Source organism: Paraburkholderia sp. RL17-383-BIF-A, assembly GCF_046028015.1.
GTDB lineage: Bacteria > Pseudomonadota > Gammaproteobacteria > Burkholderiales > Burkholderiaceae > Paraburkholderia.
This window is the reverse complement of the sequence record NZ_JARESR010000031.1, coordinates 1-57220: the sequence shown is the minus strand read 5'-3', so window position 1 is coordinate 57220 and position 57220 is coordinate 1. Positions and strand designations below refer to the sequence as shown.

Annotated in this window: 51 protein-coding genes (1 of these 51 cut by a window edge); 17 read left to right on the top strand and 34 right to left on the bottom strand. The window is 61.0% G+C overall.

The annotated features are described in order from the left end of the window. Both P0D71_RS28150 and P0D71_RS28145 read left to right on the top strand, forming a co-directional pair. Positions 1-552: the 3' portion of a PIG-L deacetylase family protein gene (locus tag P0D71_RS28150; protein WP_408483150.1), read on the top strand. The gene continues 153 nt to the left of window position 1, outside the view; only the last 552 of its 705 coding nucleotides appear in the window; its start codon lies beyond the left edge, outside the window; the stop codon is at positions 550-552. Positions 553-653: 101 nt separating this feature from the next. Continuing rightward, positions 654-806, top strand: coding sequence for a hypothetical protein (locus P0D71_RS28145; protein WP_165614491.1), 153 nt, complete (start codon positions 654-656; stop codon positions 804-806). 33 nt (positions 807-839) lie between these two features. On the opposite strand, the gene P0D71_RS28140 is transcribed toward P0D71_RS28145, so the two are convergent. The 4 genes from P0D71_RS28140 to P0D71_RS28125 all read right to left on the bottom strand — a co-directional run bounded on the left by P0D71_RS28140 (position 840) and on the right by P0D71_RS28125 (position 5128). Further along, entirely contained in the window at positions 840-1907 is a 1068-nt protein-coding gene (locus P0D71_RS28140) for a 2-aminoethylphosphonate aminotransferase (RefSeq protein ID WP_091802901.1), read from the bottom strand. Between the two features lie 15 nt (positions 1908-1922). Continuing rightward, positions 1923-3086 carry a phosphonopyruvate decarboxylase gene (gene aepY / locus P0D71_RS28135; protein ID WP_408483149.1) on the bottom strand — a complete coding sequence of 388 codons (1164 nt, stop codon included), beginning with the start codon at positions 3084-3086 and terminating at the stop codon, positions 1923-1925. Beyond that, complete coding sequence (gene aepX, locus P0D71_RS28130; protein WP_408483148.1) at positions 3083-4855, bottom strand: phosphoenolpyruvate mutase; 1773 nt, start codon at positions 4853-4855, stop codon at positions 3083-3085. The genes aepY and aepX overlap by 4 nt, the downstream gene beginning before the upstream one ends. An 84-nt stretch (positions 4856-4939) precedes the next feature. Further along, the gene (locus P0D71_RS28125; protein WP_408483147.1) at positions 4940-5128 is read right to left on the bottom strand and encodes a hypothetical protein; all 189 of its coding nucleotides are present in this window, start codon (positions 5126-5128) and stop codon (positions 4940-4942) included. 331 nt (positions 5129-5459) lie between these two features. Here P0D71_RS28125 and P0D71_RS28120 point away from each other — a divergent pair, with 331 nt between their 5' ends. After that, positions 5460-7001: a methyl-accepting chemotaxis protein gene (locus P0D71_RS28120; RefSeq protein WP_091802911.1), complete on the top strand. Its 1542-nt coding sequence runs from the start codon at positions 5460-5462 to the stop codon at positions 6999-7001. 387 nt (positions 7002-7388) lie between these two features. Then, a complete protein-coding gene (locus P0D71_RS28115) occupies positions 7389-9155 on the top strand; it encodes a peptidoglycan D,D-transpeptidase FtsI family protein (RefSeq protein ID WP_408483146.1) in 1767 nt (588 codons plus the stop codon). A 337-nt stretch (positions 9156-9492) separates the two neighbouring features. Here the strand turns inward: P0D71_RS28115 and P0D71_RS28110 are convergent, their stop codons facing one another. Further along, on the bottom strand, positions 9493-10608 hold the full coding sequence (locus tag P0D71_RS28110) for a GGDEF domain-containing protein (RefSeq protein WP_408483145.1): 1116 nt from the start codon (positions 10606-10608) through the stop codon (positions 9493-9495). 256 nt (positions 10609-10864) lie between these two features. On the opposite strand from P0D71_RS28110, the gene P0D71_RS28105 reads away from it, so the two are divergent. Continuing rightward, a complete protein-coding gene (locus P0D71_RS28105) occupies positions 10865-11122 on the top strand; it encodes a DUF2866 domain-containing protein (protein WP_091802919.1) in 258 nt (85 codons plus the stop codon). A 39-nt stretch (positions 11123-11161) separates the two neighbouring features. On the opposite strand, the gene P0D71_RS28100 is transcribed toward P0D71_RS28105, so the two are convergent. After that, entirely contained in the window at positions 11162-11800 is a 639-nt protein-coding gene (locus P0D71_RS28100; protein ID WP_408483144.1) for a 2-hydroxychromene-2-carboxylate isomerase, read from the bottom strand. Between the two features lie 325 nt (positions 11801-12125). Between P0D71_RS28100 and P0D71_RS28095 the strand changes: the two genes are divergently transcribed. Continuing rightward, positions 12126-12494: a hypothetical protein gene (locus P0D71_RS28095; protein ID WP_408483143.1), complete on the top strand. Its 369-nt coding sequence runs from the start codon at positions 12126-12128 to the stop codon at positions 12492-12494. A 57-nt stretch (positions 12495-12551) separates the two neighbouring features. Here the strand turns inward: P0D71_RS28095 and P0D71_RS28090 are convergent, their stop codons facing one another. After that, positions 12552-13178 carry a LysE family translocator gene (locus tag P0D71_RS28090; RefSeq protein ID WP_408483142.1) on the bottom strand — a complete coding sequence of 209 codons (627 nt, stop codon included), beginning with the start codon at positions 13176-13178 and terminating at the stop codon, positions 12552-12554. Between the two features lie 186 nt (positions 13179-13364). Between P0D71_RS28090 and P0D71_RS28085 the strand changes: the two genes are divergently transcribed. From P0D71_RS28085 to P0D71_RS28075, 3 genes are all read left to right on the top strand, one after another. Continuing rightward, positions 13365-14006, top strand: a complete 642-nt coding sequence (locus P0D71_RS28085; RefSeq protein WP_408483167.1) for an IMPACT family protein — start codon at positions 13365-13367, stop codon at positions 14004-14006. Positions 14007-14705: 699 nt separating this feature from the next. Next, entirely contained in the window at positions 14706-15209 is a 504-nt protein-coding gene (locus P0D71_RS28080) for a hypothetical protein (protein ID WP_408483166.1), read from the top strand. Between the two features lie 116 nt (positions 15210-15325). Beyond that, positions 15326-15946, top strand: a complete 621-nt coding sequence (locus tag P0D71_RS28075; RefSeq protein WP_408182322.1) for a LysE family translocator — start codon at positions 15326-15328, stop codon at positions 15944-15946. 83 nt (positions 15947-16029) lie between these two features. Here the strand turns inward: P0D71_RS28075 and P0D71_RS28070 are convergent, their stop codons facing one another. From P0D71_RS28070 to P0D71_RS28020, 11 genes are all read right to left on the bottom strand, one after another. Further along, the gene (locus tag P0D71_RS28070; protein WP_408483141.1) at positions 16030-16812 is read right to left on the bottom strand and encodes a heparin lyase I family protein; all 783 of its coding nucleotides are present in this window, start codon (positions 16810-16812) and stop codon (positions 16030-16032) included. 62 nt (positions 16813-16874) lie between these two features. Further along, complete coding sequence (locus P0D71_RS28065) at positions 16875-17639, bottom strand: WecB/TagA/CpsF family glycosyltransferase (protein WP_408182326.1); 765 nt, start codon at positions 17637-17639, stop codon at positions 16875-16877. Between the two features lie 222 nt (positions 17640-17861). Continuing rightward, on the bottom strand, positions 17862-18965 hold the full coding sequence (locus P0D71_RS28060; protein WP_408483140.1) for a glycosyltransferase family 4 protein: 1104 nt from the start codon (positions 18963-18965) through the stop codon (positions 17862-17864). A gap of 81 nt (positions 18966-19046) precedes the next feature. Further along, a complete protein-coding gene (locus P0D71_RS28055; protein ID WP_408483165.1) occupies positions 19047-20300 on the bottom strand; it encodes a VpsF family polysaccharide biosynthesis protein in 1254 nt (417 codons plus the stop codon). After that, positions 20300-21376: a glycosyltransferase gene (locus tag P0D71_RS28050; RefSeq protein ID WP_408483139.1), complete on the bottom strand. Its 1077-nt coding sequence runs from the start codon at positions 21374-21376 to the stop codon at positions 20300-20302. The genes P0D71_RS28055 and P0D71_RS28050 overlap by 1 nt, the downstream gene beginning before the upstream one ends. Further along, positions 21373-22773: a lipopolysaccharide biosynthesis protein gene (locus P0D71_RS28045; protein WP_408182333.1), complete on the bottom strand. Its 1401-nt coding sequence runs from the start codon at positions 22771-22773 to the stop codon at positions 21373-21375. The genes P0D71_RS28050 and P0D71_RS28045 overlap by 4 nt, the downstream gene beginning before the upstream one ends. Positions 22774-22792: 19 nt before the next feature. Next, positions 22793-24037: a UDP-N-acetyl-D-mannosamine dehydrogenase gene (wecC, locus tag P0D71_RS28040; protein ID WP_408182335.1), complete on the bottom strand. Its 1245-nt coding sequence runs from the start codon at positions 24035-24037 to the stop codon at positions 22793-22795. 342 nt (positions 24038-24379) lie between these two features. Then, positions 24380-26596 (bottom strand): polysaccharide biosynthesis tyrosine autokinase, encoded by a 2217-nt coding sequence (locus P0D71_RS28035; protein ID WP_408483164.1) that lies wholly within the window; start codon positions 26594-26596, stop codon positions 24380-24382. Positions 26597-26599: 3 nt separating this feature from the next. Beyond that, positions 26600-27022, bottom strand: coding sequence for a low molecular weight protein-tyrosine-phosphatase (locus P0D71_RS28030; RefSeq protein WP_408483163.1), 423 nt, complete (start codon positions 27020-27022; stop codon positions 26600-26602). A gap of 11 nt (positions 27023-27033) precedes the next feature. Then, positions 27034-28236, bottom strand: a complete 1203-nt coding sequence (locus P0D71_RS28025; RefSeq protein WP_459252302.1) for a polysaccharide biosynthesis/export family protein — start codon at positions 28234-28236, stop codon at positions 27034-27036. Positions 28237-28391: 155 nt separating this feature from the next. Then, positions 28392-29807 carry an undecaprenyl-phosphate glucose phosphotransferase gene (locus P0D71_RS28020; protein ID WP_408483138.1) on the bottom strand — a complete coding sequence of 472 codons (1416 nt, stop codon included), beginning with the start codon at positions 29805-29807 and terminating at the stop codon, positions 28392-28394. A 462-nt stretch (positions 29808-30269) separates the two neighbouring features. Here P0D71_RS28020 and P0D71_RS28015 point away from each other — a divergent pair, with 462 nt between their 5' ends. Further along, a complete protein-coding gene (locus P0D71_RS28015) occupies positions 30270-31247 on the top strand; it encodes a 2-dehydropantoate 2-reductase (protein ID WP_091802954.1) in 978 nt (325 codons plus the stop codon). Positions 31248-31374: 127 nt separating this feature from the next. Here the strand turns inward: P0D71_RS28015 and P0D71_RS28010 are convergent, their stop codons facing one another. The 3 genes from P0D71_RS28010 to oxlT form a co-directional block, all read right to left on the bottom strand. Next, positions 31375-32826 (bottom strand): aldehyde dehydrogenase family protein, encoded by a 1452-nt coding sequence (locus P0D71_RS28010; RefSeq protein ID WP_408182395.1) that lies wholly within the window; start codon positions 32824-32826, stop codon positions 31375-31377. Positions 32827-32906: 80 nt separating this feature from the next. After that, entirely contained in the window at positions 32907-33890 is a 984-nt protein-coding gene (locus P0D71_RS28005; protein ID WP_408483137.1) for a LysR family transcriptional regulator, read from the bottom strand. 30 nt (positions 33891-33920) lie between these two features. Then, complete coding sequence (gene oxlT, locus P0D71_RS28000) at positions 33921-35264, bottom strand: oxalate/formate MFS antiporter (RefSeq protein WP_408347904.1); 1344 nt, start codon at positions 35262-35264, stop codon at positions 33921-33923. A 407-nt stretch (positions 35265-35671) separates the two neighbouring features. Between oxlT and P0D71_RS27995 the strand changes: the two genes are divergently transcribed. Continuing rightward, positions 35672-36619 (top strand): LysR family transcriptional regulator, encoded by a 948-nt coding sequence (locus P0D71_RS27995; protein WP_091802961.1) that lies wholly within the window; start codon positions 35672-35674, stop codon positions 36617-36619. A gap of 96 nt (positions 36620-36715) precedes the next feature. Further along, a complete protein-coding gene (locus tag P0D71_RS27990; RefSeq protein WP_408483136.1) occupies positions 36716-37021 on the top strand; it encodes a hypothetical protein in 306 nt (101 codons plus the stop codon). 62 nt (positions 37022-37083) lie between these two features. Here P0D71_RS27990 and P0D71_RS27985 read toward each other — a convergent pair whose 3' ends face one another. The 6 genes from P0D71_RS27985 to P0D71_RS27960 all read right to left on the bottom strand — a co-directional run bounded on the left by P0D71_RS27985 (position 37084) and on the right by P0D71_RS27960 (position 41642). After that, on the bottom strand, positions 37084-38001 hold the full coding sequence (locus P0D71_RS27985; protein ID WP_408483135.1) for an NAD(P)(+) transhydrogenase (Re/Si-specific) subunit beta: 918 nt from the start codon (positions 37999-38001) through the stop codon (positions 37084-37086). 63 nt (positions 38002-38064) lie between these two features. Then, entirely contained in the window at positions 38065-38883 is an 819-nt protein-coding gene (locus P0D71_RS27980) for a fumarylacetoacetate hydrolase family protein (RefSeq protein ID WP_408299551.1), read from the bottom strand. Between the two features lie 27 nt (positions 38884-38910). Continuing rightward, entirely contained in the window at positions 38911-40158 is a 1248-nt protein-coding gene (gene frc, locus P0D71_RS27975) for a formyl-CoA transferase (protein ID WP_408182360.1), read from the bottom strand. A gap of 24 nt (positions 40159-40182) precedes the next feature. Beyond that, positions 40183-40368 carry a hypothetical protein gene (locus P0D71_RS27970; protein WP_408483134.1) on the bottom strand — a complete coding sequence of 62 codons (186 nt, stop codon included), beginning with the start codon at positions 40366-40368 and terminating at the stop codon, positions 40183-40185. A gap of 355 nt (positions 40369-40723) precedes the next feature. Next, complete coding sequence (locus P0D71_RS27965; protein ID WP_408182364.1) at positions 40724-41443, bottom strand: GntR family transcriptional regulator; 720 nt, start codon at positions 41441-41443, stop codon at positions 40724-40726. Continuing rightward, on the bottom strand, positions 41421-41642 hold the full coding sequence (locus tag P0D71_RS27960) for a hypothetical protein (protein ID WP_408347887.1): 222 nt from the start codon (positions 41640-41642) through the stop codon (positions 41421-41423). Before P0D71_RS27960 ends, P0D71_RS27965 begins: the two co-directional genes overlap by 23 nt. Positions 41643-42003: 361 nt before the next feature. Between P0D71_RS27960 and shiA the strand changes: the two genes are divergently transcribed. The 3 genes from shiA to P0D71_RS27945 all read left to right on the top strand — a co-directional run bounded on the left by shiA (position 42004) and on the right by P0D71_RS27945 (position 45220). Continuing rightward, positions 42004-43326 carry a shikimate transporter gene (shiA, locus tag P0D71_RS27955; protein WP_408299545.1) on the top strand — a complete coding sequence of 441 codons (1323 nt, stop codon included), beginning with the start codon at positions 42004-42006 and terminating at the stop codon, positions 43324-43326. A 351-nt stretch (positions 43327-43677) separates the two neighbouring features. After that, positions 43678-45081 (top strand): L-lactate MFS transporter, encoded by a 1404-nt coding sequence (locus tag P0D71_RS27950; protein WP_408483133.1) that lies wholly within the window; start codon positions 43678-43680, stop codon positions 45079-45081. A gap of 10 nt (positions 45082-45091) precedes the next feature. Next, on the top strand, positions 45092-45220 hold the full coding sequence (locus tag P0D71_RS27945) for an MFS transporter small subunit (RefSeq protein ID WP_007176512.1): 129 nt from the start codon (positions 45092-45094) through the stop codon (positions 45218-45220). A 111-nt stretch (positions 45221-45331) separates the two neighbouring features. On the opposite strand, the gene P0D71_RS27940 is transcribed toward P0D71_RS27945, so the two are convergent. From P0D71_RS27940 to P0D71_RS27925, 4 genes are all read right to left on the bottom strand, one after another. Then, the gene (locus tag P0D71_RS27940; protein WP_408483132.1) at positions 45332-49063 is read right to left on the bottom strand and encodes a YadA-like family protein; all 3732 of its coding nucleotides are present in this window, start codon (positions 49061-49063) and stop codon (positions 45332-45334) included. A gap of 429 nt (positions 49064-49492) precedes the next feature. Next, positions 49493-50713: a sensor histidine kinase gene (locus P0D71_RS27935; RefSeq protein WP_408186986.1), complete on the bottom strand. Its 1221-nt coding sequence runs from the start codon at positions 50711-50713 to the stop codon at positions 49493-49495. 250 nt (positions 50714-50963) lie between these two features. Next, positions 50964-51389, bottom strand: coding sequence for a DUF3830 family protein (locus tag P0D71_RS27930; RefSeq protein WP_408299536.1), 426 nt, complete (start codon positions 51387-51389; stop codon positions 50964-50966). A 486-nt stretch (positions 51390-51875) separates the two neighbouring features. Next, positions 51876-52799, bottom strand: a complete 924-nt coding sequence (locus tag P0D71_RS27925; RefSeq protein ID WP_408483131.1) for a helix-turn-helix domain-containing protein — start codon at positions 52797-52799, stop codon at positions 51876-51878. A 181-nt stretch (positions 52800-52980) separates the two neighbouring features. Here P0D71_RS27925 and P0D71_RS27920 point away from each other — a divergent pair, with 181 nt between their 5' ends. After that, positions 52981-53982: a helix-turn-helix transcriptional regulator gene (locus P0D71_RS27920; protein ID WP_408347869.1), complete on the top strand. Its 1002-nt coding sequence runs from the start codon at positions 52981-52983 to the stop codon at positions 53980-53982. A gap of 66 nt (positions 53983-54048) precedes the next feature. Here the strand turns inward: P0D71_RS27920 and P0D71_RS27915 are convergent, their stop codons facing one another. The 3 genes from P0D71_RS27915 to P0D71_RS27905 form a co-directional block, all read right to left on the bottom strand. Continuing rightward, entirely contained in the window at positions 54049-54810 is a 762-nt protein-coding gene (locus P0D71_RS27915; RefSeq protein ID WP_091802995.1) for an ABC transporter permease, read from the bottom strand. Further along, entirely contained in the window at positions 54807-55733 is a 927-nt protein-coding gene (locus tag P0D71_RS27910) for an ABC transporter ATP-binding protein (protein ID WP_091802997.1), read from the bottom strand. The genes P0D71_RS27915 and P0D71_RS27910 overlap by 4 nt, the downstream gene beginning before the upstream one ends. 152 nt (positions 55734-55885) lie before the next feature. Next, positions 55886-56383 (bottom strand): response regulator, encoded by a 498-nt coding sequence (locus tag P0D71_RS27905; protein WP_408483130.1) that lies wholly within the window; start codon positions 56381-56383, stop codon positions 55886-55888. Between the two features lie 415 nt (positions 56384-56798). On the opposite strand from P0D71_RS27905, the gene P0D71_RS27900 reads away from it, so the two are divergent. Continuing rightward, positions 56799-57215, top strand: a complete 417-nt coding sequence (locus P0D71_RS27900; protein WP_408483129.1) for a hypothetical protein — start codon at positions 56799-56801, stop codon at positions 57213-57215. The last annotated feature ends 5 nt before the right edge of the window (positions 57216-57220 follow it).

Below are 57220 nucleotides of genomic sequence, written 5' to 3'. Positions count from 1 at the left end.
GCCCGGTCGGGCTTCAACGACGCCCATCAGGCCATTCACGAGCGCACGCTGGAAGACAACCGCGCACTCGAAGTGCTCGACGCGATTCCGCTGCGCATGCCGTTTCGCGACAGCCAGTATTTGGACTCGCCATCGATCGGCAAACTGGCGGCGGCGCTCGAAGAAACCATCTACCGCACGACCGCGAATACGCTGCTCATGCCGCTCGGCCTGTATCACGACGACCACGTGCGGGTGTTCGAGGCCTGCTGCGAAATCCTGCCGCGCCTGTCGCATCTGACCTGGTTCGGCTACGAGGAAGCGATTCACCGCCGCACGCCCGGCGTGGTGCAGGCGCGGCTCGCCGATCTTGCGCAGCGCGGCATTGTCGCGACACCGGCCCAGCCGAGCGCCAGCTATACGATCGATCCACAACGCCGCGCGCAACTCAAACGCGAAGCCGTCAACGCTTACGAAAGCCAGTTGCGCGCATTCGGCGCGGGCAATTACGACGACATTTTCGCCACCGAGCGTTACTGGCAGCTCAGCGTGGGCCGTCGTGTGAAAAAGTAAGAGACGCGGCGCGCCGGAAACGTCTACGCTTGAAAAGAGCGGCCGGCGTGGGTTCGACCTCGCCGCCCGTACCGTCCTCTTCTCCAGCCAAAGGTGCCGTCATGAGCTACGACATGCATACCAGCCCGATTCCCGATCCCAATGCCGATCCGAACCGCGACCCGGAAGCCGATCCGCTGGTGCCGCCGTCACCCGGCCACCATACCGAAGAACCGCAGCGGCCCGATGGGCCGCCGGACAAAGATCCGGTGTGACCGCGTTGCGCGGCCAGCAACCGGAAGCGCGAATCAACGCGTCAGTTCGCTAAAGCCTTGCAACAGACGGTCGATGTCGGCGGCGTGAATGTTGCCCATCGTCGAGATGCGGAACAGCTCCGCCGACAAACCGCCCTGCCCCGCGTAGATGACGAAGCCGCGCGCCTTGAGCGCGTCGTGCAGTTGCGGATAAGCGACGCCGGCCGGCAGACGGTACGCGCGCAGCACCACCGACGATTGCTCCGGCGGCAACACGCTGCCGATGCCGCGCTCGGCAAGCCCCGCGCGCGCCTGTTCGGCGAGCGCCGCGTAGCGCGCATGACGTGCGCGCCAGCCGCCTTCGTCGGCGAGTTCGCGCAGCGCTTCGACAAGCGCGTAGTACGCATGCACGGAAGGCGTGAACGGCGTGTTGCGCTGATCCTGCAAACGCGCAAGACGTCCGAGATCGAGGTAGTACGTGCGGCTCGCCGCCTCTCCGAGCGCCGCGCGGCGCACCAGCACGAACGACGCGCCCGGCACGCCATGCAGGCACTTGTTCGCCGTGGCCGCCACCGCGTCGAGACTCGTGTCGGTGAAATCGATCGATTCCGCGCCGAAGCTGCTGACGCCGTCCACCAGTAAACGCAGCCCCCGTTCGCGGCACAACGCGCCGAGCGCGGCCAGATCGTTCAGGCGGCCCGTCGTGGTTTCGTGATGGATCACGGCGACGTGCGTGAACGCCTTGTCCGCGTCGAGGCGTTCGGCGATCTTCGCGAGGTCGGGCGCCTGCATCCAGTCGTGCTTCAGCGATTCATGCGCGATCCCGTACTGCGTGGCGATCTGCGAAATACGCTCGCCGTACACGCCGTTTTCCACCACGAGCAGCTTGCCGTTCTGCGGCACCAGCGCCGCGGTCATGCTTTCGACCGCCGCCGTGCCTGAGCCAGTCATCAGGACCGCTTGCCATTCGCCGGCATCGAGGCCGTACAGATCGACCAGACGCGTGCGGGCCTCTTCCTGCAAATCGAAAAACTCGCTTTCGCGATGGCACAGATCCGTCTGCAACAGGCTGTTGCGAACGCGTTCGGTGAGCGTCACCGGACCGGGATTGAGTAGCAGCATGGGCGCTCCTTGACTTCAAGCGGCGCCGATGTGGCGCATGAGACGCGTCTTCACATCCGGCGGAGTAATGGTGGGACGCGGCAGCCCGTCGGGCGTGCCGCGGCGAATGGCCAGACGCACGAAACGCGGACCGTCGAGCGGCGCCGCTTCGAACAGGTCGTCGATCACGGCCGCGTCGTCGCTTTCGAGCGCCGATGCGTAACCGCACGCCGCGGCGACGCCCGCAAACGAAACCTGCGACGACACCGTCGCCTGACCGCCCGTGGAGTCATGCGCGCCGTTATCGAGCAGCACGTGCGTGAGATTCGACGGCCCGTATGCGCCGAGGGTCGCGAACGCGCCCATGCGCATGAGCGCGGCGCCGTCGCCGTCGAGCGCGACCACATGCAGATCGGGACGCGCGAGCGCGAGACCCAGCGCGAACGGCGTCACGCAACCCATCGAGCCGACCATGTACAACTGGTTCGGACGGTCGTCGATCGCGTACAGTTCGCGCCCGCAAAATCCGGTCGAGGCGAGCACCACCGTCGATTCGAGCGGCGTGTGCGCGATCACCTTTTTCAAAGCATCGTGACGCGAAGCGAGGTCACTCGCCGCGAGATTCGCGAACCGCGACTGCGGCGCAACGGGCACGCGGCGCTCGCTCGCGCCGCTGTCCTTCAACTCGTACGGCGCCACGCTGCCTTTTTGCATTACCAACGCATACGGGCGGCCGGTTTCATCCATATGCGCGATGGCGCGATCGAGAGCCGGGCCGATTGCGTCGGCTTCGGTCGGGAATGTTTCCCAGGGAATCTCCATCGTGTCGAGCATGGCCGGTGTGATCGGACCCATCAGCGCGTGCTGCGGTTCGTCGGCGACATCGGGCTGGCCGCGCCACGTAACGATCAGCAATTGCGGCAGACGGAAGGTCCACGTGAGCGACGTCAACGGGCTCACGGCGTTGCCGAGTCCAGAGTTCTGCATCATGGTGATGCCGCGCCGGCCGTTGCGCGCGCCGAGCGTGACACCCGCGATCAGGGCGACGGCGTCGCCCTCGTTGGCCACCGATACGTAATGCAGCGACTCGTCCTGCAACACGTAGTTGATGAACGGCGTCAGATACGAACACGGTACGCCCGCATACCAGTCGAAGCCGCGCTCGCGCGCCGCCTCGACGAACTGTGCCGCCTCGATCATTGCGCCGCTCCCCTCGCTGCGCCCGTTGCTGCGCTGCTTGCCGCATGATTTTCCGCACTATGCGCCGCGCTGTTCGCCGAGTCACCGACCGCGGCCGCGAACGGCGCTTGTGCATGCGCGAAGTCGCCCGCACGACGGAAGTCCTCGAGATCGTTCACGCCGCGCCAGTGGCCGTGCACGTATTGCACTTCGATCGATTCGCCCGCTTCGATCAGCGCGTTCAGCAACGCGGGCATATCGAGCGACGCGAAATCCGGTCGCGCCTGCAACTGGCGCATGACCGCCTGCAAGCGCTCACGGCCTTCGCCGCGCACGTTCAGCAGTCCGACCCAGCGGCCATGCGGCGTTTGCGACGCGATCGACGAAGCAGCGTCCTGCCCGCTCGACACGTGACGCAGCACGACCTTGTTGCCGAACAGGCCGCGGTCGTCGGCCGCCGAGCACCATGCGAAATCCCGCACGCTGGCGTTTTCCGCGTCGGTCAGCGACGAATCGACCACCACGCTGAACGCCGCGTCGCTCTCCACCAGATCGCGCAGGATATAGCTGCGGAACAGCAGATCGCCATACGAGACGACCGTGTCGCCGGCGAGTTTGTCGACCGCGCAGGCGAGCGACGCGAGCTCGCCGGATTGCGCGTGCTGTTCATTCACGACGAGCTTGATACCGGCTGTGTCGATCGCGTCGGCGCGATAACCGCCGACCACGGTGATGTCGTTCACACCCTGCTTCTTGAAGGCATCGACGAGCCAGCGCAGCAGCGGCTTGCCGGCGATCGGCAGCATGACTTTCGGACGGTCTTCGGTAACGGCTTCGAGACCCTTGCCGCGGCTTGCCGCGAGCACGACCGCGGAGCCGGCCGCGCGGCCGCTCGACAGGTAGCGGTCTTCGGCTTCCGAGTATTCGTCGGCATCTTGCAGGCGGAAGATTTCGTTGACGGCGGCGATGCTGTCTTCGACGTTGACGAGCGTTTCGTTCGCGTGAATTTCCTTGGCGACCGCCTGCATGGCCGAGGTCGCCGCGCGAATCAGATGGTTCGCCCAGATCACCGTGCTGATGCCGGCTTCGCGGAACACTTCGGTCGGCGTGCTGTAGTACTTGGTCGGCACGATCACGAGCGGACCGCGGCCGGCCCATTCGCGCGCGAATTCGAGAATTTCGTCGGGACGCGAGAGCTTGCTGTGAATCAGGATCGCATCCGCGCCGGCCTGCCGGTAGGCTTCCGCTCGGCGCAGCGCCTCGTCCATACCCCAGCCGGCGATCAACGCCTCAACACGCGCGACGATCGAAAAGTTTTCATCGGACTGCGAGTCCTTACCGGCTTTGATCTTGCCGCAGAACTCGTCCATATCGGCGAGCGGCTGCGCTTCGCCGTTGATGAAGCTGTTGGTCTTGGGGAATTGCTTGTCTTCGATACACACGCCGGCAATGCCGCGCTGTTCGAGCTTGCGCACGAGTCGGCGCACGTTGTTGAAGTTGCCGTAGCCGGTGTCGCCGTCGAGCAGGATCGGCAGGTCGCTCGCGTCGGCCATGAATTCGAGGGTGTCGACGACTTGCGTCCAGCTTGCTTCGTTGTTGTCGCGCACGCCGTATTGCGCGGAGATCGCGAGGCCCGAGCCCCAGATCGCCTTGAAACCGGCTTCGCGGACGATCCGCGCGGACAGGCCGTTATGGGCCTCCATCATGAATTCGAGTTCGTTGCTGACGAGCATCTGGCGCAGGCGCGCACTACGGGAAGCGGAGACGAAAGCAGGTTCGCGGGCATTCATTTTTTTGTACTCCTGGTGGCGGGCTTATTGGTGCTCTTCTTTTGCCCGACTGGCGACTGGAAAATGGCGACTATAGCGGAATTTTTATTTATTCGTCTTTTCCACGACTGCGGTTTTCTCCATTTGCGGATAAGTGGAAAAATGTGTCGTTTTTTGCAACCGAGGTAATACGCCGTTGGCTTGGATTTTATTGGCGTTTTGTGGAATCATGACGCAACCGCTTGCCAGGAAGCAGACAGGCAATGCGCCGGGTCGTTTTTGTCGATAACCCATTGTGGCGATCTTGAGACTTCCGATATTCCGCATTTATTTACCGAACGCCTTAACTATTAATATCGACTCAATAAAATCCGCATTTTTATTTGGCAATACAGGGAAAGCCCGATTGAATCAGTAAAATAAACGGGCCACTGCGAATCGCTGCATAAAAATGCCATCCAGCCTGTAAAGACTCTTTTTAGTCAGACAAATAAGGATGCCTGACAGCGGGTTTCCCCTGCCCTGCGCAGTCGCTGCCGCCGCGCCGTAAACACAGTCAGCGACAAGCCACTCGCCGCTAGCGAACCCCAACCTGACCGACCACTGTGCGAAAGCAAAAACCGCTATGACTTTGAACAAGAAACTGGCGTCGATGATCGCCGTCCTCTGGATCGGCCTGATCCTGATCGGCGGCTTCGGCGCATGGCAAAACCGCGCCTCGATGATTTCGGACCGCCGCGATCAGTTGCAAGCGCTGATCGACCAGGCCAACCATATCGTCGGCCGCTACTACACACTCGCACAACAGCACACCCTCAGCGAAGACGAAGCCAGAAAGCAGGCGCTCGCCACACTGGCGGCCATGCGCTACGGCAAGGACGGCTACATCTCCGTCAACGATTCGCAGCCGGTCATGCTGATGCACCCGTTCAAGCCGGAAATGGTCGGCAAGAACCTCGGGCAGTTCGTCGATCCGGCGGGCAACCATCTGTTTACCGATATCGTCACCGCGGGCAATCGCGAGGGCGGCGGCTTCGTCGACTATCTGTGGGCCAAGCCGGGCAACGATAAGCCGGTGGCCAAAACCAGCTACTCGCTGCACTTCGTCCCGTGGGACTGGTATATCGTCACCGGCATGTATATGGACGACGTACAGAGCGCGTTCTATGCCAATCTGCTGCGCTGGCTCGTGATCACCGTCACGCTCGGCGCGATCGCCACCGCTGTCATGCTGCTGGTGCTGCGCAGCATTCGCCGCTCGCTCGGCGGCGATCTCGAAGCCGCCGTGGAGCACGCGCAACTGATGGCGCGCGGCAACCTCGCCACGCGCGTGCCGGTCCAGCCGGACAGCGCCGGCAGCCTGCTGCACGCGCTCCAGACGATGCAGGCCGGTCTCGTCGAGACCGTGTCGCGCGTGCGCCTCGGCACGGAAAACATCAATATCGGCGCGACCGAAATTGCCGCCGGCAACACGGATCTCTCGCAGCGCACCGAAGAACAGGCCGCCGCGCTCGTCGAAACCGCGTCGAGCATGGACCAGATGACGGTCAACGTGAAGCAGAACGCGGACAGCGCGCAGCAGGCCGCGCACCTCGCCGGCCAGGCCGCGGACGTCGCCACGCGCGGCAGCCGCGTGGTCGACGACGTGGTGCGCACAATGGGCGAAATCACCACCAGCTCGCGGCAGATCGGCGACATTATCGGCGTGATCGACGGCATCGCTTTCCAGACCAACATTCTTGCGCTCAACGCGGCCGTGGAAGCGGCTCGTGCGGGCGAACAGGGACGCGGCTTCGCGGTGGTCGCAGCCGAAGTGCGCAGCCTCGCGCAACGCTCGGCCACGGCGGCAAAGGAAATCAAGGCCTTGATCGAGACCTCGACCGATACGGTCGAAGCCGGCGCATCACTGGTCGCCAACGCCGGTTCGACGATGGGCGAGATCGTGCAGTCGGTGCGTCGCGTGAACGAGATTCTCGAAGAGATCAGCAACGCCTCGCGCGAACAGAGCGCGGGCATCGAGCAGGTCAATCGTGCAGTGGGCGAAATGGACCAGGTCACGCAACAGAATGCGGCGCTGGTCGAACAGGCCGCGGCTGCCGCGCATTCGCTTAAGGACCAGGTGGGGGTGCTGCGCGAAGCGATTTCGAGCTTCTCGCTGCCGGCCTGAGCATTGTCGGACCACCCGGGAACGACACAAGCAGGCACATAAAAAAGAAGGCGCTCAACAGGCAGGGAGCGCCTCTTTAACACGCCGCGTCGGAGTCGACGCATTAATCGAACGAAACAGCCGCGCGGATTTTCAAGTCCGCGCGGCTTTTTTTATGCCCCTGCCCCTGCCCGTTTGCGGCACTCGGCACGCGGCCCTCGGCGGCGGCGCCCTCCGCGACATCGTACCCAACGAATATCAGCTTGCATGAACCTCGCATACAGATTACGTTCTTATTACAATTGGAGCGACATCGGTTGCCGGGGCGATTGCGCCAGCCACCCAAAGTATTCATTGCCGCTGATCCACGCGGCACAAGTTAATCGAGCTGTTCGATATCCGCACCCAATGATCCACAAGAAGAAATCCCAGTCTCACGATCCCTACGCGCCCGTCGCGAAGAACCAGTTGCTGGCCGCGCGCCTGCCCATGTGGCGTTCGAAATTCATCGTCCTGCTGGTGTTCGGCGCGTTTGCCTCGCTGGCGGGGCGCGCGTTCTGGGTGCAGGTGGTGAACCAGGAGTTCTACGTCGATCAGGGCCAGAAACGCTACCAGCGTACCCTCGAACTCGACGCGACACGCGGGCGGATCGTCGATCGCAACGGCTCGATGCTCGCCGTCAGCCTCGCGACCTATGAAATCTGGGCCTCGCCCAAACTGATCGACGAAGCAGCGGTCGCGCCGCTCTCCAAGCTGCTCGATCTGCCACTCGCGGAGCTGCGCAGGCGTCTGAACGGCGACAAGACCTTCGTTCTGCTCAAGCGGCAGGTGGATGCCGAGACCGCCGGACATCTGTCCAAACTGGGCCTTGCCGGCATCACGCAGATCGCGGATTCGAAGCGGTTCTACCCCGAAGGCGAATCGGCGGCGCACGTAGTCGGTTTCACGGATGTCGAGGACAACGGCCAGGAAGGCGTCGAGCTCGCCGCCAACGAGCAGCTGCTCGGCGTGCCCGGCCAGCGTGAAGTGATCCGCGACCGTCTGGGCCGCGTGGTGTCCGAGACCCGGCCGCTCGTGCCCGCGCAGAACGGCGACACCATCCACCTCACGATCGACCGGCGGATTCAGCAGCTCGCTTACGCGCAGTTGAAGGAAGCCATTGCCAAACATCACGCGGAGGCGGGCAGCGTGGTGGTGCTCGATGCGCGCAATGGCGAAATTCTGGCGCTCGCCAATTATCCGAGCTTCGATCCGAACGACCGCGCCCGCCTGACTGGCCGTCAATTGCGCAATCGCGCGGTGGTCGACACCTTCGAGCCCGGCTCGACGATCAAGCCGGTGGTCGTCGCGCTGTCGATCGACGCGGGCAAGGTGCGGCCGCAGAGCATCATCGATACCGCGCCGGGCTGGTACAAGATCGGGCCGGCCGTGATCCACGACACCTCGAATCACGGCGCGATGACGGTCGCCGAAGCGGTGCAGAAGTCGAGCAACATCGCGCTCGCCAAGCTCGCGCTGAATCTGCCGGCCGAGACGATCTGGACCAAGTATCAGGAATACGGGCTCGGCCTGCGCCCTGAGCTGACCTTTCCGGGCGTGGCGTCGGGCAAGGTGCGTCCGTATAAACGCTGGCGTCCGATCGAACAGGCGACCATGGCGTATGGCTATGGACTCTCCACCTCGCTGCTGCAGATCGCGCAGGTCTACACGGCCTATGCGGGCGACGGCACGATGCATCACGTGAGTCTGTTGCGCAACGGAGCGGGGGCGGGAGCGGAAGCCGGCGCCGCGCAGTCCACGGACAAAAAAGGTCACACGGTCACGACGCCGGCGACCGCGCGCGCCATCCGCTCGATGCTGGAAATGGCGACCGGCGTGGGCGGCACAGGCCGCGCGGCAACGGTGGAAGGCTACCGGATCGGCGGCAAGACCGGCACGGCGCGCAAACAGGTCGGCGCGAGCTACGCGAAAAACCGCTACCGCGCGCTGTTCGTCGGCATGGCGCCGATGAGCGATCCACGGCTGATCGTCGCGGTCATGATCGACGACCCGGCGGGCAAGGCGTTCTATGGCGGCACGGTGGCCGGTCCGGTGTTCAGCGGCGTGACGGGCGGAGCGTTGCAATTGCTCGGCGTGCCGCCGGATGCGCCGGTGGGTGTGAACGGCGTTAGCTGAATGGCCTGAGGTAGACCGTATGAATTGAGTGGCGTTAGCTGAATGGCGTGAGGTAGACGGGGTGAATTGAGCGGTGTTAGCTGAATGGCCTGAGGAAGACCGTATGAATTGAGCGGCGTGAGTTGAGCGGTGAGGTCAACGGCGTGATCCGCTCGTAGCGCGGCAGGGGCCCAGGAAACGCAGTCCTCGCGCGAAGCTCGCATCGCGCCCCGTCCCTTCGCACGGACGGCAAGCCCTGCGGCGCGATCAGGCATAAGCAATGATGGGCCGAAGCGGCGCGCAATCTCTGCAGAATGCGCCGGCGAATCAGCCGCACAATCGCCGCCGGATGCGCCAACTAATCAGCCGCGCAATCTCCATCCGCATTCACCAGCGCTTCGATGCGATTACGGCCGTTGCGCTTGGCCTGGTACATCGCGCGATCCGCTTCCTCAATGATCACGCTGCCTAACGTGGCCGCCTCGGCCTGCGTACCGCTGACCATCCGCGCCGCCACGCCGATCGACACCGTCAAGGCAATGCGTTCGCCGTTATCGTCCTGCAAAGCCAGCCTCTCGACCGCCAGCCGTACACGCTCGGCAACGATGAGCGCATCGGCGCGGTCACCTTGCAACAGGGCGGCAAATTCTTCACCGCCATATCGTGCCACGGTATCGCCGAGGCGCACCTGCTGCCGCACACAAGCCGCCACCGCCGCCAGCGCGCGGTCACCGGTCTGATGACCGTAGGTATCGTTGATCCGCTTGAAGCTGTCGATATCGATGAAAAGACACGCCACCGGCATCCGATAGCGAACGGCGCGCATGACTTCCTCACGCAGCCGCTCGTCGAAGTAGCGGCGATTGGCGAGGCCCGTCAACGAATCGGTCATGCCCAGTTGCTTGAGCCGCTCGCGATGCGCGACATTGTCGAGGCTCGCCGTCACGATGCTCGCGAAGCGCTCCAGAATGTCGGTGGCCATGCCTTGACCGAAACGCGCAGGATCGTCGCTGCCGAGCCAGAGATAGCCGCTGACGGTGTCGCCCGCGGCAAGCGGCAGCAGGATCGCACTGGCCGGCGCTTCGGCGTCGCCGAAGAAAGCGCGCCGCACCGTGTCGTCCAGTTCGCGCAACGTGCCGAGCCACGGCCGGCCATCGTCGCATAGACCTCGAGCGGCAAGACCGCCCTCGCGCGACGTTCGCAGGTTGGGCTGGTCGAGCGCCTGCAAGGCGGCCGGTTCGAGCAGTTCGCGCAGCATCGGCGCGCGGTCGTCGAGCCAGAGCGTCACGCCCGTCAGCGAGAACTCCCGCGGCAAATGACTGATTAGCGTATCGACAAAGGACGGGAAGTCTTGCGCCCCGATCAAACGCAACTCCACGGTCTGGAAGCGGTGCAGCGTGCGCTCATTGTGCTGCACGGTATCGACGAGCGAGCGAAGGCGCTCGGAAAGCGGCGTTTGGGCGAGATTCGTCACGTTATGAGGTGCGAGCCCGAAGGCGAAGCGGGGTCGGCAGCCCCAACCGCTCTAATAACGGCCGATTTCACGAGGTCTTGAGGGTACGCGCCGACTACGCTTTTTCGCGATCTTAAGTCTCGCTTAATTCTTTGCTGTAACCATGAGGCACAACATCCCCTGTTGAAGCCGCCAGAACATCGGCGGCGCTTTTTCTCAAGGGTGTCGACGACGCGCGATAAGACGGGCTGCAGGCCCGCGAAGAAGGAGTCAAACCATGGATGAAAACACGGTATTCGAGCATCTGCGCGCCATGCCCGGCAACGAATGGGTCCACCAGATTCATTCGTGCAAGGTCTCGGACCCGCTGCAGCATCCTTGGGGACGTTCTTACCGGCTCGTCGAATGGACCATGAAGCACACGCCCGAATCATGTCGCCGGGTGGTGCCCGCCGAGAGCACTCCGCTTGAAATTGCTCAAGCTGTCGTCTCGCACGTTCCGGGCCGGCGCTTCTGCCAGCACGGTGACGAATAGCACGCGTCAGCGTCGCTCGCACGTCGCGCATGCATTGCGCTAGCCACGCGCGGCAATCGACTCGCAGTACTCCAATGCATCATCCAGCCGGTCGTTGCCCCAGAACATTTCATCGCCGACAAAAAACGTCGGGGCGCCGAAAATGCCGCGCGCCGCGGCCGCCGAGGTCTGCTCACGCAGGCGCAGTTTGTTCGCGTCGCTTTGCGCTTCGGTGATGATCTGCCGGGCCGGCAATCCCAGTTCCTCGAGCGCCTCGCTCACCACCTCCATCGAGCCGATGTCGCGGTCATGCGCGAAGTTCAGTTGCATGATCTGGCGACAGTACGCCGCGATCCATTCGCGCTCCGCGCCGAGCAGCGCCACGCGCATGGCGAGGAGCGCCGTACGTGGGAACGTGCTGGGACGCTTCAGCGGGATGCCATATTTGCGGCATTGCCGTTCCATGTCCTTCCATACGTACGCGCCCTTCTCCTTCTGCAGCACGAACGGTGAATTGTCGAAACCGAGGTCGCGGAAAACAGGCCCCAGCAAGAATGGGCGCCAGCCGATTCGCAAGCCCCTTGCCGCGGCCAGAGCCTCGATGCGCATCACGCTGAGGTAGCTGTAGTTACTGCCGAAGTCGAACCAGAACTCGATTTCCGGTGCGCGCGTGATCGCGCGAGATGCGACATCGCTCATGTTTACCTCTCCGATCGTATGCAGACGCATGGTGCCCACCCGCGCCCCACGTCTTGCAAAGCTTAACAGTCGCCCGGCGCGCTTATCCCTATGATGGCCCTACAACCCGCCACGTCAGATGGTCATACACCATGCGCTATCCCTACGACATTCTTACTGCCACGTGTCTTTTCATCATCGTGGTCTCCACGTCCATCATGCTCGCGCTGTGTTGAACACGTGAGCCGCCTCGCGCGAAGGAAGTGAACCTGCGAACGCGCTCTACGTGCGTTCGTAAAAAGACGGGATATACTGTACATATATACAGTACTTTTTCGTCTAAGCAATGCGTCTTCCACCCTTCGATCCGCCCACGCTCGCCGAACTGCGCGCCTGGTGGCGCACGCGCGACGAAGAGGCCGTTCAGCGGCTCATCCTCGAAATCCAGCGGCAGCGGCTTACGCTGCTGGAGCTGCGCAACCTGATCGACTGCGGCGTCCAGCAAGCTCGCGCAGCGGACCGCGCGCTGGTAGAACGCGGCGAACCGTTGATGACTCTGCGCATCAGGATCGCTCAGGAAGTGCTGCGTGTGGGCGATATCGACGACACGCGGCAGATGAGCCGCGCCGCGCAGGAAAGAGTTGCGGTTCGTACCGAAGGTCAGATGGAATACGCGCGCGAAGGCCGTCTCAGGCGACAGCGCCGCAACATCTAGTCAGAGCGCGGTGCCCACTCTCCTGTCGTGACGGCGCGAAACAAGCGCGCGCATCGTTCAACGCGTTTGTGTCGCCACGCGCAGGCCAAGCGAAATGAACAGCGCGCCGATGATCTTGTTCTGCCAGCGCGTCAACCAGGTCAGGCGCCTGACGAGTTTGCCCAGCGGACGAATGGTCAATACGATCAGCGTCGTATAAAGCGCACTCATGCCGACAAAGATTAGCCCGAGCGCGGTGAATTGCAGAAACGTGGAGCCGTGTTCGGGATGAACGAACTGCGGCAGGAACGCGAGAAAAAATAGCGCCGTTTTGGGATTCAGCACTTCGGCGGGAATGGCCTGAAAGAACGCCTTCGAGGCCGACACCGGCGCCACCGCCGGCATATGCGCACTCGCCTGCTTCTCGCGCAATGCACGAATGCCCAGATAGACGAGGTAGGCCGCGCCGACGAACTTCACCGCGTTGAAGGCGAGCGCGGAAGTCATCAGCAGCGCCGAGAGGCCGACCGATGCACCCAGCGCATGAATGAAATCACCCACCGCGATACCGAGGCCGGTGAGAATGCCGGCCTTGCGACCGCCATGCACGGTGCGCGTCAAAACCAGCAGCACGGCAGGACCCGGAATCAGAAAGAGCCCGAGTACGACGGCAACGAAAGCCCCCAACGTGGATAGGTCAAGCATGCTGTCTCCTTGATGACGCGCTGATTGTCGCGGACGAGCGCGTGGCGTTCAGCGAAAGATTGTAGACGAATGAGTGCAAATCGATTGACGCGCGGCGCGGAGGCGGCAGACCACGGCGACAATGACCGTGCTCTACGCGCGAATGCGTGGCAGGCCGAATCCGTTCGCAGCGGCCGATCCGTTACCATGGCGGACACGGCGCCGCGTGCGGCCCGCATTTTTTCATCCACCGAAGTCTTTGCCTTGCCCACTTATACCTTGCCCGCGGCGCTGAGCGCGGAACTCGAGATTCGCAAGAGTCGATTTATTGCGTATGCGATACCGGTCGCCGACCGCGACGCCGCGATGGCCGAGTTGCGGCGTCTGCGCGACGAGCATCCCGCCGCGACGCACGTCTGCTGGGCGTTGCTGGCAGGCGGCCAGTCCGGCATGTCCGACGACGGCGAGCCCTCCGGCACCGCCGGCCGGCCGATTCTGGAAGTCTTGCGGCATCACGATCTGGACGGCGTGCTGGCCGCCGTCGTGCGCTACTACGGCGGCGTGAAACTCGGCGCCGGCGGGCTCGTGCGCGCGTACACCGATGCGATTGCTTCGGCTTTACTGGATGCACCGCGCGTTGAGCGGATCGCGCAGGTTTCGCTGACCGTCGAAGTCAGCTACGCCGACGAGGCGAAAGTGCGCCGATGGATCGATGCCGAAGGCTATACGCTTGTGGACAGCGCTTACGCGATGCTCGTGAAGATGACGATCCGTCTGCCCATCACCGCGGTGGATGACGCTCAGCGAGCGTTGGTGGATATGACGCAGGGGAAAGCCGGGTTCTTCTGACGGCTCGGCGTGACACGCCCTCTGTTGCGTGCGAGTTCACGAGAAGTCGACATAGAAAATAGCATCATCAAGTCCCAAGACTTTGCCTGGCTGAAATGCGAACGGGTTGATCTGATAGCAATCGACGCTTCCACCCATTTGTTTTGCCATACTTAGTAATATTGAAACCTCGCGTTAAGTACGGGCACGCACCAACCGAACCGCAAATCGACAATGGGCGTGCGCGCCGCAATCTCTGCGCTATTGCACGCTCAAGCGTCGCCATCAGCGATTGCGAGCATGCCATGTGCGTGACTGACGCGAAGGGTTGTCACACGCGACTGTTATTGTCGTGAGATAACGATTACCGCATCGATCTGACCGGTCCCAGGACGCGCGCGTAACAGTGATCCTCTATTGACACGGTGTTTATCGCAGCGCCTGCTGGTTATGATGAGCACGTCCGCTTGAAACCAGCGTGAATCCGGGTCACGATGTCATTAAGAGATGTACGGAGCCGGGCCGCTGTTACCATGTCGTTTATTCCCCGGAATGACTCAATTTAAAAGGGTAACTCCTCTGACTTCGACCGCCGCTTTTTCCAGCACAGCGCCTGAGTCGCCGCGCCGGAGCGCGTCTGCGCCGCCATCGCTCAGTCACACGCACTCCCCCTTGACGACAACCGTGCTCAAGGGTTGCGGCACGATCGCGCTGCCGTTGATGCTGTCCGCCTGCTCCTGGTCGTGGTTTGGCCTGAATAGCACGCCGCGCGCGGCGGCGCATCCAACCGGCTGGCTTAGCGTCGCCCCTGCCCGTGACTTCCCCTATATGCCGGCCCGCAATGGAGAGGTCTCGCCGAACCGCATCGAAAACACGGCAATGACGGGCATCGTGCTCAAAGACGATATCAATGAAACCGTGCGCGACGGCATTGTGAACCGCCTGAAAATCGCCGGTTTTCATCTCGACGCAGGCAAACGGGTTCTCAGCGGCAGCATCGAGAAATTCTCAGTGGACGACACGCGGTCGCCGGCGTTCTGGACGCTCAAGATGCGCTATGTGGTGACCGATGCCACGACTCAGAAGGTGGTGTTTTCCACCACCAAGACGGTCAAGCAAAAATCGCCCAAGTTCACCAGCAACACCATCGCCATCGAAGACACGGTCAGGCTGAACGTCGACGCGTTGATCGGCGATCCGGGGTTTGTCAAAGCGGTGAATTGAGGGCGCCGGCAGCGTGAGTTAGAACCGGTTTCGCTACAATAGGCCAGAGGGTATCGCGCGGGCTGCCGTTGCGCCGTGCGATGGATCCCCAACGTCCGTTCACCGTGCGAGCCGTCATGTCCATTACCGCCTGGCTGTTTTTTCTACCCGCCTGTTTCGCGATCAATCTGGCGCCCGGCCCCAATAATCTGTTGTCGATCAATGTGGCGGCGCGTCATGGCTTCATGACCGCGTTCGTCGGCGGCACGGGCCGCCTCGTCGCTTTCGCCTTGATGCTCGTGCTTGCCGCAACGGGGCTTGCGGTTGTGTTGCACGCTTCGGAGTGGTTCTTTCTGGCCATCAAACTGGCCGGCGCTGCTTATCTGATCTGGCTCGCCATCCAGCTGTGGCGCAGCGACGCGCCGACCATCGACACGACGCAACAGGACGATGCCTCGCTTGCACGGGTCGCGCGCCGGGAGTTCCTCGTGGCCGCCGGGAACCCGAAAGCCATTTTGGTGTTCACCGCGTTTTTGCCGCAGTTCGTCGATATCGCCAAGCCCATGCTGCCGCAGTTCGCGGTGCTGGGCATCAGTTTTCTGGTGCTGGAATGGTTTGCTATCGCATTGTATTCGTGGGCGGGGATGTATCTCGGGAAATGGTTGGTCCGTGCGACGGTGCGGCGATGGTTTAATCGGTGTTGTGGGGGTTTTCTGGCAGCGATTGGGGTGGGTTTTTTGATGGTGAGGAGGGGGTGAGGGTATTCCAGGCACGGCGCCAGGCTTTCGCATCCCTCGCTCCTTCACTTCACACGAACACGCGAACGTCGATTGTCACAACATTACTGCTGACCAATTGTTACCGGCCCGAATAGCAAAGTGAGTTCATCGAGGCTCTGGAACGGTGACAGCAAATAAATTCCCATCTTCAGATAGGCGTCGTTATCGCCCGTATATGCGTTCGGTACGCCTTGGGTCGCAAAGACAGCAACGCCGTCCTTCCACAACTGCGTTGAGGCATGGGCGCCGTTTGAATCGGGAACATAACGCAGAGCCCAGTTGACCCATTTCCCACGATCCTGCGTTGCACAGCAGATTTGCTTACTATAAGCCCCGTGACTCCCACCGCGCACTGAAACAACATACGTGCTGCCATTCAGGTCCAGTTCCATTGCTGGAGACCCGGCCGAAGGCCCCTGGTGAATCTGTGTGATCACCATTAGAAGGTTAGGATCGAACAAATAGCTCGGCGGTATGTAGGTACTCCACTGCACCAGATAGTCCTTTCCTTGGACAAACTTCAAGTCACCCTTGAATACCATTTCAGCTCGGGGCGAACCATTTGCCACTTGCGAGTAATTCTGGTCACTGCGAATGTACACCTTAACAGCCTTCCGTCCTTGCACGACAGGATCGTCAACGATCGTCACGTTATCCGCAGATGGGCTTTGAATGCCGTATAACGAATCGAACCCGTCTTGCCAGTTCCAACGATTGATCGTCGTAAACGTGCTGGCTAATGCTGAAGTCGACGGATCCGTCCATCGCATCGAGAATTCCTGAGCATGCGTCGGCCCGCTACAAGCAAAGACAGAGGCCCACAGAAATGGCTTCAGACGTTTCATTAGACTCCTTGGTACGTGAAAAGCTTCGTCGAGGGGCGAGCCTCGCGTTGGGCTATGCAATGCTATTTAACGTGTCCTCCGGCCGTGCGATTGAGAACCAAAGCCAGCCTCGTCTTTAGCAACATCAACGTGAAGAGCGCGTTCGTTACAAAGTAGCGCTTCCACATCCGTCGCGGTTCCTGCGCAACGCGAAAGGCCCATTCGAGCCCGCTGCATTGCATCCAGCGTGGCGCACGGCGCACCCTTCCAGCCACGACGTCGAACGTTCCACCCACGCCCATGACGAAATCGACACCCAGATAGCCCTTCCATCGATCTATAAAATTCTCCTTCTTCGGCGATGTGATTGCGACGAAGAGCAACCTTGCCCCTGATTGACGGATCATCTCAACTACACGTTTTTCATCGTCCCAGAAGTAGCCGTGGTGATAACCGGCGATCCGCAGTCCGGGATACCGCTCCGACACGACAACCGCAGTCCGTGCCACCACCGCTTCGGTCGCGCCGAGCAGAAACACCGATAGATCCTTTCGTGCCGCCATTTCCAGCAACCGTTCGAATAGATCGACTCCCGCTACACGTTCCGGTACAGGAACTCCTAACAATCGTGCCCCCCAAACGACGCCCATTCCATCAATATTAATGAGGTCGCATGCGCGAACAGAGGCGGCCAGTTCAGCATCCCTCTGCATGTGGACAAGTTTTGCCACATTGACGACGACATGTTGAGTGAACTGTCCTCGCTCGAGCCGGGAGCAGATCAATTCGACCGCCTCATCCATCGTGCCCACATCCATGGGGCAAGAAAATAGCTCAATACGTTTCATAACGAGTTCCCAATCCTTTTCGTCCGTGCGACTCAGTTGAGCGCATGCATGGAACAGCGCCGCTTAGGCTCGTTGTAGACGCCCCTGTCGGCTCGGGATTCAATACCTTTCTAATGGAATCAAAAGTCATTCATTTAATCGCCACAGAACGTAAAGACGATCGACAGACAAACGCTTTTATCGCACAACAATTCTTCGCACGGGTGGTGCTGGCCCGCATGGTCATTGCATCGCTTTCTCGTAGACCGAATCCAGACGGCTTGCCATACGTTGAATTGTGAATTGGCCAAGGAAACGCCGTCTTGCCGATGCACCAAGGCGCTGACGCATGGCGCCATCGCTCAGAAGATACGAAATAGCGTCGCGCAAACATTCGACTTCACCTGGCTCGACAAGCAACCCTTCTTGTCCTTGTCTAACCGCATCGATCACACCTGGAATCCGGCAGGACACCACAGCGATACCGAACGCCATGGCTTCGAGAATCGCAACGGAGAATCCCTCGCTCCTTGAGGGAAGCACAAATATGCCTGTATTTCTCAACAAACGACTCTTCTCGTCGCCGTCAACCCATCCTAGATAAGTCACACGTTCGTTGAGCCCAGATCGACCCACCCAATCGCGGAAGACTCCCTCATCTCCGGAACCGCCCACGACCAGCTTATATGCCGGAGTGGTCGGTGGCAGCAACGCTAGTGCCTCCAGCAGCGTGAAAATCCCTTTAGCCTCGCACAGTTTTCCGAGGAAAGTTATCGTGATTGCGGGCGACGATGCTGGGAGATTCGAGCTTTCGACCAGTGGATCATCGATGCCGTTGTAGACAAGTTGGCATTTGTCTGCCATCGCCAGCTTCATTGCAATGAACTGCTCTCGTGCGTGCGTCGACAGACAAATGACTGACGTGGCATCTCTCAGCACCAAGCGGACAATGACGCGGGCAGGCCAAGGTAACCCTTTGTAATACGCTGCGAAAGCGCCGTTGTGAATATGCATTACATATTTTTTTCTCAGCACGATGCACGTAAGTGCAAAAATCGCTTTCCTCAACAACGACCCTCTCGTTGCAGAGTGGATATGAACAAGATTTACTCTGCCACGTAACGACAGCAAGATCAGCCTACACCACGCCGCGATAAAGGTCAGAATTCCACTGCGACCAGCGTCCGCGCAGCTAGCGATGAAAATCAAACGGTATCCCAGTTGTTCAAATCCACGTTGATACGATGCATAGCTCGCGAGAACCGATGCAATTCCGCCTTGGGCAGACATGCTTGGGCCAAGCTGTATGATCGAGCGTTGCGTACTTCGATTCGACAAATCTTTCATTTGGAACTTCACCGTTTACTCAGGATGGGGGCGTCATAATGAGCATCGCCCCATCAAGGCCTGCGATTGAAAACAGAAGAATTACACTCTGGTAGGGTGCTTTATCGACTGATATGCGGGCCGCTCATCAGGATGTCGAGGCAAGAGGAATTGGCCCCGGACACACCACAGTCCGACCATCAGAAGATACAGAGCCGAAGTCTTGGTCGCCAACGAGTTGTTCGTCAGTGCTGTGCACGTAAACACAAATAGAACGGCCAGCAGGTGGCGCCGACCCGCGGAGGAGACTTCCGAAAAGAACGCTTTACATGTTCGATACACGAAATAGAACATGACTGCGGCCATAATTCCACCAAACATGAGAACGTAGTCCACGGCGAAATTCTCGACCACTCCCACTTTTTCCTGTTCCATCAAACGGGAAATTTCGTTTGGATCAATGCCAGCCAGAAGCCGCGACCAGTCCAGGTGATTCAGGACATCGATCGACTGTACGCGCACCTGAGAGCTATCGTCATAAGCACCAACCTGCATAATCCGGTCTCCCACCACTCCAGAGAAGAGCAGCCAAGCCAGACTAACGATGCACAGTGCGCCCCCCGCTATCAGTACGATGACTCGCTGCGCTGACCTCAATCCAAAACGGACGAAGGTAATGGTATTGACAAGCAGATACGCTGCCAGCGCGCCGCGACCGCCAAACGCCACGAGCGCACAGACCGTCAGAAAGAAAATCGAAACGGACACCCACCGCCGCACACATGCCTGCGTAGCGGTCGCCACTGTTACCAGAATAAGCGCGTTATTCAACGGATGTCCGTGTAGGGCGGTCGCGCGAAAGTACTGTCCATACCAGGTATCGATCGGTATAAGGTTGACGTGCGCTATAACTTCGATCAGGGCCAAAAGACATTCGGTAAGCAGAAATAGCATGCAGGCTATGGACAACTGCCTAGTAATACCGGCCTGCAAAAAAGGGAAAATGGCCGTCACGAGAAATGCCGCAAAAATCGTGTCAACGGCGAATCCCAATGCCTGCCCGCTGCCTGTCGCCGCCTTCAGCATCAGAATGAGAAACGTGACCGCGGCTCCCACTATTGCCGTACGAAACTGCCTGACGGCCCAGCAACCCTTGAATGATCGCGACCCACATGCCAGCAAAACCAACGCAATAGTCGTGAGAATCGTATAAGGGTGAAGTTTTAGGCCGCCTCCCGACGAATCAGTCGAGTAGTTCAGGCCCAAACTATTTAGCGTAGAACCACTCAAAAAAAGGGCGCACATTACTGCGAGCACGGCGAAACGTGTAGCCAACGCGGACCGTTCAATCGTCATCACGCAAGCCCCATCACCTTCGCGTATTGGGCACCGATCAAGTCAAGTGAGAAGTCCTGCGCTCGCCCAACTTGCCTGCCGGGATCGCTCGCCGCCTCCAGAGCATTTGTCATCGCTTCCGCTATCGCATTCACATCCTCAACCGGAACGAGCGTCCCATATGTTCCGTTGGCGAGAATCTCTGCCGGCCCTGGGCAGTCGGTTGACACAATCTTCAGCCCAAAAGACATGGCCTCGACCAACACATTTCCAAACCCCTCCGCGCGCGAAGTCAGAACAAAAAGGTCGGCACGACGATACTCGTCTGCAATGGCTCGCGTGAACCCCGGCAAGGTCACTTTGTCCGTCAGGCCGAGCCGCGCAATCTGTGCTTCCAATTCATTCCGCCCTGGACCTTCCCCGACGATCACCAGTCGCGCGCGCGGCAGTTTCAGACTGACTGCGGCGAATGCGTCGATCAGCACGTCAAATCCCTTCTCGTGAACCAGTCGTCCAACGGCCAGCACCGTAAGAGACGATGTCGAGCAACGCCTAAGCATCCCGACAGCGTCCTGGATATAGCAAGGGTTGTGAATGACAACGACTTTTCCGGCGCCGACGCTACCCAGTCGCCGGCGCAAATCATTTGCGATTCCGCTCGATACTGCGACGATCACATCGCTGCGCGCATACAACCGCGTCAGCAAACCAAACTTGATTCGCTCCTTAATCCCGACTGGGCGGAAATTCTCATATGACTGATGCTCGCTAACAAGCAGTCGGACGCAACCCGTCCGCCCCACATTCGCGAGCAGCGATATCAGGTTCGCATACGGTAGAAGCGAGATGACCGCGTGAACTTCGGCGTTCTTCAGCAACGACCTGAACTCAGCGACACGTCGAAAATGCCCGTGGTGTCGAGCTACAATGACTTCAACACCTGCCGGCAGGTCGTATGCGATCCCATCGTCATGCACGAAGAAACCGACCGATTTTTTTTGCTCAACGAAGAAGCGCGCCACCTCGACGGCCACACGTTCCGCCCCTCCGCCCTTCAACGAGGGTATATGAAACAACACGTCGTACTGGCCTTTCAAGTCCGCCTCCATCCAGATGAACGGATCGCGCCGACGTTCGCCAAGTACATTCCGGTCACAAACACCAGGACAGCTCCTGTCGCTGATACGATCGCCGCGAACTTGGGATCGGCTGCAATATGCGTTCCGAAGCGGGTCAGCAATTCGCCGGCCAAACCGGAGACGACAGATACAGCAGCGAGCGCCCCGACACCGCCCGACAGGTGTCTCAAGTTGACGAACGAGCGCGCAAAAATTGCACTCGCAAGCAGAGACAAGGCGTTCGCCACAAACAATCCGCAGAGCAATCCCTCAACGCCACCCAGCCTCGCGCCTGTGTAGAGCGCGACCACGGCGACAACAAGCGTGGCGATATTAATTGCCATCAACATGCGCGTCCGCGAAAACAGGTGATATGCCTGATCAAAAAAGTGTGCCCGGAATGCCCCAACGATTGCGATAAGAAGGAGAGGCAACACATAGGGCTCGGCAGCATTTCCGATCGCTACTCCGAGTAGCACCGGCAGCAGCGCGACACGTGCGCAATACATCACTGTGCCGATCGCAAAAACGCCTGACAACATCAGTAGCCCAGTCTGTGCGTGCAAGCGTCTGTATTCATGCTCCGGGCGAGTTTCCTTTTCCCGAAGCAGCCATGGATAGACAGGCGTCACCACCAACAGGCAGGCCGCGGAGACCATATTCGTAATCAACGCCGTTGCCGCCGCATAGGCACCGACGACGGAGGCCGGAGCGAACAATGCGAGGATGGGACGATCGAGCCTTGTCAATGCGGTGACTGAAACAAAAACGGGAACCAGGGGCAGTCCGTATCGCAGCATCGTACGAAAATGTTCGCGGCTGAATTTCCCTCCCCTCACGGTCGCCGCTTCTCGCCATACACATACGATGCCCGACAGTGCAAATACAGCCGCCGACACGATTAGCACGGAAGTAATAGATTGGGTCGATCGATAGGCAATCACACCTGCGACTGAACTACCGACGGTTAGAAGCAGCGCTCCGGCCGCATAGCGCAGGCTGGCTCCTGATGCCCGAGCAATTTCCTGGGCGTATAGCGCCGCGCTCTTCGCAATTCCCATTACGATTACAGTAGGCCACTCGATTGTTGAAACCTTGCCGCTGGCTATCTGGAAAACACCAGACACGAGGACCACCGCACAAGCCAAGGCAAGCCAAGTCAAATGGTAAGTAGTCAAATACGATGCAATGCCTGCCCTTTCACTCTCAGCCCAGAACCTCACAATGGCAAGTCTGTGCCACTGGAACAGCACGGCCTGCAATGCTTCGACCAGAGCAAGATCGACCGCAAGACGCCCATAATCGGTTGGGCCGAGCATATGGGCGTACATCACGAGCGAGAGTACGCTGCCGACCAGCGAGGTGGCGTAACCCACGACTAAACCAAGCTCTCGCCTAGCCATGTGACAGCAACCCTCGCGTGTCGATCACCACTTTCGCCTGCAGTCTCACTGGATCGACACGCTTGAACTGGGCATGGTCGACGAGAATCACTACGACGTCCGCCTCCGCAAGCGCCTCGTTCAGTTCACGAAGCCTGACCATGCCTTCAAGCGTCTCCGGCAACCTCCTGATATTCGGTTCGACTGCCACCACTTGCCCCGCAAAACGCTCGGCCAGCTCGCGCACAATCTCAAGTGCCGGACTCTCTCGCAGATCGTCGATATTCGCCTTGAATGCGAGACCGAGACACGCGACTACCGGATCCTTAAAACGCTTCGCCGCACGTTCAACCCGCTCGACCACATGACGCGGCTTGTCGTCGTTCACCGTTCTCGCAGTCCGAATCAGCCGAGCCAACTCAGGCGCGGAATCGACGATGAACCATGGGTCCACGGCGATGCAATGACCGCCGACACCTGGACCTGGCTGCAAGATGCTCACGCGTGGATGACGGTTAGCAAGACGGATCAGCTCCCACACGTTGATATCCAACTCATCGCAAATCAACGACAGTTCGTTCGCGAACGCAATGTTCACGTCACGGAACGAATTCTCCGTAAGTTTGCACATCTCGGCCGTGCGGGCATCGGTCAGAATGCATTCACCGCGGACGAAGCTCTGATACAAGTCGCGCGCCAGTTCGCCACACCGAGGCGTCATACCGCCAATTACACGGTCATTTTCGACCAGCTCGCGAATCACATGTCCCGGCAGCACGCGCTCGGGACAATGTGCAATACGCACATCAGAGTTTTCTCCCATCTGCTGCGGGAAGGTCAGATCAGGCCGTAGCTCCGCCATCCACGCCGCCATCTGCTCCGTCGCGCCCACCGGCGAGGTTGATTCGAGAACGACCAGGTCCCCCCGCTTTAGCACTGGAGCAACGGCTCGACTCGCGGCCTCGATATAACTCAGATCCGGCTTGAAGCCATCCGAAAACGGCGTTGGCACCGCGATCAAAAACGCGTCCGCAGGCTCCGGCACTGTCGTCGCGCGGAGATAGCCTTGCGTCACGGCCGCGTGAACGAGCATGTCGAGCTCCGGCTCCACGATGTGAATTGCACCCTTGTTAATCGTGTCAACGGCATACTGATTCACATCCACACCAATCACATGCTTCCGGCGCGCCGCAAATGCGGCGGCCGTCGGCAAGCCGATATAGCCAAGTCCAACTACCGAAACGGTCAGAAATTCCATTGTCTTTTATTGAAGAGATTCCAGTTATTCTTAAACCGCGAAGGTCGCCAGCGTGTGATTTGCTGTCACAGCCCCCACAATGCGTTCACAGGCCGTCCCGTCGCCATATGGACTGCCCCTCCGCCTCATTGCTGCGTACGTGTCAGCCTCGTCTAACAGTTGCGATTCAATTCCGGCCGACTCTTTTAGACGTTTGACAAGCGACGCCAGCTTGATGGCTTCAGGACGCGTCCCGAAGGTGAGCAGTATTCGTTTGTTCATACTGCCGGCCATGTACTCAAGGTAGCGGACTCGCGGAGATGCATTACATCGCCCGCGCACGGCCGCCCCAAGATCGCATCTTCAGGAATCACGACTTCCCTCCCTGCTTTCGTACTCCGAGAATGCGCCGTAAGTACTCATCCGCTGCGGCACATCGGTCAGGAGAATTCCGTTGACAGGCACGCCGGCGCTGTTCAACTGGCGCGTTGTCTCACTCAATTCCGCCGCTGAATGACGGCCGTATCGCATGACGAGCAATGTCGCTCCAGCGTGCTTGCCGATCAGCACCGGGTCAGTAACGGCTAGAACCGGCGGCGAGTCGACGATGACTATGTCGTATTCCTTGCCGAACGCTGCCATGACCTTGCCAAAGCGCTCGCGCATCAACAGCTCAGCCGGACTCGACGGAACGGACCCACTCGTGAGTACGTCGAGGCCAGGCAGAACTGCGTGGTGAATCGCCTCCTCCGGATCGATACCTTCGATCACTTCTCGAAGCCCGGGCTTGCGAGGCAGTTCAAAATAGGAGTGAACATTTCCGCGTCTCATGTCGGCATCGACAATCAGTACCCGCTTACCCGTGGTGGCGAGCACCGCCGCAAGATTCACAGAAAGGAACGACTTGCCGACGCCGGGTCGTGGTCCCGTCAGCATCACAATGTTGTTGTCCGGTTTGACGATTCCGAACTGCAGGGCTGTTCTCAGGCTGCGGATCCCCTCCACAGCTATATCTTCCGGAAAGGCGACCGCAAGCACGCGGAGGCCAGACCCACCTCCACGTGGTGACTGCAACTGCGCCTGCCGGGTGCTGCGCGAAATGATTGCGTACACGGGTATGTCCACCGCGCGCTCAATTTCCGCCGGACTCTCGAGACCATGATTTAGTGCGCGCCGTACGAACGCGATCGTGCCTCCCAACAAGAGACCGAATAGGACGGACGCAGCAATCACCAGTAATTTCTTGGGCTTGACCGGCTTCTCTGCAACAACGGCATAGTCCACCGTACGCACGTTGCCCAATTGACCCGCTTTCAATACACGCAATTGCTCGGTGCTATCGAGCAACTTCGTGTACAAATCCGTGTTGACCTGCACGTCGCGCATTAGCCTTAGCGCCTGCTGCTGAATATCAGGCAATGCCGCCACTTTGTGGTCGAATGTGCGCTGTTGGGCTTGAAGCTCGCTTATTTGCGCATCAATCGCAACAACGGATGGGTGCTCTACTGTGAAATGCTGAAGAAGCTGAGAGCGCTGCTGTTGCAAATCAAGCAATTTCGCCTTGTTGTCGACGATAGACTGCAACAAGAGCTTACTTTCAGCCTCCAGATCGACAGTGCCATGTTGAGCACGGAAGGCGTTATAGCGCTGTTCGGCCGTGTCAAGGTCCTGCCTCAGTTCCGGAAGCTGCTGGCCGAGGAATTCGAGCATCTGCTCCGCTTGTGCGGATTTGCGGGCCACGTTGCGCTGAACATAGATGCGGGCCACAGAATTGACCGTCGCAGCGGTGCGCGCCGCATCCGTCCCATCAAGGGTGACCGAAATGATGCCGGACTGTTTGACCTTCTCCTTGATATCGAGAGACTTTTGCAGATTTTCGATGGTCAGTTGGGTGGACGATCGCGAGAGATCGAACGCCGTGCCGGCGTGAGCGACCATGCGGACGACCATCAGTTCTACAGGCCCATACTGGGTCACGCAGCGCGCGCGGTTGCCGACTCGACCGTGAAGCACCGAGCGACCGTCGGGATCGCGAAGTTCAAAGTTCTGATTCGCCTCTGCGACAACAGTAAAACGCCGGCCGTATAGTGTGCGTGGCACATCGAATTGACTCAGGTCCAGCTCTTCGCCGCCCCAGGCAAATCCGCTTAGACCCATTACCGGAGCTGCCAGACCGTCCGCTGGCACGTGTTTCGCAATAGGCTCTCCAATCACCGGGAAATAGCGGGGCTTAACATCAACATCGAGATGCAAGCCCTTCACCGTCTCGTTGACCACCATCCGGGACCGGATGAGTTCGATCTCCGCATCGGCCGTCGCCTTATTCTGGAAGAGTGCAGCCAGGTCACCCAGCTTGTCATTGATATTCCCGCTGCCGGAATCATCATCTACCTGAATCAAGGCGTCCGCTCTATAGACGGGCGTTCCGAGGAATGCGTACGCCACGCCGAGAATCAACATTCCAGCCGTGACGAGCACGATCAAAAGCCGGTTTTCGCGGATAACCGCGATGATTTCCGACAGGTCAATATTGTCGTCAGCCGACATGTCTGCCGCGCGACTCTGTTTAAGCATATTCATCATTCAGACAGCCAACTTTGCAATAGCGTCGCGCCAATTCGAAACGCTCTGCTCGATTTGTGCAAATGCCAGTTCAAACGCGGCGCGGTGCCGCTGATACGGGTCAACGATGTCGATACGGTCGTATGCCCCGATACGAAACACTTTTCCTCGTGCGAACGGATAGGTCGCGACGATCAATGCCTGCTGCGTCTGGGTCATGCTCAGGATCAATTCGGCGCCGAGCACATGTTCATGATTCAATGCAGTCGCCACATGCCCACTAATATCCATCCCATGCTCACGCGCAACCTGGATCGCCATCGGATCCGCATGCCGGCCAACGAGCGCTCGCGTACCTGCCGAACTCACTGACACGAGTGGCAGCGCCCGCTCGAGAAGCGCCCGCGCCACCGGACTCCTGCAGATATTCCCCTCACACACCATCAAAACCCGGGTCATTTCGCAATCACCCCCGCAGTCAAGCCCGTGCTGATCAACGGCATCAACAAACTCAGCACACGATTGAAGCGAACGAGACCGCTACCATCCACATACACCACGTCCTTCGGTTGCAGCTCGAAATCCTTGGCGAGCAGCATCGCGACCGGTGAATGGCCGTCGAGGTGAAACACTTGCGGCGTGCCCGCCAGCGAACCGCGGATCACGAACATCTGAGCGGCGTCGGCGGTCGAAGCATTCACGCTGCCGGCCTGCGCAAGAGCGTCGGCCAGCGTCATGCGCCCCGTTCGACGCGGAATCGCAGAGACCGGTTTGTTCACTTCGCCCATCACATACGCGTCGTTTTCGTCACGCGACACGACGCGCAGCAGGTCGCCTGGTTTCAGATAGAGGCGCGACGGGCTCAATCCTTGAGCAAGCATCTGGGTCAGGTTCACGCGATAAGACCGTTCGCTGCGAACCAGAACGAGGTCGCTCTGGTCGGCCGCTTCACTGAATCCACCTGCGCGGCCCACTGCTTCGTAAAGCGACATGGGCACGTCGTTGACCGCCAATGTGCCGGGGCTACGCACCTCTCCATCCACGTACACCTGGTGCGCCCGATACGACGCCATCCGCACGGTCACTTGCGGTTTGACCAGGTACTTGCCGAGCGCGCTGCTCAACCGTTGCTGTATCTCTTCGGTGCGCAGGCCGGCCACTTGCAGGGTGCCTGCGTACGGAAATGTCAGGCCGCCGTTCTGATCGACGACAAATCCAGCGAGCGGATCACCCGGCCGCGACGAAGATTGCGTTTGTGCCGACCCAAGTGCCGCCGCGAATTCCGGATGATCCCAGACGACAATTTGCAGCACATCGCCCGGCCCGACCGTGTATGCCAACGGCGCTCCAGAGAGCAATTGCGACAGTTCGATCTGCTGCTGTTTCCGGCTTTGAGCCAGTTGCGAGATCAACTCCGCGTCGACCTCCGTGATGGCGATGTCCGGTGTGCCCGCCGTTGCATCGGCCTTTTCGCTTGCCGCGCCTTCGCTGGCTTCTCCAACCACGCTCGACGTATTGGACCCACCCGACTTGTCCTGCACGCGAGACGTTTCCATCCGCATACCTGGCGCCACTGCACATCCACCGGTCAGCAGGATTACCGCTGCCATCAAAACCCCAAGCCTGAACGCCGGCCGGGTTGAAAATACCGCTAACATCTTGTTCAACCTATTCAAGAGAACGCGCCGAAGCCGCGTTCTCGCTGCCCGCTATTGGGCAGATTTCATTCATATTCCACTGGGATATGCGCCGTCTTCTACAATCGGCACGGCTTCATGATCAATCTGGTTTCAGATCGCGATGAAGCCGCGCGTCAATACGCATTCCGATGCCGCAACCCCTTCACCACTGTCGCAAACACAATCCGCATATCCAACCCAAACGACCAGTTACGCAAGTAGTACAGATCGTGTTCCACCCGTGCCTGCATCTTTTCAACCCGATCCGTCTCTCCGCGAAAACCATTGACTTGAGCCCACCCGGTAATACCCGGCTTGATCCGGTACCGATGGATATAACCGTCGACGATGCCGCGATATTCGTCATCGTGTTCGATCGCGTGGGGCCGCGGCCCCACCACCGACATCTCCCCGCGCAGCACATTCAGAAACTGCGGCAATTCATCGAGACTCGTGCGACGCAAGAACGCGCCCACGCGAGTGACACGCGGATCGCCACGCGTAGCCTGACGAACGACACCAGTGCGCGCCGCGTGCTTGCGCATGGAGCGAAACTTGTAGATGCGAAACACACGTCCGTCCGCGCCCTTGCGCCGCTGGGTGAACAACACCGGCCCCTCCGACGTCGCCTTGACGGCCACTGCAATCGTCACCATCACCGGCGCCAACGCGAGCAACGCCGTGAGCGCGAACAGCCGGTCAAAAACCGCCTTCTGAACCAACGCGTACGGAGTCATCGGCGATGCCATCAGATTGATGGCCGGCGTGCCAATCAGATCGACCACGTTCCGATCGAACATCGCAAGACTGCGTACGTCAGGAATGAAGCGCACGTTGACCAGGTCGCCGCTGAATTCGTCGAGGATCCGCAGCACGGTGTCTTCCTCTGACATGGATAGCGCGAGCCACACTTCTTCGACCTGCTCACTGCGTACCCAGTCAGCGAATTCGGGCAGACACCCGAACGACGGCAAGCCCGGAAAATCAGATTCGTTCCCCTGCCGCGTGTTGAACGTGGCAACCATCCGGAAGCCCGCTTCCGGCGAGCGCACGATATTGGCGATCACACGGTCGCGATGCGCGCCGACGCCCACCACCGCCACCGTGCGCAGGTTGCCTCCCGCCCGCCTCATGCGGCCGAGTACCGCATGCACCAGCAGTCGCGAAACGACCAGCCCAACCGCCGTGATCGCGGTCCAACTCACGCACCAGAGCCGCGACACTGATGCAGCACGGTGAAGCAGGAACAACATGGCAAGTCCGCATACCTGCACCGCGATCCAGCCGAATACGATGTTGAAACTCAAACGCCATTTCGACCGGCCGCGCCACGAGTCGTACACGCCGAACCATGGCAACAGCACAATGGCAAACGCCATATCGAACGCGACGAACGCACCCTCGAAAATCGACAGACCCGGACGAGGCACGAACGCGAGCGAGGCCAACGACGCGCCCAACGCAATCAACATCACGTCGAGCAGGCGCGCCAACATGCTGTCCACGTCCGCTAAATTCCGGCCGGCGGGTTGACGAATTGCCGTTCGCATGGACCTCGCCCTAACACGCGTGAGGGTCGCGGCGCCGGGCACCAGCTTCCATGCCATGCAGACGGGTCTCCGGTGCCACATGCGCGAACGTGACGGAATAGTCCAAAGCAGTCCTCGGCCTCATGGCATCGCCCTCAATACAATTCATTTGCAATGCCGACTGAATGCATCACTTTTCAAAGAGATCGCATTCTGCCTCCATCAAGATCGTCCAAAGATGGGAAATTTCCCAACTCGTCACAGCATTCGTCAGCTTGGAAATCCAATCTTTGGGAACGACTCTGAATTCTCCAAAACAGTCCGGCTTCTGGTCGTCCATAACCTATCCCTAATGGACTCGTTGAGAAACTTTAACTATCTGCAATCGTCTCCTCCCCTTATGCTCGAACAGTGACCCGCAAACCGTGTACGGCGAGAGACGGCACCGGGCAGGAGACTATTCATCGTCAGAGGAGCGGCATCATGAAGATCTGTATCTTCGGAGCAGGAGCGATTGGCGGCTTGATGGGTGTGCAGCTCGCACGCGCCGGCGCGGATGTGAGTTTCGTCGCGCGCGGCGCGCATCTCGCGGCCATGCGCGAACACGGAGCGCGTCTGATCATGGACGGCGAGACGTTCAGCGCGCCGGTACGCTGCACGTCCGATCCGCGCGAACTCGGCGTGCAGGACTTCGTGATCATTACGCTGAAAGCCCATTCGCTGCCCGGCGTGGTCGATGCGATGCAGCCGCTGCTCGGCAAACACACGGCGATCGTCACGGGTGTCAACGGCATTCCGTACTGGTACTTCTACCAACACGGCGGCCGATTCGCCGGCACGCGGCTCGCGAGCGTCGACCCCGACGGCGGTCAATGGACAAAGCTCGGCCCTGAACGGGCGATCGGCTGCGTGCTGTATCCCGCCGCCGAAATCGTCGAACCCGGCGTCATCAAGCATGTGTACGGCAAGAAGTTCCCGATTGGCGAGCCAAGCGGAGAACGCACGCCGCGCATTCAGCAATTGCACGAGATCATGCAAGCGGCCGGTTTCGAAGCGCCGATTCGCGACAATATCCGCGACGAAATCTGGCTCAAGCTATGGGGCAACCTGTGCTTCAACCCGATCAGCGCATTGACGCACGCCACGCTCGACGTGCTCACCAGCGACCCCGGCACCCGTGCGGTATCGCGCACGATGATGCTGGAAGCCAAGCGCATTGCGGATCAGTTCGGCGTGCACTTTCGCGTCGATGTGGAAAAGCGTATCGACGGCGCGGGCGCGGTCGGCGCGCATAAGACCTCGACGCTGGTCGACCTGGAGAATCGTCGTCCAATGGAGATCGACCCGCTGTTGACGGTGGTGCAGGAAATGGGCCGCCTCGTCGCCGAACCCACGCCGACTATCGATGTCGTACTGGCGCTCATCAAACTGCGTGAGCGGATGGCATTGCAGGGAGAGTGAGGCCTGGAAACACGATTTCGCCGTTGAACGACTGCAAGCAAAAGAGGATCGAACGCCACGCGCGTTCGATCCTCTTTCCTTTAGCGGCTACTTGTTACCACTGGTCGCTACTGGTCGCTACTGGTCGCTACTGGTCGATAGCGAGCCACACGGCTTTAGGCTCGGTGAAGTTTTCAATCGCGACGTCGCCGTGTTCGCGGCCGAACCCGGAGTCGCCGGAGCCTCCCCACGGCAGGCGCACGTCGGTGTAGCCGTAAGTGTTGATCCACACGGTGCCCGCCTTCAGATCGCGCGCAACCCGATGCACGCGGCCGATATCCGCGCTCCACACGCCCGCGGCGAGGCTATACAGCGTGCCATTGGCGATCCGTATCGCGTCGGCTTCGTCGTTGAATCGAATTACGCTCGCCACGGGACCGAAGATCTCCTCCTGCGAAATGCGCATCTCATGCTCGACGTTGGCGAAGACAGTCGGCTCGACAAAGAAGCCGCGCTCGCCCACTCGCGCGCCGCCGGTCACAAGCGACGCGCCTTCAGAGCGCCCTGTTTCGACATAGCCCAACACCGTCTTCATTTGCGCCGCGGAGATGAGCGGCCCCATGGACGTATCTCGCGCCGACGGATCGCCGACCTTGATCGACTTCGCGCGAGCGGCGAGGCGCTCGACCACCTCGTCGTACACATCGCGATGGGCGAGAATGCGCGAGCCTGCCGAACACACCTGACCGGTGTTGAAGAAGATCCCCGCTGCCGCGGCGCGCACCGCGTTGTCGAGATTGGCATCCGGGAAAATCAGGTTGGCCGATTTACCGCCGAGTTCCAGCGTGACGCGCTTGAAGTTGCCGGCCGCGCCTTGCAGAATGCCGCGCCCCACGGAAGGCGAACCCGTGAACGTCACCTTGTCGACGCCCGGATGCGCGACCAGCGCATCGCCGACCACGCGTCCCTTGCCCGTGACGATATTCAGCACACCCGGCGGCACGCCCGCTTCGAGTGCCAGTTCGCCGATGCGCAATGCGCTCAGCGGCGTAATCTCAGCGGGTTTGACGATCAGCGTACAGCCACACGCCAGCGCCGGCGCGATCTTCCACATGCCGATCATCAGCGGGAAATTCCACGGCACGATCGCGGCGACCACGCCGACGGGTTCACGCAAGGTGTATGTCAATGCATCGGGGCGCACCGGCACGACCTGACCGTTGATCTTGTCGCACCAGCCTGCGTAGTATTCGAGCGTATCGATCGCGGCCGGAATGTCCTGACGCATGACCGCGGCGATCGGCTTGCCGGCGTCGAGGCTCTCAAGCGCGGCCAGTTCTTCGAGATTCGCGCGCATCAGCGCGGCGAACCGCATCAGAATGCGGCCGCGCTCAGCGGTTCGTATCGCGTTCCATACTTTCAATGCGGCACGCGCCGCGTGCACTGCCGTGTCCACGTCGGCGGAACTGCCTTGCGCAACCAGTGCGATCGGCTCTTCGGTGGCGGGGTTGATGTCGACGGAATATTCGCCGGTGCCGGGCGGCAAGCGCTTGCCGTCGATAAGCAGATCATGGCGCCTGAGGTCGGTTTCAGTTTCCATCATGAAGCTCCTTGCTTGAGATGCTGGCTGAGATGTTGCATGGGCTGAATGCTTGCGAACCGGTTTGGGATGAGGGCTGACTAGGGCTCGTGGAGTACGGCGCCGTCGCGCGCAACGGTCATCCCCGTTCGCATTGCGGAAATGGATGGCTGAGCGTCGGCGGCGTCTGAAGGCGCGCCGGCTGGCGCGGAAAACTGTGCCCACGCCGCCGCGGCGTTGGGCCTCAGGGAACGGTTGCGGCGATGCACGAGCAGCGTCGTCAGACTCATCCCTGGTTCGAGCGGCCGGCTAACGAGTGACGGGCCCACTGCGGGCCAATGCGCGTCGATGGGTAATATGCCGACGCCGAGCCCCAGTTCGACCATGCGCAACACTGCCGCGACATGCCCGAACTCCTGCACCGGCCGGCGCTTCACGCCGTTCGTATGGAAGGCGAGTTCGAGCGCCGCGCGCACACCCGTATCGGCATTCAGCGTAACGAGCGCCCATTCGTGCAATGCGCTCCACGCCACGGTGGCATGACGTGCAAGCGGATGCGCGGGCGGCATCACCGCGTGGAGCGGGGTCGTGAAAACGACTTGCGCGTGCAACAGATCGCCGGCGAGCGGCTCGGCGAGCGAGACCACGCCGAAGTCCACTTCGCCTTGCTCGACGCTCGCGAGCACACCGCTTTGCGGCTGATCCCTGACGGAGACGATCAACTCGGGAAAAGCCGCCGCGCATCGCGCGAGCCCTTGGGCCACCCAGCTCGACGACAACACCGGATTGCTCGCCAGTACCACCACGCCGGTATGCCCGTCGTAAGCGGCTCGCTCTTCACGCAACGTCAGGTCGATTTCATCGAGCAGCCGGCCAATCCTTCGTTCGAGACTCGCACCCGCATGAGTCAGTTCGACCTGGCGGGTAGTACGGTCGAATAGTTTAAGTTCGACCGCTTCTTCGAGTTCACGGATACAACGGCTCACCGCCGATTGCGTCAACTCGAACTCACGCGCCGCGCGCGTGAAACTCCGCTCACGCGCAACGGCGACGAACACCTTGAGTTGCTGCAACGATACATTCATGACTTCACTGCCGGGCGCGGGCCGCTCACCCTATTCTCCTGTCTGCTCAGGCCAGTGACTCAGCCGCGAGGCCTTGCCCGTGCCGGCAACCGCCAGCACACCCTGAGGCTCATTGTGCGTTTCGATCCAGCGTGAGCGCATCGGGGCGAGTATGAACTTCGCGGAGATGCCCGCGGCGATCGTCACGACGGCGGAGACGATGAAGACGAGACTCCAGCCACCCGTCGCCGACAGCACTGAAGCAATCGGCACCAGCAGCGAAGCCGTGCCCTTCGCGGTGTACAAGGTACCCGCATTGGCCGCCGCATACTTGCTGCCGAAGGTATCCGCACAGATCGCCGGGAAGATCGAGAAGATTTCGCCCCAGAAGAGGAAGATCAACGCGGCGAACGTCATGAACGCATACGGGTTGGTGCCGTACTGCATCAAGCCGAGCAACGCCAAACCCTCGCCGATAAAGATCACGAACATGGTGTTTTCACGGCCGAGCTTGTCGGAGATGAAGCCGCACAACGGACGCGTAAAACCGTTGCACACGTTGTCGATGGAAAGCGTGGCGGTCAGGAGCGGCAAGGTCATACCGAAGATCGTCATCGGAATGCGTGCGAGGCCCCAGTCTTTCGCAATGGGACCGATCTGCGCGGTGGCCATCAGACCGCCCGCGGCCACCGCCACGAACGAGACGTAGATCACCCAGAACACCGGCGTTCTGATCATCTGACCCGGCGTGAAGTCCACCTTCGAAACGGCGAACTTTTTCTTCGGTGCGGGTTGCTGGCGCAGGTTCGGTTTCTTCAACAGCAGTGCGAGCGCCAGAATGCATCCGCCTTGCAGAATGCCGAAGAAGAAGAACGTGTGCTCATAGCCCGAACGCGTAATCATGTTGGCAATCGGAATCACCGTCACCGCCGCGCCCGCGCCGAAGCCCGCAGCCGTGAGACCCGCGGCAAGACCGCGCCGGTCGGGAAACCATTTCAACGCATTGCCCACGCAGGTGCCGTACACGCCGCCCGCGCCGATCCCGGCGATGACGGCGGAAACATACAGCATCGGCAAGGTCGTGGCATATGAGTTCATCACCCATGCAATGCCCGCGCATATCGCTCCGCCCGCGACCACGGGCCGAGGCCCGAACCGGTCGACCAGCCAGCCTTCGAGCGGCACGAGCCACGTCTCAGTCAGAATGAAGATTGCAAACGCAAGTTGAATCGACGCTTCGCCCCAGTGATGCCGCGCGTTCATTGGGGTGACGAACAACGTCCATGCGTATTGAAGATTGGCAACCAGTGCCATGCACACCATGCCGATGACGAGTTGCCACCAACGGTTCGCCCAAAACACCCGGGCCTTGGTCTGCTGAGTGAATTCGTCCATGAGCCTTGTCTCCACTATTTATTTAGTGCAGCCGACCAACGTCCCGATGGAAGTCCCTTCGATGACGCGCCAGACTGTATACATCCCACCTTATGGTTGTGCCCCGAAAAGCCATGCTCCCGGGAATATCTGATATTTGCGTCTTTAATCCGTTGCTTTAAAAATCCACCCGCTTAATTCATCACATTCTGAAAATACTTTATTCCGATCAATTAAAACTTCGCATTGCGATGAGGCTGTCGCCGCCGGTCCACAAGGCCTGAAATCCAAGCGTTAACCCGAGTACTTCACCCACCGATCTGGCGGCATTTCCGCTTTCTTATACAGAGTCATGCTAGGGTCATTGCTGAATTACTAATAATTAAAGTTTGTTATTATGTTGATTCACGTTTGCTTATACATCGGCCATGACGATGCGAAATGCGACTCTGCGACAACTGAAGGTTTTCGAAACGGTGGCGCGCCACCTGAGCTTCTCGCGCGCCGCCGAGGAATTGCATCTCACGCAGCCGGCCGTCTCCACTCAGGTCCGGCAACTCGAAGAACATGCCGGGCTGCCGCTGTTCGAACAACTCGGCAAAAAAATCTATCTGACGCCGGCGGGCACCGAAATGCTTCACTACAGCCGCGCGATCATCCAGCAATTCCACGAAGTCGACGAGGCGATGAGTCAGCTCAAGGGCGTCTCCGGCGGCAAGCTGAACGTCGCGGTGATCAGCGCGGGCGACTACTTCTTTCCGCGACTGCTGGCCGAATTCACGCGCCGCTATTCGGGTGTCGTGCTCAATCTCGCCGTGCACAACCGCGAGGAGCTGCTGCATCAGCTCGCTACCAACCAGACCGATCTCGCGGTAATGGTGCGCCCACCCCACGAAACCGACGCGACCAACGAGCCGTTCGCGCCGCACCCGTACGTGATCGTGGCGGCGCCCACGCATCCGCTCGCGCATAAGCGCAACATCAAGATCGGCCAGTTGGCGAATGAAGCCTTCATCGTGCGGGAACGCGGCTCGGACACATGGAATTCGATGGAAGAAGGTTTCGCCGGGCGCCTTGCCAACCTCAAGATCGCCATGGAGATCAAGAGCACCGAGACGATCAAGCAGGCTGTGATCGCGGGCATGGGCATCGCCTTTCTGTCCGCGCATACGATCAGCCTCGAACTGCAACTCGGTCATCTGGTCGTGCTCGACGTCGAGAGCTTTCCGGTCATGCTCAACTGGTACGTGGTGCACCGCAAGAACAAGCGCCTGCCGCCGGTAGCGGTCGCCTTCAAGCGCTTCCTCATGGAAGAAGGCGCGAATCTGATCGAGAAGATCACGCGCGTCAGGGAATTGAGCGTGTATAAGCAGTAGGCTATGGAGAAGCAATAAAACTTTAACTATTGAAAATTCATCAGGACTTCTATGCTGCAAGCGAGTTCCATCACTCGTCAGCCCAGGAGGTCGATCATGAATCACGCTTCGGTTGAATCCCAGACCAGCGCGCACCCTGACCGTGCCGCTTCGATCCATCCCGACGATGCCCACCTGAGCGCGTACAACGCCGCTTTCAGCGATCTCGGCCTGCGTTTTCGCTGGGATCGCGCCACGCTCGACGTGCTCAAGGAATTCAACAGTGAAGCGGCCCGCATCACCGCCTACATCGAGCGGTTTCACGCCCATCTCCATCGTGCCTACGATACCGACTTCCTCGCTCAACTGATTCTGCACAAGAAGTCGCAGTACTTCAGCGAGTTCACGGCGACAGGCGACTGAGAGCGTCGGCGGGATCTCGATCCCGCTACGCGCCGCGCTTGCCGCCAGACAGGTGCGTGCGTTCATAAGGCACGCCGCGTGGTGGCGCAAGTCGAACGATGGTGGGCGCACGCGCGCTTTCGCCCATCCCCGTTCACGCTATGCCGTTCGCTTCGACAGCGCGGATATGCTGCCGTGCGCAGGTCTGCTCGCGTTACATCGGGCAGCGTCCACGCCTGCTCTTCGCCGCCGTGCCATTCGATTCGCTCAAGCAGCCCACGGTTGTCCGTGGTCGCGCTATGACTGTGGCAACGCGCGGCAAACGCGAGTGCGCCTGAATCGTGGCCCTGCTCGCGCGCATTGGAATACTCGCGGCTGGTCATCAGATGCACACCCATTGCACAAGCCACCGCGCTCATCGCGAGTAGCGCGGCCAGTCCGAATGGCTGCGCCTGTTCGGTGACGAAACCGTAGCCGAGCCAGGCGCACAGCAGCAGCGCAAGCAGATTGACGACATCGTGACCAGGACGCGCCACCGCGGCGAAGTCCAATACACCGCGCAGTTTGCAGAACGCAATCGTCGAGGTGGCAAAAATCAACGCGCCGATGAACACGGCGACACAGAGTCCAGCGCGCTCCACGCTCGCCTGCGCCGCCGACGACAGATAACGCGCAAAACCACCCGACATGACAGCGAGCCCCATGCCACTGCCCAACAGGGCGACGAGTCGCGGCCGCCGCGTCAAGTTGCGTCCGTGCGCCAGTCGCGCGCCGAGCACCGCGCCCGCCACCGCGGCGCCAACCGTGCCGTCGCTCGCGCCCATGCCCGCAGCGAGAAGCGCCGCGAGTGCGGCGGCCAACGCGCCGACGTGCCAGTCAGGCCGACGCTTCGCTCGCCGTTCGAACTGCAGTTGCCCGACTGCGGCAAGCGCGACGGCCAACACGGAAGCAAATAAACCCGCCAGCGAACACCACACGGTACTGTCATACGCTAGCGGCATGCGTGCTCCTCCGAGTCGGAAAGCATGGGCACGTGCCCATGCATGGCGAAGTCAGCCAACCGTTCAGACGGCGCTCGACGCGACTGGCTCCGTGCCGGCCACAGCAACCGCGCGCGCGGCGCTCAAGGTATTGCTCAGCGTGCCGATCCCGTCGACCGTGATCGACACCGTCGCGCCGTCCTTGATCGACCCCACGCCCACCGAGGTGCCGCACGCAATCACATCGCCCGGTTCGAGCGTGAGATCCTGCGAGATCAGACTCACCTGCTCGGCCGGCGAGAAAACCATGTCGGCGAGCGGATAATTCTGCCGCTCCACGCCGTCGAGTGTCGTGACAAGACGTGCGCGCTGCCAGTCGAAACCGGAGACGATCGCCGGCCCGATACAGCAAAACGTATCGAAGCCCTTCGCACGGCACCATTGCGGAAAGTGCGGATTCTCGTTCAGCAGATCGGCAGCGGTGACGTCGTTCACCAGCGTGTAGCCGAAGATCGCTTCGGCGGCCTCTTCGACGCTCGCGTCCCGGCAGCGCCGTCCGATCACAATGCCGAGCTCGCCCTCATAGACGATCTTGCCCGTGTAGCTGAGCGGCCTGCGGATCGGCTCACCCGCGCCGATTACCGAACCCGCCGGCTTCAGCAGGAAGAGCGGATGCGCGGGCACGGGCTTGTCGAGCTTCGCCGCCAGCGCGTAATAGTTGTTCCACAGCGCGACGATCTTGCCCGGCGCGCACGGCGCGATCGGGGCGAGCGCGCGCGTCGAGAGCACGGCGCCGGTCGGCACCGGCTGATCGAGACTTTCATACTCGTGCAGATAGCCCCCCTCCACACGGCCGAACACGACGCCGCCGTCGCTCGACATGAATCGCATCCACGTATCCATTCGTTGCTCCCTGTTAGCTTGAATCGTCTAGATCGCGCCGGCAGTGCGCAGTGCGCTGACCTGCTCGGGCGAATAGCCGAGTTCGGCCATGACCTCGTCGGTATGCTCGCCGAGCAGCGGAGAACGCGTCACCTCGGTCGGGCTGTCGGACAGTTTGATAGGATTGCCAACCGTCAGATATTTGCCGCGAGTCGGGTGATCCACTTCGACGATCGTGCCGGTTTTGCGCAGCGAAGGCTCTTCGGCGATTTCCTTCATCGACAGAATCGGTCCGCACGGAATGTCGTACTTGTTGAGAATCTGCATGGCCTCGAACTTGGTCTTGGTCATGGTCCAGCGTTCGATCTCCGCGAAGATATCCTTCAAGTGCGGCAGGCGCGCGGCCGGCGTCGCGTAATCGGGATCCGTCGCCCACTCTTCCTTGCCGATCACGTTGCAGATCTTCGCCCATACCGGGGCCTGCGTGATGAAGTAGATATACGCGTTGGGGTCCGTCTCCCAGCCCTTGCACTTCAGGATCCAGCCCGGCTGACCGCCGCCCGATGCGTTGCCCGCGCGCGGCACTGCTTCGCCGAACTGTCCATTCGGATATTGCGGGTACTCTTTCATCGTGCCGGTGCGTTCGAGCCGCTGCTGGTCGCGCAGCTTCACGCGGCACAGGTTCAGTACGCCGTCCTGCATCGCGGCGAGGACGCGCTGGCCGCGTCCGGTGTGCGTGCGCTGATAGAGCGCCGTGACGATGCCGAGCGCCAGATGCAAGCCGGTGCCACTGTCGCCGATCTGCGCGCCCGTCACGACCGGCGGACCGTCATCGAAGCCGGTGGTCGACGCCGCGCCGCCCGCGCATTGCGCGACATTCTCGTAGACCTTGCAGTCTTCGTAGGGCCCGGGGCCGAAGCCCTTCACCGAAGCGACTATCATGCGCGGATTCAATTCCTGAATCCGCTCCCACGTGAAGCCCATGCGATCGAGCGCGCCCGGCGCGAAGTTTTCCACCAGTACGTCGCATTTCTGGATCAATGCTTCGAGCACCTGCTTGCCTTCGGGGTTCTTCGTATCGATCGTGACCGAGCGCTTGTTGTGGTTAAGCATCGTGAAGTAGAGGCTGTCCACGTCCGGAATGTCGCGCAACTGCTCACGCGTGATGTCGCCCGCGCCCGCCCGCTCCACCTTGATCACGTCCGCACCGAACCACGCGAGCAGCTGCGTGCAGGTCGGTCCGGATTGCACATGCGTGAAGTCGAGAATGCGCACGCCGTCGAGTGCTTTGCTCATGTCCTGTCTCCTGAAGGGCGCGTCTTATTTGCACATGGTTTGGTTTTTGGTACCCGGCGCATGGTCTCGCGGGTCGCAATGGGCGGGTCCCACATCGAACGCGGTCATGCCGAACGTGCCCTCGCCGGCCGGGCGCGCCTTCTGTTTGAGCGCCTGTTCGGCCTTTGCGCTGCGCGTCGCTGAAATCAGGGGTGAAACAACTGCGGACATAGTCGTCTCCTAGTCACCTTCGACACATACGGTATGTGATATATCAGATTCAATCAAGCTTGATTTCTAGATGCCGCCTCGGTGCGATTTCTCCTCCTTAGGCTTACTCAGACTGGCGCACCACGGAGAAACGGCAAACTTGCAGGCGCCAAGTCGAGGGAAAACACCAAGGTCTTTGCTTTACTTGACTCGCTTGATATATCACATACCATATTTTTAAGACCGTCAAGCGAGGTTTATCCCGCACCTCGACGGCCTGACGGCATTTCGGTCTGGCGAAAAACAAAAAAGCCCGCGGTGTTTCCACCGCGGGCTCCCTATCCAGCCTGCCAATCAAACGCCGCCCAAGCAGCCGTTAATCCAGAAAATCGCAATTCGCCTCGACAAACGCGGCGAGATCCAGCGAATGCTGCCGCGTGAGGCGCTCGGCCAGTTCGGTATCCCGCTGCTCCAGCGCCTCGATAATGCGCAGATGATCGACGATCGAACGCGATGCGCGGTCGCTCTGCGAAATGGTCATGCGGCGGATCGCCCGCACGTGGATGAAGATGTTCTTGATCGTGTCGAGAATGATCTGCGACTTGGACAACTCGACGATCGCCTGATGAAACGCGATGTTCGCATCCGAGTACTCAGCGATGTGCTCGGCCGGCGTCGCGTCGCGGAAGTTGTCGAACATGTGGCGCAGCCGGGCAATTTCCTCGTCCGTGGCGTGCAGCGTGGCAAGACGCGCCGCCATGCTTTCGAGCGCCGCCCACATCTGGATCATTTCGACGATTTCACGCTTGCTCTTGCGCACGATATAGATGCCGCGCCGCGGCACCATGCGCAAAAACCCTTCCTGTTCGAGCAGCGTCATGGCCTCGCGCACCGGCGTGCGGCTGACGCCGAGCGACTCGCTCAGCACGCGCTCGTCGAGCCGGATTTCTTCGCGGTTCTGATAGATGTCCGCGTCGGCAATCGCCTGGCGGAGCATGGCATACGCCTGATCGCGCAAGCTCGCGCTCGCGCCGATCGGCTGCAATGACAACGTGAGCGGTGTGGCCACTGCTTCAGCTTGAAGTTCTGACGACATTCATCGCCTCTTGTTGAACATGCGCACGGTACGGCGCCGGCATTGCTGCGCCGCGTTGCTCGCCCAAACCCACGAAGCGGCCATGTTGCGCTGCAAGCTGCGCAACCGGTTGAGGAACCCAGCGGGTCAACAGAACAGTGGCCGCAGCGCCCAAACCCACAACGGAAACGGCAAGCAGCGAAAGAGGAACAAATTCCATTTGTAACTCCGAATGATTGAGTGAAGGAATGACTCAATCATATGCTGCAATGCCGCAAAAATCAATATTCCGTATGTAGTATATCAGTAACTGTTGTTTTTCGAGACTGAAACCTCAAGGTAGCACGGCCTGCCTTCAGACGCTTCATCGCAGCGTCTGAAGGGGCGGGCGCTCGGTGTAAACGCGCAAAACGCGCGCTATTCGCGCATAGATGTACGATAATCGCGCATTATTGGTCAGATGTGGATTGTGGGATCGCCCTCGCATCATTAACCTTCGGGCATCCTGCAATCGATCGCGACCCGCCACGCTACCCTGCCGGCGCGCGATTCCAGCAGCCAGAGAGTTTCGAGGAGACACTATGACGAGCACCACCATCCCGACGGCCGCCATGGCCGACAACCGCAAGGCGCGCAGCCAGGCCCGCAAGGCGGCGCTCGGCAGCTTCGTCGGCGCCGTGGTCGACTGGTATGACTTCCTGTTGTATGGCATCGTCGCCGCGCTCGTTTTCAATGCCGAGTTTTTCCCCAAAGTCAGCCCGGCGATGGGCACCCTCGCCGCGTTCGCCACCTTCGGCGTCGGCTTTCTGTTCCGTCCGCTCGGCGGCTTCGTGTTCGGGCACTTCGGCGATCGGCTCGGACGCAAGCGCATGCTCGTGCTCACGGTCATGATGATGGGCCTGTCGACCGCCGCGATCGGCCTGCTGCCGTCTTTCTCCAGCATCGGCTGGTTGGCGCCGGTGCTCCTCGTGACGTTGCGCGCGATCCAGGGCTTCGCGGTGGGCGGCGAATGGGGCGGCGCGGCGCTGATGGCGGTCGAAAGCGCCCCGGAAAAGAAGAAAGCGTTCTATAGCAGCGGCGTGCAGGTCGGTTATGGTGTGGGCCTCGTGCTCTCGACCGGATTGGTCGCGCTGATCAGCCGTTCGATGGATAACGCGTCGTTCCTAAGCTGGGGCTGGCGCCTGCCCTTCCTGTTCAGCGTGGTGCTGGTGCTGATCGCGCTATGGATCCGCTCGAGCATGGAAGAGTCGAAGGAGTTCGTCGAGAAAGTCGGCAAGCACGGTGAACGTAGCGTGCGCCTGCCGATTGTCGAAGCATTGCTGCGGCATCCGAAGGCGTTCCTGCTGATCATCGCGCTGCGTCTTGCCGAGTTGTTCACGATGTACATCGTGACCGCATTCGCGCTGAACTACTCGACGGCAAATCTGCACATGCCGCGCGAATTCTTCCTGACCATCGGTCTGCTGGTCGGCGCGCTGAGCTGCGTGACGATCCCGTGCTTCGCCGCGCTGGCGGACCGTTTCGGCCGCCGCCGCGTGTATATCGTCGGCGCGGTGATCGGCATGCTGAGCGCGGTGCCGTTCTTCCTCGCGCTCGAAGCGCGCTCGACGCTGTGGATCGTGGTCTTCGCCGTCATGCTCGCCAACGTCGCGCACGACATGGTGGTGAGCGTGCAGCAGCCCATGTTCACCGAACTGTTCGGCACCGAGTATCGCTACAGCGGCGCGGGTGTGGGCTATCAGGTGGCGAGCGTGGTCGGCGGCGGCTTCACGCCGTTCATTGCGGTCGCGCTGGTCAGCTTTGCCGGTGGCTCGTGGCATCCCGTGGCCGCTTATCTGGCTATCGGCTGCCTGATCTCGGTACTCGTGGCGGCCAAAATGAAAACTGGGCGCACCATCGCCTGAATGCGGTAACGCTGCCAAAGCGGGCCGGCGTGGCGAAAGATGCCACTGCCGGCCCGTTTCGTTTGGAGTATCCGGTAGTTTGTCCCGCCCTTTTGCGCCGCCGCGCCGCAATTCGACAGATTACGGTCGCGTTTCACCAGGCAAACACCTTATGTCTTTGCGTCTCATATTGCAAAGGCCATGCTCGCCGCCTATCGTTCGACGATGCGATTTTTGTCGCGGATTTCGGCACGTCATATGCAATTCAAATACATATATTGACGGCTCCGAATTCGTGGACTTTACGCCGCGACGCCTAAAGCAAAGTGTACGAGGCGCCGATAACAACTAATTCGTCACCGGAGACCGACCATGAGCAGCATCACCGAGCCGAGCGGCAATTCAGGCTCTGCCCCGTTCTTTTCCAAACAGGCCACCGTTGCGAAACCCGGCTTTTCGCGTTGGATGGTCCCGCCCGCGGCGCTCGCCGTCCATCTCTGTATTGGCCAGGCGTATGCGTTCTCCGTGTTCAATGGCCCGCTGACCAAGGTCATCGGCATCACGCAATCCAGTGCGGATGACTGGTCGCTGACCTCCCTCGGCTGGATCTTTTCGCTGGCGATCGTGTTCCTCGGTTTGTCGGCGGCCTTTGCCGGCAAGTGGCTCGAACGCGTCGGCCCGCGCCGCACGATGTTTACCGCCGCATGCTGCTTCGGCGGCGGCTTCCTCGTCTCCTCGCTCGGCGTGTATCTGCATCAGATCGTCCTGCTCTACCTCGGCTACGGCGTGATCGGAGGAATCGGGCTGGGACTCGGTTATGTGTCGCCGGTGTCCACGCTGATCCGCTGGTTCCCGGACCGCCGCGGGATGGCGACGGGCATGGCGATCATGGGCTTCGGCGGCGGCGCGATGATCGCCGCGCCGTTGTCCGTGGCGTTGATGAACCACTTCCGCAGTGCCACCAGCATCGGTGTGGCCGAGACGTTCGTCGTGCTCGGCATCGCGTACTTCATCTCGATGACGATCGGCGCACTGGCGATCCGCGTGCCGCCGGCGGACTGGAAACCGGCCGGCTGGACGCCGGCCGCGACGGGTCAGAACAAGATGATCTCGCGTAACCACGTGCATATCGACCAGGCGCTGAAGACGCCGCAGTTCTATCTGATCTGGCTCGTGCTGTTCCTGAACGTGACGGCCGGCATCGGCATTCTCGGCCAGGCTTCGGTGATGATTCAGGAAAGCTTCAAAAACTCGGTGACGGCAGCCGCAGCGGCCGGATTCGTGGGTCTTCTGTCGCTGTTCAATATGGGCGGCCGGTTTGTCTGGGCGTCCGCTTCCGACTGGATCGGCCGCAAGAACACGTACTTCATCTTCTTCGCGCTCGGCGCGGTGCTGTACTACCTCGTGCCGGGTTTCGCCGCATCCGGTCAGATCGCCCTCTTCGTGCTCGCCTACTGCGTGATCCTGACAATGTACGGTGGCGGCTTCGCCACCGTGCCGGCCTATCTCGCCGACATGTTCGGTACGGCGTTCGTCGGCGGCATTCACGGGCGTCTGCTGACGGCGTGGGCTGCGGCGGGTGTCGCAGGTCCTGTGCTGGTGAACTACATTCGCGCCTATGAAGTCGCGCACGGCGTCGCCAAGGCGGACGCCTACACGATGACCGTTCATATCATGGCCGTGCTGCTGGTGGTCGGCTTCGTCTGCAACCTGCTGGTCAAGCGTGTGGACGACAAGCACCACATGACCGACGCTCAACTCGCCAAAGGCGCATAAGGAGATTCCCATGTCGACCGTTCAAGCAGCGAATCAGACCAGCAAGGTCAAACTCGCCGTGTTCTGGCTGTATGTGACCCTTCCGCTCGCATGGGGCGTGGTCAATACGCTCTCGCAGGCGATGAAACTGTTCCAGTAACGGCCTGTCGTTCATCACCCCGCGCGTTCAGACGGCGGGGTGCGCGCCGCGAGCCAGGCTCGCGGCCCGTCTACCGGCGCATTTCGAACGCGCCGATCTCCCGCCTTCGCTCTACCACTGATATGCCGCGCCGGCCGTGACCGCGGTCGTGGCGGAACTGATGCCCGCGCCGAGCTTCACCTTCAGACTCTGCGTGACGCGCGCCGACAGCCCCACGGCCACCGCCTGATACCCCTTGTAACCGGCCGTGCCGACTCCGATTGCGAGGTTCTTGCTGGAGTCGACTTCAGGAATCGAGGTCAACGCCAGCGCCGAGGCTGTGCCCGAGTAGGCACTGCGCGCCATGTCGCTCAAGCCGCCCTGGAACTGCTGCATATTCACCGCATCCGTGGGTGCCTGGCCAGGTGCGACGTTGGTGATGCGCCGCTCACTGCCGGACGAGCCCACGGAAACCGTGTTCGTCACGTCGGCCACCGAACCCTCGCCGATCGCCACCGAGTTCGGCGCCGACGCTTTGGCGCCGCCGCCAATCGCCACGGACCCGTTGCCGATCGCCTGCGCCGCGCTGCCGGCGCTGTTCACGGAGACATAGGGAGTGCCGGTAGTCTGATTGTTCCGCACGGACTGGACCAACTGGTTCAGCGTGCTCACATCCTGGTTGGTATTCCAGAGCTGCGCACCGGTCACGGCGTCAGTGCTGGTGGCCGATAGATTGGCGTCCTTCAAATTGGTCAGCTGTACCTTCGGCGCATTGGCCGCCGTGCCGCCGAGCGTGATCCTGTCGTGCGCCGAACCGTCGTACTGCACCGCATTCGCGACCGCCCCGTTGAGGTTGCCGATGGTGGTTTGCAAACCGGCGATATCGCTGCTGTTTTGGGTGACGCGGCCATCCAGGTTGGTAATCGCGCTGCCGACGTTGTTCACTACCTTGCCGCCCACGCTATACGAAGGCGCCGTTACCGAACCGTCCGCGTTGACCGACGCTCCACCGCCCAGTGCCACCGCCGTGCTCGCCGCCTGCGCATACAGTTGCGCGCCATTCACCGCGTCGCTGCTCGTCGAACTGACCGATCCTCGCGCCACGCCTGTGACGACCCGATTGCCCGCCGTGCCGGCCATGTTGACCAGATTGCCGTTCGTCGTCGCGCCCACCTTGATATCGCGCGACACCGGATCCTGCGTGACCATGCCGATGCCGCCGTTTTCCATGTTCTGCTGCAACGTGCTGAGGCCATTGTCGAGCGAGCCGAGCGCGTCGCCGACCGTGGTTTGCGTGCCGCCTTGCATGTGATAGCTGGGGCCGGTCAGCGAACCGTCGGCGTTGATCTGCGCGCCGCCGCCCAATGCGGCCACCATCGGCTTGAACTGGCCGAGATTGACCGCGGATGCGTCCGTGGTGCCCGCCGCGATCCCGGTCAGCTCGCGCGCGCCGCCGGTGCCGGTGAAATCGACGCGCGCGCCGTCCGTATCTTTCGCCACGGTGAGATTGCGCGACGCCTGATCCTGCTGAACGAGCCCGATCTCGCCGTTCGTGATCTGGTTCGTGATGTTGGTCACGTCGCCTTCGATCGTGGTGGTGCGCTGGTCGAGATGGCTGATGTTCGTCGTGTTCGCGGTGACGCGCTGGTCGAGGCTGCTGATGTTCGTCGTGTTATCCGTCACCCGCTGGTCGAGGTTCGTGATGCTGACGCTGTTCTGCGCGACGGCCTGATTGGTGGCGAACAGTTGCGCGCCGTTGACGGCGTCCGAACTGCCGGCATCGAGATTAGCGGCGCGCACGTTGGTGAGCCGAACCGGCGCGACGCCCTTGCCCAACGTGATGATGTCGTGTGCCGCCGAATCGTACTGAACGGAATCGGCGCCTGCCTGGACACTGGTCGTGACGGCGGCCGCGAGCGCGGCCCCCACGTCGCTGTAGGTGCTTCCGCCGATGCTGTAAGCCGGCCTCTTGAGCGAGCCGTCCGGATTGACGGTCGATCCGCCGCCCAGCGCGGCCGCCGTGCTAGCGGTGTTCGCATAAAGTTGCGCGCCATTGACCGTGTCGCTGCTGGCCGCGCCAACCGCACCAGCCGCCACGCCGGTGATCACGCGATTTCCCGCCGAACCCGCCACGCTGACCCGCGTGCCGGTCGTGGACGCGCCGATCAGAATGTCGTGGGATGCGGCATTCTGCGTGACGAGGCCGACCGTGCCGCCGCTGATCTGCGACTGCAGCGACGACAGCCCCGTGTCGAGCGAACTCAGCGCGCTGCCGACCGTGGTCTGCGTGCCCGCTTGCACGTGATACGTGGGACCGGCCACCGAACCGTTCGCGTTCACCGTTGCGCCGCCGCCAAGCGACGCCACGACCGGACTGAGCTGCGCCAGATTCACCGCTGAGCCCGCGGTCGTACCCGCCGCCACGCCAACCATCTCGCGCGCCCCCGTCAATCCGGTGAAGTCGACGTGCTTGCCGTCCGTGCTCTTCGCCACGGACAGGTCGCGCGAGACAGCGTCTTGCTGAAGCAGCCCCGCCTTGCCGTTACTAATGTTCGTGATGTTGCTGGAGATGTTGGTGATGTCAGTCGTGTTTTGCGCGACCGCCTGATTGGTGCCATAGAGTTGCGCGCCGGTCACGGCGTCCGAACTGGCGGCGCTCAAGGTGCCGGCCGCGACGTTGGTGAGCTTGACCGGCGTGACTTTGTTGCCGAGCGTCGCAACGTCATGCGCCGGGGTGTCGTAGCGCAGCGCGTCGGCACCGCCGGCGGCGCTATTTGTCACCACCGCCGCGAGGGCCGCGCCCACGTCGTGGTAGGTCGTCCCGCCGACGGTGTACGCAGGCGCGACCACCGCGCCGTTCGGATCGACTTGCGCGCCGCCGAGCGCTTCGGCCACGCCTGAGAGCTGACCGACGTTGGCCGCGTCGGTGGGCCGCGTACCGGCCGCGACATAGGTGATCTGACGGCCTTGCGTAATGCTGCCCACCGAGACGACATTGGCGCGGTCGGCAATCGAATCGGCGCCGAGCGCGACCGAGCCCTTGGCGCTCGCCGACGCGTTCGAGCCGATCACGATCGAACTCGTCGAGGACGGGTTGATGAAGGCGTTGTAGCCAATGGCCACGGACCCGCTCGACACGGCGCTCGCGAAGGAGCCGAGCGCTATCGTATTCATGGCGCCTGCGCGGGAGTTGTAACCGACCGCCACCGAGTTATTGGAAAGAGCGCCCACGATGGCCGACGCACCGACAGCGGTCGAATTCACCGAAGCGACGCCCGCCGCCGAGCCGACCGCGGTCGAAGCGTCGGAACCGGCAATCGAGGCCGAACCGACGGCCAATGCGTTGAAGCCCGTTGCAGCGGCCGTTGGGCCGATCGCCATGGCGTTCAGGTCGGTCGACGCACTGGTGCGCGCGCCCAGAACGACGTTCGGACTCACGGCGATATAGTCGGTCACCGGTGTAGGCACGCTCGCCCCGAGCAAGCCGGTCCGGTTCGAACTGGCAAGGGATGCCGCCGACGATGGCGCCGACGCCGTGTCGAGTGCCGGATTGCCGGTGAACACGCTCGCATTCGTGATTGCCGCCACCATGTCCGCGGGCTTCGCCGCGTCGTCTTTGTCCGGCACGGCGACACCGGCCGCCAGCGCCTGCGCGACGCTCAGACAGTTCTGTTCCGATGACTCGCATTCCCCGGCCGCTGCGGGTTGCGAAAACGCCAACGCACTCAGCAGCCCCGCACTCGCGGCCACCAGCGACCCGCGTACCGACACCCCTTTTGCACCACGGCTTTTCGTCACCTCTGACGCGGCTGCGTATGTGCGGGTCGTTGCATTCCAGACGGTCTTATAAGATTTATTCAACATACCTCCCACTCTTCTTATTGAAGAATCAAACAATAGTTTTTTCTTATGTGATCCTAACTATTTAGCCAGAACCAATAGAAACTTAAGATGGCATCGCGCTTCGCCTCGTCGCAAAGCCACGGGACACAAATATACCTTGCAAAGCTATTTTTTAGCTTATATTAGAAAAACGACATAGCCGATTTAAGACGCAAAATGCCAAATGTCTTAAATAGTGCAGACTGTTTTTAGTCTTTTCTAAGACGCAATTCCAAACTGTCTGAAAACAGTGCTCTGGATAAATGCGAATCGCGGCTAGCCGGCTTTCACGCGGGCGAACATCGACCGAATCAGTCTACGCTCGGTGACTGAACGAAAGTCATACAAGAGAACCACATTGGAAGATGCAAGAACTGATACAGCGGAGCACGCCGTATCCAGATAGACCTGTCAGCCGCCCGTCGCCTGCAAGCGCATCGGAAAGGTGATATCGAAGATCGTCCCCTTGCCTTCATGCGAGTCGAAACGAATCTCGCCCTCCAGCACCCGGCACAGTTCCTTGACGATCGCGAGACCCAGACCGGCGCCGGGAATGTCGTCGGCGGCGGCGCGCTCGAATTCCTTGAACACGCGCTCCCGGTCCGATGCCTCGATGCCCACGCCCGTGTCCGACACGCGCAGGCGCCAGCGGTCGTCCTGCGCGGCCGTCATGCTGAATTCGATCAGGCCCGCCTTGGTATATTTGGTCGCGTTGGTCAGCAGGTTCAGCGCAACCTGCTTGAGTTTGAGGCGGTTGGACACGACCACCTGCAGGGCGCCGTCGAAGGCCGTCTGAAGCCGCAGCCCTTTCGCTTCGATCGCGGGTTCGCACGAGATCACCAGTTCGTCGAACAACTCGCGCAGCGCGAAGCTCTCCACCACGAGCGGACTGTTATCGCCGAGCACGACTGAATATTCGACCAGTTCGTCTACCAGCGTTTTCATGTCGGCGGCCTGACGGTTCGCGAGCGCGAGCGCGGTGTCGACGCGGGACGGCGCGCGGCTGATCAGTTGCAGCGCCATCGAAAACACGTTGAGAAAGTTGCGCAGATCGTGCACGACGCTGCGCGTGATCTGCATGCGTGACTCGTACAGATCGCCGACCAGCCGCTGCTTGAGCGTCAACTCATGATTGGCGCGCTCGAGGCGCCCGGTGTAGTCGTCGATTTTCCGGTCACGCTCGCTGACGACCTCGCGAATCGAGGTCAGCGTGACGAAGCTGACGGCTTCGTCGACGAAATACCGCGCCCGCTCCTCGTGACGCCGCGTGAAATACGGCCGGGACTCGCTGAATTCGACGATCGCACCGGTCAGCATCTGCCGGAACAGATCGAGCTCGCGCACCAGTTCGTCGATCCGGTAGCCCTGCTTCCAGCGCAATTTGCCGTGCAGGCGCGCGTCGCGCTCGATCGCGCCTTCAGCGTGGTCGAGATCCTGGCGCTCCAGCACGCTGCAGATTTCCTCGAGGATGTTCGGGATGTGATCGGCCAGTTGCTCGTAGGTCAGCCGGTCGGATTCGGTCAATTCGGCGTCGTGAAAGACGGCCTTCATCCAACGTTCGGTCAGATCGACCTGTTGCAGACGCAACTGTGCGGCAAGAGCGGTCAGCGGCAGTACGTGCGAGTCCGTCATGTGGGAGACCTGGCGCCGCGTGGCGGCGAAAATAGGTGTTCCGCGCCACCGCCAGGAGAACTTCCTCGGCATATCCAACGCGACCGCAGGGACTGCGCAACCGCGCTAAGGAGGCACAGGGGGAGCGCTTCGCAAGCCGCCCGGACGCCTCCAGTATGCGCGATTTACGGAACAAAAATTAACCAGGGTTAGGACGCGTCTGCACTAGTGTCCCGATGCAAGTCGCCATGCGGGACACCGCGCCGCAGTGTCAGATCTTTTCGAACAGCACGTCCTGCGCGCCTTCCCACAACACCTTGGTGCCGAGCTCGCGCAGTTTTTCCTTGCCTTCGACAATGGTCAGGAAGTGATTGCCCGCGAGCTGGCCCATCTTGCTCGCGAAGCAGCACGAACCGTACGCGAGAATGATCTCGGTCTCGCTGTAGCCGCCGGGGTAGAACAGAATGTCGCCGACCGACGGATGGCTCGTGTGATTCTCGAAGCCGACCGCCACGCCGTCGTTTTCGAGCTTGAAGTCGCCGAGCGGCACCCAGCAGCCTTCGCCACTCCAGCGCACGTGGATGATCTTCTGGCGGTACGGCAGAAGCTTCAGGAAGGCGGCCACGGTATGCGGCGCGTCCGGATGGGTTTCAGCGGTAAAGACATGGCCGCAGGAGGTGATTCGGAGTCGGGTCATCGCCAGTTGTACAGTGTGACGGGTTGAATGGAATGGTCGGTCAGACGCGAGGCACAGGCCAGGCCGCAGGCGCACCATTCTGTCGTCCGGTGCAAGGCTTCGACAGATACAGTTGACATTTTGCCGGTCAGGCCAGTTGGACCAGTGCGACGAGCTTGTTCAATTCGTGGCCGCCGCGCCTTGACGGCATAGCCGTGCCAGGTCGAACCGCAAGTCCGCCACGAAAGTTCGTAGTTTGCAAGCCGCGCAATGCGCAGCACACTGCGCAAGGTGCGTGATTCCCCCAAGGCGGCCCGTCGCATTGTCCCTCGCAGCGATCCAAGTCGGTTCGACTTCGGTGACAGTACGACAGACAGTACGACAGCGCGTCTGGCGGCGAAAGCGGCGAGGCTTAGCGAACCCTCGTCCGGCTAGCTTGAACCCTCTGCCGCCGTCTCGCCACTGCCTGCTGACCAGCCGGCCACTTCCGGTCGCGCAATCCGTACTTCAGTCACGCAGCCGGTAAGCGAGCGGCGTCACGCCGTAGTCACGCTTGAACTGCACGGAGAAATGACTGGCATTCTCGAAACCAACCGCAATCGCAATCTGCAGCACGGTGTGATCGGTCGCACGCAACAGCCGCGCCGCCTCTTCGAGCCGCAGTCGCGATACGAACTGATGCGGCGCCTCGCCAGTCTCGCGGCGAAACACGCGCGCAAAATGAAAGCTGCTTAATCCCGCCTGGGCAGCCAGTTCGCTGATCGACAGATCCCCGGCCAGATTGGCGCGGATGTAGTCGGTTACACGGCGAATCCGGCGCGGCACGAGGCGTTCCGGGTGCGCCGGCAATCCGGTTTGCGATCCAGACAACGTTGAGCGGCCGCGTGAATAATGCTGCAACAGGTGCGCGGCAAGCGCGTGGACCAGCGCATCGACATACAGACGCGAGTCGGCCGGATCCGCCGCGGCGCGATGCAATGCGGCAAGCATCGCGGCAACCAGCGGATCACGAAACTGCATCGCGTCGCCGAGCGACAGCTCGCGGGAGCCGCCAAGCTCCATCTGATCGGCGACGCTGTCGATCAGGCTGCGCTCGATGTGCAAATGGACGGTCGACAGCGGCTCATCGCTGATCGAGCGCCAGCGCCACGAGATCGGCGCGGGCGGCACGAACCAGACGTCGCCCACCCGCAGATCGGCGCTCTCCCAGCGCCCGTTCAGGTTGCGCTCGAGGTGCTCGGCGCCGCTCGCGAGTGTCATCAGCGTGAGGTCTTGCAAGCCGGGCGCTTCCAGCAGTTCCTGCTCGGCCGGTTCGAGATACGAGCGCAGCACGACGTGGCGCCACGGGCGATTCACGCTCGAGACCAGTTTCTCGCCCGCCATGTAGCGATCGTAGGCAAGCGTCGTAGTCAGCTTTGGAATTCGTGCCATCACGTCCATTCCCAGGGAGGTGCATATGAAGAGTGAACCCTGCCATACCCGTGTTGCCAGTCCGCCATCAGAGCAAGAACTCAAAAATGATAGCAAGGAACCGGCTACCGTAATTTTTGGAAATAGCTAATCATTCAGGTTGTCGTCTTTCACGCGTTTCGAACGCCGGAGCTACCGTTTAATGGAACACGAATGCGATACGCTGCCGCACTGGCTGACCGGCTCGCCGCAAGGTGAAGCCGGGCACGCGCCGGCAGCTTACAACTCGGCGGTTGCCGCACAACCGGCCTACCCGGCCGGCACGCGGCAATCCGAGAAATCAGCCCACGCGGCTGAAGCATCCAGGGCACCTAACCGCACCGCAACAGGCATCGCGCCCACAGGCTTTCTCACGCTCTTCACCGAGGAGGAAATCGGCACGCCCTCACCCGCCGCCCGCCGCGCCGCGCCGGTCATCAGTCCGCTGGTGCGCTTTGGCAGCGCGCAGGACCGCATCGAGTTCGTGCGGCAGCGCATCAGGCAACTCGGCTTCGACTCGTTCAGCTATTCGGCCACGCGCACGTCGGCGCATCACAAGACGATGTTCGTGCTGACCAGCTACGAGTCGCAGAGTTGGCTCACGCGCTACTTCCGCGAGCGTTATTTCGAACTCGACCCGCGCGTCGCGCTCGCCTCGCCGACCGGCCTGCCGTTTCTCTGGAATACGGCGGACATGCGCGCCGATCTGCCGCGTGCGCAAATGCGCAGCGAACGGCTCGGCGGCCTGATCGACCTGCTGGAGGCTAGCGGGCGCAAAAGCGGGATTCTCACGCAGATGCCGCTGCCCGAGCCGGAGCTGAGCGCGAGCTTGTGCTTCAACTCGGAGATCGGCAATCCGCGCTGGATGACCGAATCGATCGTGGCCGAAACGTTGATGTTCGCGCACACGATCCACGAATTCATCTGGACGCACGCGAAAAGTGTGATCGGCATCGCGCCCGCGCAGCAGCAGCGCGTCACGCTGAGCGAATTGCAGCATGCGGTGCTGCGGGCGGTCGTGCAGGGTCAGCGGGACAAGGAGATCGCCTATTTCCTCGGGCTGTCGCCGCATAACGTCGATTACCACCTGCGCCGTCTGCGGCAGTTGTTCAACGTGCGCAACCGCGTGCAGTTGATCAATGTCGCGCAGGGTTATGTGACGTAGAAGGCAGGCAGGAAAAGCGCGCCGTGGCCGGCATGCCCGCAGGGGTGCCGGCTCGCGTGCGCCCTGCTAGCTCTTGAGCCGATATCCCGTCTTGAAGATCCACGCAACGATCAGCAGAAACACCGCCAGAAACAACGCGGTCATGGCGAGACTCACTTCGACATTCACGTCGGCGAGACCATAGAAGCTCCAGCGGAATCCGCTCACCAGATAGACGATCGGATTGAACAGCGTCACGACCTTCCAGAACGGCGGCAGCATATTGACCGCGTAGAAGCTCCCGCCGAGAAAAGTGAGCGGCGTGATGATCAGGAGCGGCACGAGTTGCAGCTTCTCGAAGCTATCCGCCCAGATGCCGATGATAAAACCGAGCAGGCTGAACGTGACCGCCGTAAGCACGAGAAACAGGATCATCCAGAACGGATGCTGCACCTGTAGCGGCACGAACAATCCCGCGGTAGCGAGAATGATCAGCCCGAGCAGAATCGATTTGGTGGCCGCGGCACCCACGTAGCTCACCACGATTTCCAGATACGACACCGGCGCCGACAACAATTCGTAGATCGTGCCGGTAAAGCGCGGAAAGTAAATTCCGAACGACGCATTCGAAATGCTTTGCGACAGCAGCGACAGCATGATCAAACCCGGCACGATGAACGCGCCGTAACTGATCCCGTCCACTTCCTTGATGCGCGAGCCGATCGCCGCGCCGAATACGACAAAGTAAAGCGAAGTCGAAATCACCGGCGCGATGATGCTCTGCATCAGCGTGCGCCAGGTGCGCGCCATCTCGAACTTGTAGATCGCGCGAATGGCGTAGAGATTCATTGGTCACCTCGGAGCAGACTGACGAAAATGTCTTCGAGCGAACTTTGCGTGGTGTGCAGGTCCTTGAAACGAATGCCGGCGTCGTCGAGCGCCTTGAGCAGCGCGATGATGTCGGTGCGCCCGCCCTCGCCCTCATATGTGTAGATCAGCTCGTTGCCGCCCTTCGCGACGTCGAGCCCATAGCCGGCGAGCGAGTCCGGCACTTGCGCGAGCGGGCTCTCCAGTTGCAGCGTCAACTGCTTTTTGCCGAGCTTGCGCATCAACTCCGTTTTCTCTTCGACCAGCATGATTTCGCCGCCGCTGATCACGCCGATGCGGTCGGCCATTTCCTCGGCCTCGTCGATATAGTGGGTGGTCAGAATGATCGTCACGCCGCTCGCCGCGAGCGAGCGCACCAGCTTCCACATGTCGCGGCGCAACTCCACGTCCACGCCGGCAGTCGGTTCGTCGAGGAACAGCACGCGCGGCTCGTGCGAAAGCGCCTTGGCGATCAGCACCCGGCGTTTCATGCCGCCCGAGAGCGTGATGATCTTGCTATCGCGCTTTTCCCACAACGACAGGTCGCGCAACACCTTTTCGATGTACGCCGGGTTTTTCGGCTTGCCGAACAGTCCACGGCTGAACGAGACGGTCGCCCAGACGGTTTCGAAGGAGTCGGTGGTCAGCTCCTGCGGCACGAGGCCGATCAGCGAGCGCGCACCGCGATAGTCGGTCGCGATATCGCGGCCGTCCACCGTCACGCTGCCAACGCTCGCGTTGACGATCCCGCAGATGATGCTGATCAGGGTTGTTTTGCCGGCACCGTTCGGGCCGAGCAAAGCGAAGATTTCCCCACGGTTGATCGCGAGATTGATGTTTTTAAGCGCATGAAAACCGGTCGCATAGGTTTTCGACAGGTTCGTGACCGAGACGATTGGCTGCATGGAATCGACGATGGCAGACACCGTTGTTTAATTAGAGGGAGCGGTGTTAAAGCGCCACCGCACCCGCAATGTAATGGAAAGTGCGAAAGCGTGCAGCGCACTGCAGCGCCGCACCGGAAATACGTAGGGTCGAAACGGGGAAAGATGCGCGTCTAGCGCTGTCCGCCGGGGAAGCGGCCGGTAATCACATGCTGAATTTCTTCGCACGACACCGGCTTCACCAGATGGTGGTCGAAGCCCGCCTCACGCGAACGTTGGCGGTCGGCCGCCTGCCCATAGCCCGTCACCGCGATCAACAGCGCATTGGCGGTGGACGCGCGCTTGCGCATCTCCTCGGCGAGCTGAAGCCCGTCCATGCCGGGCAAGCCGAGATCGAGCAGCACGATCTCGGGTTCGAACTGCGCCGCAAGCTCGAGCGCATGATTGGCCTCGTGCGCGACCCGCACGTCGTAGCCGTCCGCCTCGAACAGCATCGACATCGCCGTGGCGGCGTCCACGCTGTCGTCCACCAGCAGCAGACGCAGCGCCGGCCGCTCGCTGGAGACAGGCGAGACGGTAGCCGCGACGATGCCGGCACCGTTGTCGCGCAGCGTGTTCTGCACGTCGTCCTGACCTGGCGGGACGAGAGGCGTTGCGCCTGGCGTTTCCATACGGCGTCCTTAATCGTTTTTGCGCGGACGGCGCGATGTGCCGGCCCGCGTTTTTACTGGTGGTTGTGGTGCTGCCGATCAGGCGCCTCGGACTCTAACACGCGTCATCTGCCTTCACAATCCTGCGATTGCCCTTCGCCGCCAACCTCCGCCGAAGGCGCAAGCATCGGCCGCTTTTACTGGACGCAGCGCCCTCCCCGTGCGATTCAAGGTAACTATTCCCATTGCTTTGGATACCTACCTTTTCATCATTCGCGGCATCGATCCGGGAACGGCCCATGCTCGAATTTCTGCATGCTGCCGTGTCGTTCGCGTTAATGCGAGCTTCCTCAAGCGAGGCACACCGCTTGCGGCAGTCCATGCATGTGAGCGACAAGCGCTTGCGTGACATCAAACTGACTTTATGGAGGTCAACATGAAACACGTTACCAAGATGGTTTTTGCTTCGGCGCTCGTAATGGCATTGTCTGGCGGAGCTTACGCACAGGCGGGCGGCGCCGGCGGTACGGGCGGTGGAGGCACCGGAGTAGGTGCCGGCGGCGGCACTACGGGTGGCGCGGGCGGGACCGCAACGCCCGGTGTCGGCAATGGATCGATGAAGAGCCCGAGCGATTCGGGCTACGGCACGCCTGGCGTGACGGGCACCGGCGGCGGCGTGGGCACGGGTACTGGCGCGTCACCGAATAGCCCGTCGATGAACCGTTCCAATAGCGGCATGAATAAAGGCGGCATGAACAAAGGCATGAACAACGGTATGAGCAACGGCACCCGGAGCGGTACCGGCAATGGCATGAACAATGGGGCGGGCGGCACGATGCAAAACGGCCAGTAATACGA

Excerpts from the sequence above, each read along its gene's own strand:
- P0D71_RS28145 (WP_165614491.1), top strand. The coding sequence starts at position 654 with ATGAGCTACGACATGCATACCAGCCCGATTCCCGATCCCAATGCCGAT.
- P0D71_RS28140 (WP_091802901.1), bottom strand. The coding sequence starts at position 1,907 with ATGCTGCTACTCAATCCCGGTCCGGTGACGCTCACCGAACGCGTTCGC.
- aepY (WP_408483149.1), bottom strand. The coding sequence starts at position 3,086 with ATGATCGAGGCGGCACAGTTCGTCGAGGCGGCGCGCGAGCGCGGCTTC.
- aepX (WP_408483148.1), bottom strand. The coding sequence starts at position 4,855 with ATGAATGCCCGCGAACCTGCTTTCGTCTCCGCTTCCCGTAGTGCGCGC.
- P0D71_RS28125 (WP_408483147.1), bottom strand. The coding sequence starts at position 5,128 with ATGGGTTATCGACAAAAACGACCCGGCGCATTGCCTGTCTGCTTCCTG.
- P0D71_RS28120 (WP_091802911.1), top strand. The coding sequence starts at position 5,460 with ATGACTTTGAACAAGAAACTGGCGTCGATGATCGCCGTCCTCTGGATC.
- P0D71_RS28115 (WP_408483146.1), top strand. The coding sequence starts at position 7,389 with ATGATCCACAAGAAGAAATCCCAGTCTCACGATCCCTACGCGCCCGTC.
- P0D71_RS28105 (WP_091802919.1), top strand. The coding sequence starts at position 10,865 with ATGGATGAAAACACGGTATTCGAGCATCTGCGCGCCATGCCCGGCAAC.
- P0D71_RS28100 (WP_408483144.1), bottom strand. The coding sequence starts at position 11,800 with ATGAGCGATGTCGCATCTCGCGCGATCACGCGCGCACCGGAAATCGAG.
- P0D71_RS28095 (WP_408483143.1), top strand. The coding sequence starts at position 12,126 with ATGCGTCTTCCACCCTTCGATCCGCCCACGCTCGCCGAACTGCGCGCC.
- P0D71_RS28090 (WP_408483142.1), bottom strand. The coding sequence starts at position 13,178 with ATGCTTGACCTATCCACGTTGGGGGCTTTCGTTGCCGTCGTACTCGGG.
- P0D71_RS28085 (WP_408483167.1), top strand. The coding sequence starts at position 13,365 with ATGGCGGACACGGCGCCGCGTGCGGCCCGCATTTTTTCATCCACCGAA.
- P0D71_RS28080 (WP_408483166.1), top strand. The coding sequence starts at position 14,706 with ATGCTGTCCGCCTGCTCCTGGTCGTGGTTTGGCCTGAATAGCACGCCG.
- P0D71_RS28075 (WP_408182322.1), top strand. The coding sequence starts at position 15,326 with ATGTCCATTACCGCCTGGCTGTTTTTTCTACCCGCCTGTTTCGCGATC.
- P0D71_RS28070 (WP_408483141.1), bottom strand. The coding sequence starts at position 16,812 with ATGAAACGTCTGAAGCCATTTCTGTGGGCCTCTGTCTTTGCTTGTAGC.
- P0D71_RS28065 (WP_408182326.1), bottom strand. The coding sequence starts at position 17,639 with ATGAAACGTATTGAGCTATTTTCTTGCCCCATGGATGTGGGCACGATG.
- P0D71_RS28060 (WP_408483140.1), bottom strand. The coding sequence starts at position 18,965 with ATGAAAGATTTGTCGAATCGAAGTACGCAACGCTCGATCATACAGCTT.
- P0D71_RS28055 (WP_408483165.1), bottom strand. The coding sequence starts at position 20,300 with ATGACGATTGAACGGTCCGCGTTGGCTACACGTTTCGCCGTGCTCGCA.
- wecC (WP_408182335.1), bottom strand. The coding sequence starts at position 24,037 with ATGGAATTTCTGACCGTTTCGGTAGTTGGACTTGGCTATATCGGCTTG.
- P0D71_RS28035 (WP_408483164.1), bottom strand. The coding sequence starts at position 26,596 with ATGAATATGCTTAAACAGAGTCGCGCGGCAGACATGTCGGCTGACGAC.
- P0D71_RS28030 (WP_408483163.1), bottom strand. The coding sequence starts at position 27,022 with ATGGTGTGTGAGGGGAATATCTGCAGGAGTCCGGTGGCGCGGGCGCTT.
- P0D71_RS28025 (WP_459252302.1), bottom strand. The coding sequence starts at position 28,236 with ATGTTAGCGGTATTTTCAACCCGGCCGGCGTTCAGGCTTGGGGTTTTG.
- P0D71_RS28020 (WP_408483138.1), bottom strand. The coding sequence starts at position 29,807 with ATGCGAACGGCAATTCGTCAACCCGCCGGCCGGAATTTAGCGGACGTG.
- P0D71_RS28015 (WP_091802954.1), top strand. The coding sequence starts at position 30,270 with ATGAAGATCTGTATCTTCGGAGCAGGAGCGATTGGCGGCTTGATGGGT.
- P0D71_RS28010 (WP_408182395.1), bottom strand. The coding sequence starts at position 32,826 with ATGGAAACTGAAACCGACCTCAGGCGCCATGATCTGCTTATCGACGGC.
- P0D71_RS28005 (WP_408483137.1), bottom strand. The coding sequence starts at position 33,890 with ATGAATGTATCGTTGCAGCAACTCAAGGTGTTCGTCGCCGTTGCGCGT.
- oxlT (WP_408347904.1), bottom strand. The coding sequence starts at position 35,264 with ATGGACGAATTCACTCAGCAGACCAAGGCCCGGGTGTTTTGGGCGAAC.
- P0D71_RS27995 (WP_091802961.1), top strand. The coding sequence starts at position 35,672 with ATGACGATGCGAAATGCGACTCTGCGACAACTGAAGGTTTTCGAAACG.
- P0D71_RS27990 (WP_408483136.1), top strand. The coding sequence starts at position 36,716 with ATGAATCACGCTTCGGTTGAATCCCAGACCAGCGCGCACCCTGACCGT.
- P0D71_RS27985 (WP_408483135.1), bottom strand. The coding sequence starts at position 38,001 with ATGCCGCTAGCGTATGACAGTACCGTGTGGTGTTCGCTGGCGGGTTTA.
- P0D71_RS27980 (WP_408299551.1), bottom strand. The coding sequence starts at position 38,883 with ATGGATACGTGGATGCGATTCATGTCGAGCGACGGCGGCGTCGTGTTC.
- frc (WP_408182360.1), bottom strand. The coding sequence starts at position 40,158 with ATGAGCAAAGCACTCGACGGCGTGCGCATTCTCGACTTCACGCATGTG.
- P0D71_RS27970 (WP_408483134.1), bottom strand. The coding sequence starts at position 40,368 with ATGTCCGCAGTTGTTTCACCCCTGATTTCAGCGACGCGCAGCGCAAAG.
- P0D71_RS27965 (WP_408182364.1), bottom strand. The coding sequence starts at position 41,443 with ATGTCGTCAGAACTTCAAGCTGAAGCAGTGGCCACACCGCTCACGTTG.
- P0D71_RS27960 (WP_408347887.1), bottom strand. The coding sequence starts at position 41,642 with ATGGAATTTGTTCCTCTTTCGCTGCTTGCCGTTTCCGTTGTGGGTTTG.
- shiA (WP_408299545.1), top strand. The coding sequence starts at position 42,004 with ATGACGAGCACCACCATCCCGACGGCCGCCATGGCCGACAACCGCAAG.
- P0D71_RS27950 (WP_408483133.1), top strand. The coding sequence starts at position 43,678 with ATGAGCAGCATCACCGAGCCGAGCGGCAATTCAGGCTCTGCCCCGTTC.
- P0D71_RS27945 (WP_007176512.1), top strand. The coding sequence starts at position 45,092 with ATGTCGACCGTTCAAGCAGCGAATCAGACCAGCAAGGTCAAACTCGCC.
- P0D71_RS27940 (WP_408483132.1), bottom strand. The coding sequence starts at position 49,063 with ATGTTGAATAAATCTTATAAGACCGTCTGGAATGCAACGACCCGCACA.
- P0D71_RS27935 (WP_408186986.1), bottom strand. The coding sequence starts at position 50,713 with ATGACGGACTCGCACGTACTGCCGCTGACCGCTCTTGCCGCACAGTTG.
- P0D71_RS27930 (WP_408299536.1), bottom strand. The coding sequence starts at position 51,389 with ATGACCCGACTCCGAATCACCTCCTGCGGCCATGTCTTTACCGCTGAA.
- P0D71_RS27925 (WP_408483131.1), bottom strand. The coding sequence starts at position 52,799 with ATGGCACGAATTCCAAAGCTGACTACGACGCTTGCCTACGATCGCTAC.
- P0D71_RS27920 (WP_408347869.1), top strand. The coding sequence starts at position 52,981 with ATGGAACACGAATGCGATACGCTGCCGCACTGGCTGACCGGCTCGCCG.
- P0D71_RS27915 (WP_091802995.1), bottom strand. The coding sequence starts at position 54,810 with ATGAATCTCTACGCCATTCGCGCGATCTACAAGTTCGAGATGGCGCGC.
- P0D71_RS27910 (WP_091802997.1), bottom strand. The coding sequence starts at position 55,733 with ATGCAGCCAATCGTCTCGGTCACGAACCTGTCGAAAACCTATGCGACC.
- P0D71_RS27905 (WP_408483130.1), bottom strand. The coding sequence starts at position 56,383 with ATGGAAACGCCAGGCGCAACGCCTCTCGTCCCGCCAGGTCAGGACGAC.
- P0D71_RS27900 (WP_408483129.1), top strand. The coding sequence starts at position 56,799 with ATGAAACACGTTACCAAGATGGTTTTTGCTTCGGCGCTCGTAATGGCA.